The sequence below is a fragment of the Cryobacterium sp. N22 genome, assembly GCF_002929555.1.
In the GTDB taxonomy this organism is placed as follows: Bacteria; Actinomycetota; Actinomycetes; order Actinomycetales; family Microbacteriaceae; genus Cryobacterium.
This window is the reverse complement of sequence record NZ_PJJP01000038.1, coordinates 228,932-286,350: the sequence shown is the minus strand read 5'-3', so window position 1 is coordinate 286,350 and position 57,419 is coordinate 228,932. Positions and strand designations below refer to the sequence as shown.

The following is a 57,419-nucleotide window of genomic DNA, read 5'->3' as shown; positions in this document are numbered from 1 at the left end:
CGGCGGCCGGACTCGCTGACACCGGAGTCGACACCACCCCGTGGCTGGCCGGTGGCCTGCTGATGCTGCTGCTCGGCGCGGTCCTGATGCGTCGTCGCCGGGTTTCGACGGAATCGTAACCGACACGCAGAACATTACCGGCGGCGCCGGTAGACCTCGCTAGCCTTGGACCATGTCGACGATCAAGCACCCCGTCGGTCCCCAGGCCAGCACCGTCTACCGGCGCCGCCGTCTGGTGGTCGGCCTCGGCGTGTTCGCCGTGCTCCTGATCATCATCCTGATCGTGGTACGCCCCGGCGGCGGCGGCGACCCAGCCTCCACGGCGGCGCCGGCACCGACCGGTAACGCGGCCGACCCGGCATCCAGCGCCGATCCGGCCGCCACCGCGGCCCCCGCGTGCGACCCGGCGGCCGTGCAGGTCGAGGCCATCACCGACCAGGGCGCCTACGACGCGGGCGACGAACCCGAGCTCTCCCTGAGCGTCACCAACACCGGCAGCACACCCTGCGTGCTGAATGCCGGCACCTCCACGCAGGTGTTCACGATCACCAGCGGCGCCGATGTGTACTGGACCTCCACCGACTGCCAGACCGACCCGGCAGACGCCGAGGTCACCCTGGAGCCCGGCGTCGCCGTGAGCACCAAGACCCCGCTCACCTGGGACCGCACCAGGTCCAGCCCGGAGACCTGCGAGATCACCGACCGGGAGGCCGTGCCCGGCGAGGGCGCGTCGTACTACCTCTCGGTGAGCGTGGGCGGCGTCGAATCGGCCGGCCCCACCCAGTTCCTGCTCAACTGACGCCCGGCCGGCCCTGCCCGTGGTGTTCGCTCCGGGCTGACGCCTCGAGTGGCCCCGCTCCGGCCCCGAATGATTGAATGGAGCACGTGACAGACGCGACTTCAGACACCCGATCAGATGCCCTGGCCAGCGCCCTGGCCAAGCAGGATGTGGCGGCGGTGGCGTACGCGCTCCGCAACGATGTGGTGATCGCGCCGCTGCTCGTGGTGAAGGGCTCCGCCGAGCAGGTGCGGGTCTTCGGGCGGGAGGGCAGCGACAAGCGCACCCTGCTGCTCTTCTCCTCCGGCGAGAACTACGCCCGCATGATCCCCGACGAGGTCAATCCGCAGGTGATGGTGGCCGACGGTCAGTGGCTGAGGGAGTTCCTCACCGTGCACAGCGAGACCCTGGAAATGGTGTTCTTCGACGTGGCCGGGCCCGCCGTGATGCAGGCGGCTCCGGCCGACCTGCTGCGCGCGCTCGGACCGATCGGCGAGGTCAGCACCGACGCGGTCGAGCCCGACCCCGCCCCGTAGCCAACGGGGCCCGCCGGGCTACCGGAACGCGTCGTCCAGCTCGGCGTCGCGCCGGGAGATGCCCGTGCCCAGCGCCCGGTTCACCGCGGTCTGCACGGTGCTGCTGGACGCGTCGATGCGGGTGCTGAACCCCATCCGGGCGGCCTCGGCGGCGCGCTGCTTGGCGGCGCTCACCGGGCGGATCTCGCCGGCCAGGCTGATCTCGCCGAACGCCACCACGTTGTGGGCGATGGGTTCATCCAGGATCGCCGACGTCAGCGCAATCGCGATGGCGAGATCCGCCGCGGGTTCCACCAACCGCACGCCACCCACCGTCGACACATAGACATCCTTCTTCGAGAACTGGTGGCCCACCCGCTTCTCCAGCACGGCCAGCAGCATGGCCACCCGGGAGCTCTCCACGCCGTTGGTGACCCGGCGCGGGTTGGGCATGGCGCTGTCGATCACGAGTGCCTGCACCTCAACCGGCAGGGCACGCCGGCCCTCCATCGCCACCGTCACGCAGGTGCCGGAGACCGCAGCGGTGCCGCGGCTGAGGAACAACCCGCTGGGGTCGGCGACCTCGCTGATGCCATCACCGGTCATTTCGAAACAGCCGACTTCGTCGGTGGAGCCGAACCGGTTCTTCAGGGCCCGCACGAACCGCAGCGCGGTGTGCCGGTCGCCCTCGAACTGGCAGACCACGTCCACCAGGTGCTCGAGCAGCCGGGGGCCGGCAATGGTGCCGTCCTTGGTGACGTGCCCCACCAGCAGCACCGGCAGGTTGCGGTCCTTCGCGAGCCGGATGAGCGTGGACGCTACCTCGCGTACCTGGCCGGGCTGCCCGGCCTGACCGTCGTTGAGGGAGCTGGACACGGTCTGCACCGAGTCGATGATGACCAGGTCGGGTTTGACCGCGTCGATCTGGCCGAGGATGGTGGCCAGGTCGGTCTCTGCGGCGATGAAGAGCTCGGGCTGCAACGCCCCGGTGCGTTCGGCACGCAACCGCACTTGCGCCACCGACTCCTCTGCGCTCACGTAGAGTACCCGGGACTTGGCCACGGCCGCCTTGGACGCCACCTCGAGCAAGAGAGTGGACTTGCCCACTCCGGGCTCACCGCTGAGCAGGATCACCGAGCCGGGCACGATTCCGCCGCCGAGCACCCTGTCGAACTCGTTGATGCCGGTGGGCCAGTGCGCCACCGCCGTCGTGTCGACGTGGGTGATCGGCCGGGCGACGCCGGTGCCGCTGACGATGGAGGGAGCGACCGACCGGCTGATGCCGGTCTTCTCCGCGGTTTCGACCACGGTGCCCCACTGCTGGCATTCGCCGCAGCGGCCCGCCCATTTCAGTGTGGTCCAGCCGCACTCGGTGCAGCGGAAGTTGGAGACGGGTTTAGCCATGCTGCGAGCCTAGCTGCGGCCGGCGACACGCCTCACTCGGTCAGGGCCTCCTGGGGCACGCGTCGGGCCACGGCCGAGCTGAGCAGGGGCAGGAAGGCCTCCGCCCAGGTGCGGTAGCCGCGGTCGTTCGGGTGGAACATGTCGTTGGCCACCTGCGTCAGCACGCTGCGCCAGCCCTGCCGTTTGGTGGTGGCGTGCAGCGGCACCACGGTGAGGCCGTGCTCAGCGGCCACGTCGCGCACGATCTGGTTGGCCACGGCCACCTTGCGCTCGTTGTGCGGCAGGTGGAAGCACGGCAGGTCGGCCACCAGCGCGTGCGGCGGCAGGGCCGCGAACACGGTGCGGATGCCGGATTCGAAGCGTTCCGCATCCCACGAGGCGATGTCGTTGGCGCCGATGGCGACGGTGACGAAGTCGGGCTGCAGCTTGGCGAAGCGCGGCAGCTGGTCACGCACGGCCAGCTCCACGGTGGCTCCGGAGACGCTGAGGTTGATCACCCGCAGGGTGCGGCCGGTGGCCAGGCGGATGTGGTCGGCCAGGATGCCGACATAGCCGCGGTTGGGCGCGCTGGCGCCGATGCCCTGCGCGGCGCTGTCACCGATGGCCACGTAGAGCAGGTCACCCTTCTCCTTGGCGTGGGTGCGCCACCAGAGCGAATTGATCGGCAGGGTCTCATTGAGCTCGGCGGCGTTGGCGGCCAGACGCACCGTGAAGCGCCGATAGTTGACGACCGCCGCCGCTGTGATGCCGGCGGTGGTGGCCAGGGCGCCGGCGGCGAGGGCCAGAGTACGGGGAGTGGAACTGTCGTTTGTCACGTCGCGAGAGTACCGCCGGCCTCTGACAATTACCCGGATTCGCGCCGGCCCCCTCTCTCAACTAGAATCGCTCTCGGTACCGTGTCCGAGCGGCCGAAGGTGCAACTCTCGAAAAGTTGTGTGGGGGAGACTCCACCGTGGGTTCAAATCCCACCGGTACCGCCATGAAAAACCCCGTCAATCCCAGTGATTGCGGGGTTTTTTGTTCGTGCGGCAGATTCGCAATCATGGGTACGCTCGATGAGGCGCGTTTGCAGACCTAGTTGACGCGCCGCTCGGCGGGCAATGTTCCGTCGCGCTCAGCTCGAACGTGAAGGAAACACCGTGTCTGATCACGCAAGAATCAAGGGCCACACCGTGACCCGCACCGTGCACATCGAGGCCTCGCGCGCGAGTGTCTGGAAGGCGCTGACCGACCCCGAGGTGATGGTCAAGTGGTTCGGAGACGGTGTGAGGTTCGCCGCGCTCGAGCCCGGGGCTACGGGCAGCATCGACTGGGATGACTACGGCAGCTTCCCGATCGAAATCACCGAGGTGGTGCCCGAGGATTCGTTCGGCTTCCGTTGGTCGGGAATCCCCGCCGAACAGCTCGACGAGTACTCGACGCACGTGCGCTTTGCCATCGCCGATGCTGGTACCGGGACGGATGTCACGGTGATCGAATCGGGCTTCGACACGCTCCCCGGCGGCACCCGCTACCGTCGCGAACGTCTTGAGCAGAACCGAGAGGGCTGGGACGTCGAACTCGACGAGCTCGCGATCCTGCTCGAGGGTGTCGCCCCGTAGTTCACGATTGCGGGGGAGTCGCTCGCTCCAGCCGATTAGAAACCGACCGCGGGTGTGGCCCTGAAGGCGTTAGCAGCCCTGTCTCCGACAACCTGAGCCTCGCTTCCGGAATCAAGGATTGTGTTTCTCGCTGATTCGGAATCGACCATGACGGCCGTCACGGTGAGGCCGTCCGAGGCCTCCGTCGTCAGCAAAGCGTCCACCTGAGCTGCGAAGGCGGAGCCACTCGACTTGGCGTGAACGTCCATCGCCACGACGTGGTTGCTGGAGACGAAGTTACCTCCCCCCGCACTCAGTCGGATGATGACAGGCGTCGCACCAGTTGGACGGATGCTCTGTGAGTCGATGACCTCGGAGAAGTGGTTACCGATGATGGAATTGTTGCTGCCGCTGACTCGGAGGAGTCCGTAAAGGTCGTCCAGACCGTTGTCGACTCCCAGGAAGGGCGTCCAGGGCTCAAGGTCGCGCAAGAAATGATTCGAGGCCACCAGGTTCTCCGAACTATTCGCTTCGAGAACCACCATCCCGGGGTAGAACGAATGCAGGCGGTTGTTGGTGATGCTTGAACGCGTGACGCCGTTGAGATGGACGCTGCTTGCCCCACGGGGAAAGACGTTGTTCGCGGTGATCAAGAGCCCGCCATGGTTCTCGGCGTAAATCGAGTGACCCTTGAAGCCCGCACCGATCAGGTTGTCGGTGATCTTTGATGCCTGTCCCCACCCGCGCAGCTCCACGCAGCTTCCGCATTCAGCAATGAAGTTGTCGTGAATGGACAGCGCGTCTGCGTTGTAGATCGTGAGAGCATGCTCGAGGTAGACGAACCCCATGCCGTTAATGCGGAACGAGTCATTGGCGTTCGCGATATAGATACCCGTCTTGCCGTTGACGTAGGTGTTCTCTGGATGCATCTCCGAGCCATCCGGGTTGAAGTGCAACCCGTCGATGCAGAAGTTGAGGAACTCGACCGAGCTGATCCGCGGGCTCCCGCTTCTTTCAATGTAGAAGGCGGCGCCCTGGGACTCCTCCTCGCCTTCGCCGAGGGGGATGTTCACGAGAATGCGACTGCCTCCGGGCCACAGCTCATGTAAGTCGGGCCACTCATCTTCGGGAACGTTGAACCGGATGCTCGACGATGTAAAGCCGTGTCCCGAGCCCTCGATCCTGAGGAAGCTGATGTCGATCACGACCTGCGTACGAAGTTGGTAGTCCCCGGGCGGAATGTAGATCACCGCACCCGGCTTTCCGCCCTTGTCCTCATCGGCGCCCGCCTGCCGGCTCTTGATGTCAGCGATGATGCTGTTGAAAACCGCACCGATATCGTCGGCCGGATTACCGACAGGCCATGTCGTCACGTCGTAGCGGTTTGCGCTCAGCATAGGTACTCACCTTCGAGTCGTGGTTTTGCAGCCTCGACGGCGCTGTGGGCAGCGGGCCAGGACTGTGATTGGAACAAGGCAGGACGGGACGAGATGCACGTTGAAGGATCAGTCGGTAGCCAGATCCTTAACATATGTGATCGGCACCGGCTGGCCGCTGCGCCCGGGCGGGAGGCAACGACACGTGTGTTTACGGGCTGACAAAACGTCTTGGCAGAAAGATACGTCTCCTGAAGCGCTTCCGTCAAGTCACCGTCGCCCGGGCTGCGGTACGGCCCGGGGGGCGAATTGAAAGGTCGTTATTTTGGCATTTTTTGTCACTTGACACGATTGGGGCCCCGCTCTAGCTTGATGCCAAGACGTTTTGTCAAAACGTTTTGTCATCCAGGATGGTGACTAATCACAGTGGTAGCGATGTGGCTACGAAGAGAATGGGATTCGGAGTGATGATGCTTCGCAATAATCTGAGGAATTCGCGGAAACGATCCGCCGTCTATGCCAAGTCGACCGTGGGGCTCGCGGTAGCTACCGCGTCAGTGCTGGCGCTGAGCGCCTGCGGGGCCGGCGGATCCGACACTGCTACCAGCGGGGACAGTGACGAGCTCACCGTTATGGTCGAGGCCGGCGGTCACGCCGAGTTGCAGCCCATCGCCGACTTGTACGAGAAAGAGTCCGGAACGAAGATTACTTTCGTTGAGCTCCCTTATGACGGTCTCTACAATCGCCTGAACAGCGAGTTCAGTGCAGGTTCCGTTTCCTTCGACATCGCAGCCCTTGACTCGATCTGGCTGCCAGCGTTCAAGGACGCCGTGACTCCACTGAACGAGTTGTTCACCGATGAGGTGAAGAGCGACCTGTTCCCAGCGCTGGTGCAGGAGGCTCAACTCGATGGAAACTACGTCGGAATGCCGGCGTGGACGAACTCCGAGATTCTGTTCTATCGGACTGACCTGTTCGGGGATCCTGATGAGCAGCTGGCGTTCAAAGCGCAGTTCGGCTACGACCTCATCCCTCCCACGACCTGGCAGCAGTACGCGGATGTAGCGGAGTTCTTCACCCGCGATATCGACGGCGACGGTCAGACGGACCTCTATGGCACCGATGTGAAGGGCGCGGTTGAGACCGAATGGCTCGCCACGCTGTCCCAGGCGGGCGAGAAGGACATGGTCATCGACGAGGATGGAGTGTCCACTCTGGGTGACAAAGCCAGCCTTGACGCGTTGAACTTCTACTCCGGGTTGCAGGAGTTTGCTCCTCCCGGCGCCGCTCAGGTCGACTGGGCAGGTGCGCAGAACCTGTTCTACCAAGGTCAGACGGCGATGATGCGGTTCTGGGGGCACGCGTTCCCGCAAACGCCGGAGGATTCCGTGGCCTTCGGCAATGTCGGAGCCGCTCCGATGATCGGAGGATCGGCGGGGATCGCAGGGGTTCCCGGACCGTGGTACCTGTCGCTCGCAAAGGCGAGCGAGAAGCAGGAGCAGGGCCTCGACTTCCTGCAGTTCGCCTACGACCACAACGATCTGAGTATTCAGACGTCGCTGGGTCTCGCCGCCCGTATCTCGGCGTTTGAGAAGTACCAGGATGACCCCAAGTACGCCGCGTTCAAGCCACTGGTCGAGACTCTGTCGGCGTCAGCGACCATTCCGCGGCCGGCCACTCCGAAGTGGCAGCAGATCGTGGACTCGGTACTCGTCCCGATGATCCAGAAGTCGCTCGAGCCCGGCGCAGACAATCAGCAGCTTCTGGATGACGCCAAGAAGCAGGTCGACGCCATAACGAAGTAGGAGCATCCGCTCCATGCGTGGTCGTCGTCCTTCGTCGACGACCACGCACTCCTCCGCAACGAAAGAAAGCCGCACCCGTGTCGACCATTAGTGCTGTATCTCCCGAGACCAAAGAAGGCCGGGGTGAGTATCGCCGCTCCGATAGCCGGCGCAACCCGAGGCGTTCCCCAGGCCGGCGCAAGGCGGCTGGACTGACAGACCGCCGGTTCGCGGCACTCATGATGCTGCCGGCAGCGCTGTTCCTGGGCGCATTCGTCGGCTGGCCACTGGCCCAGTTCGTTGGAGATAGCTTCTTCAACATAAGTCCGATGGCTGGTGGGCCCCGCTCCTTCGTCGGCTTCGCGAACTACGCAGAGGCGCTCTCGTCGCCTGAGTTTCTCAACGCTTCCTGGCGGACGGCCGCCTACACGATCATCGTCGTAGGCTTCGAATTCGCTCTCGGATTGACAGTTGCTCTTCTGTTTACGGCGCTCGGTGACCGTTCCCGGGTTTTCCGCACCATATTCATGTACCCGCTGATGATCGCCCCCATCGTTGCTGGGTTGCTCTGGCGGTTCTTGCTCATCGACAACTTCGGAATCGTCAACGAGCTCCTCCGCCAGGTGGGAATCCTCCGCTCGACAGATCAAATCCAATGGCTCAGCGATCCGAACATCGCGCTGTTCTCGGTTGCGATCCCCGATATCTGGTTGACGACATCGTTCATCACCCTCGTGCTTTTCGCGGGACTTCAGAACATTCCGGGAGACATCATCGAAGCGGCCCGGATGGACGGTGCGCGATATCCGACCCTCTTGATCCGAATCGTGATTCCTCTCCTTAGGCCGGTGATCGCTGTGGCGCTTATCGTGCGCGGCATCGACGCAGCACGGGCATTCGACATCATCCTGATTCAGACAAACGGTGGCCCCCAGGGCAGTACGGAGACGCTCTCGTTGCTGATCTATCGCACCATGGTGAGGTTCGGAGAACCGGGCCTGGCAAGCGCAATGGGAACCATGTATCTGATTGTCATGCTGGCTGTGGCGATCGTGGCTGTACTCGCCATCTGGCGACCGGGGAGTGATGCACGATGAACGGTTTGGAAACCCGACGCTTCAGTAGCCGGGCCCTTGTCTGGACAGCCCTCGCGGGAATCGTCGTCATGTACGGCTTCCCTTTTCTCTATATGGTGCTCACCTCTTTCAAGACTCCGCTTGAAACCATCGCCGTTCCCGCGCAGGTCTGGCCCACAACGTGGACCTTTGACAACTACGCCGACGCCGTGACGCGATCGGGAGTTGGAGCGTCGTTCATCAACAGCATCGTCACGGCAGTGTTGAGCACCCTCATCTCGCTCTTGCTGGCCGTCCCCGCTGCGTACGCGATTACCCGCTATCGCACGGGCCTTGGCCGAGCCTTCATCCTTGTCGCGCTCATCACCCGCATGGTCCCGGCGATCGTGGTCGGAGTCCCTCTGATCGCGACCTTCCGGAATATAGGTATAGCTGACACGTCAATTGCCCTCGCGATCGCTCACACGACGATTTCACTCCCGCTTTCGATATGGCTCATGGCCAGTTTCTTTGAATCCGTTCCGGACGAACTGGAAGAAGCCGCCAAGATCGACGGATGCAGCAGGCTGGGCGCGCTCTGGCGGGTCGTTCTTCCCGTTACCTCCGGGGGCGTCGCGGTGACCGCGATCTTCGCCTTCTTAGCTTCCTGGAACGAGTTCCTCTTCGCGCTGCTGTTGACCGCGGTGAGAGCGCAAACTACCCCCATTGTGATCGCCAACCTCCAAACGCAGTTCGGTCTCGACTGGGGAGCGATGACCGCCCTGGCCGTGCTCTACTCAGTGCCCGTCATCCTGCTCACCCTCGTTCTCCAGCGCCACATTGTCGCTGGCCTCACTCTCGGCGCGGTCAAAGGGTGACTCGTGTGGCCTCCACCTCTGCATGGAATTGGAACAGGCACGGAAGACTGAGTGAATCGGTTTGTTGAAGACCGCAACAGAATAAGCACGAAGTGAGACGGGGAGACAGATGGAACAGAAACATGTTGGAATTCGGGATGTTGCCAAAGCAGCGGGGGTTTCCGTTACCACTGTCTCCCACGTCCTCAACGAAACTCCATACGCGCGCACGAGTGCGGACACGCGTCGGAAAGTGAAAGAAGCAGCCAAGGCGCTGGGCTACGGGCCCAACCGGATGGCGCAGAGCCTGCGGACGAAGCGTTCGGGCATGATCGGTCTCTTGAGCGAGGAAATCGCGACGACACCGCATGCGGGGCGCATCATCCTGGGCGCGCAGGAGACAGCGCGCAGACACGACCTCACATTGGTCATCATCAATTCCGAGCGGGACGCCTCCGACAGCACTCACCGAGCTGATGTGGACGCCCTCGTGGATCGCCAGGTTGACGGCATCCTCTACGCGACGATGTACCACCGGGAGATCTCGTTGCCCGCCAACTTGAGCGGGACACCTGCGGTCCTCATTGACGCAGTCGACCGGGCGGGGCTTGTCGCCTCTGTCGTGCCCGACGAGGTAGGAGGTGCCAGGACAGCCGTTCAGGCGCTCCTCGATGCTGGACATCGAAGGATCGGCTTCCTCAATAACAGTGATGACGTTCCCGCTACGCGCGGGCGGCTGCAGGGATACCGGGAAGTGCTCGACGCGACCGGAGTCCAGTTCGATGAGTCGCTGGTCCTTTCGGCGGTATCAGAGCCGGCCGAGGGTTATGCGGCGGCGCTGCGTATCCTTTCCGCAGACAATCCGCCGACTGCACTTTTTTGCTACAACGACCGCATGGCCATGGGCGCCTACCGCGCCGCCGCGGAACTCGGATTGACGATACCCCGGGATCTATCCATAGTCGGATTCGACAATCAGCAGATCATCGCTGAGAACCTTCATCCCGGATTGACCACGGTCGCTCTTCCTCACTACGAAATGGGCGCGTGGGCTGTTGAAACCCTGGTTGAACTCATCCAGGGACATGAGGAGCACGCGCTTCCGACTCATTACCCCACGGTGTTGCCGTGCCCGCTGGTTACCCGCGAATCGATCGCCGCGCCACGCGGATGACCTTGAGCTCCCAAGTGACGCACCCCGATAGGAGACCAGACCGACCATGACCTCAACAACAGCATCCGACAGGGTGAACGGTGTCGCCGCGGACGCAGACCGAGATCGTGCAGCGTATCGACCAGCAATTCATTACACCGCGGAGAGGAACTGGTTGAACGACCCCAACGGTCTGGTGCACTACAAGGGTCTCTATCATCTGTTTTACCAATACAACCCTGATGGCAATGTTTGGGGCAACATGTCTTGGGGTCATGCTTCATCCCCGGACCTGGCCACCTGGACCGAGCACCCGCTGGCCATCGCCGGTGACGTTTACGAGGACATTTTCTCCGGCAGCATCGTCGCCGACCTGGAGAACACAAGCGGTTTCGGATCAACCCTTACACCGCCGCTGGTTGCTATCTACACCAGCGCCTTCACGGAGCTCTCCGCGTTCGCTGGACTCCAGGCGCAGTCGCTGGCCTACAGCCTCGACGACGGCTTCACCTGGACAAAGCACGAAGGAAACCCGGTCCTGAACCGGGAGTCCGCCGAGTTCCGTGACCCCAAAGTGTTCCGCTTCAACGGGCCATCCGAGGCGTACTGGGTAATGGTTGCCGTCGAAGCCCAAGACCACTTGGTTGTTCTCTACAAATCGGCCAACCTTAAGGACTGGACTTACCTCAGTAGTTTCGGTCCGGCGAATGCGAACGACGGCGAATGGGAGTGCCCCGACTTATTCCCCCTCCCGCTGGACGGGCGGACGGACCAACTCAAATGGGTCCTCATCGTCAGTGTGAACCCAGGCGGCGTAGCCGGTGGATCAGGTGGCCAATACTTCGTCGGAACCTTCGACGGAACCACGTTCACGTCCGAAAACACGATCTCCGAGGATGGGCAGGCGCTGAGCCTGAGGGAGTACTCCTGGCTTGACTGGGGCCGTGACTACTATGCCGCGGTGTCTTTCAGCGATGTGCCCGGGGCCAAGCGGATCATGATCGCCTGGATGAACAACTGGGACTATGCCAATGACATCCCCACGAGCCCCTGGAAGAGCGCAATGTCACTTCCCCGCCATGTCACGCTCGCCACTATTGAGGGAGAGCCCCGACTTGTACAGGAAGCCGTCGAACCTACTGATCGGCTAGTGTCCGCAAGCTACGCAATAGGCCGGAAGACCATCGACAGGGGAACCGAACTGCTCCCGGACGAAGCCTGGGGCCAGGTTCTCAAGATCGATGCGGAACTCAGGCCGGGGACCGCCGACGAAATCGGACTGGTTGTACGCGGGGGTCAGGATGAAGGCACGTTCATCGGGTACAACTCCTTCAGCCGCTGTCTCGTCGTGAACCGGGTGAAATCCGGATATGTGGACTTTCACCACAGCTTCGCCTCCGTCGAGACTGCGCCCGTCGAGCTCATCGACGGCGCACTTCGACTCCGAATCTATGTTGACCGCTCGTCTGTCGAGGTCTTCGCACAGGGCGGCATCATCACAATTACCGACCAGATTTTTCCGAAGCCTTCGAGCTGCGAAGTCGCACTGTACGCCCACAACGGCACAGGATCCGTGGAATCGCTCGTGATTCACAATCTCGAAAGTGCCGATCCCAACGCGATCTAAACTCTGACCATGGCCAAGATCTTCGATGCAATCGACCAGAACCTGCGATCGTGGATCGAGGAGCAGCCGATGTGGTTCGTCGCGACCGCACCCCTCGGAGCAGACGGGCACGTGAACATGTCACCTCGCGGCCACGACTCCTTCTCCGTCCTCGGTCCCCACCGAGTCGCCTGGGTCGACTACACCGGCAGCGGCGTGGAAACCATCGCGCACATACGAGAGAACGGTCGCGTGTGCCTCATGTTCAACTCGTTCGGCAACCGGCCCCGCATCGTCCGCCTGCACGGCCGCGGCTCAGTGTCACTCCCTGGAGAGCAGACGTTCAACGAAGTGGTTGCGCTGCACCCCGAGCACCCAAGCACCCGAGCGGTCATCACCGTAGACGTGACCCGCATCAGCGACTCCTGCGGCTGGGGCGTCCCCATTATGGAGATGACTGGCGAGCGTGACCTTATCCGCTTGCAGGCCGAGAAGAAGGGCGCGGACGGCATGGAACAGTATCGGGCCGAGCGCAACGCACGAAGCATAGACGGCCTGCCCGGGTTCCCCCTCGACGAGGCCTGGTCGACGCTCAATCGGACTAGCCCCGAGCAATGACCGAATCCGGCTGGCTCGAGGTAGGTTCTGGCGTCTTCCAACGGCGCTACGACCCGATGGATGTCTCCGTGGTCGTGGTGGTCGGGCCCACCGGTCTCACGGTCGTCGATACGCGCAACAACCCGGCCGAGGCCGACGAGGTCATCCGCGATATCGCCCGTCGGTTCGACCTGCCGATCGTCGCGGTGGTGAACACCCACGCGCACTACGACCACACCTTCGGGAACCAATCGTTTGCGGCTCTCCCGTCGGTCCTGATCTACGGCCACCACCTCATTCCCGTGCACTTCGCCGAATACGAGGCTCCGAGGCTCGCCGCTCAACAGGCCGACCCCAACCGTGAACCGGACAAACGGTGGGCGGACGTTGTGCTCACCCCGCCCGGCGTGCTGGTGCACACCGTCCACACCATGGTGGTCGGTGGGCGCACGATCGTGCTGATTCCGCTCGACCCCGGCCACACCGACACCGACCTGGCGGTCTTCATCCCGGATGGCCGGGTGTGGCTGCTCGGCGACGTCATCGAGGAGTCCGGCCCGCCCATGTTCGGCTCCGGCAGCTTCCCGCTGGGCTGGCCCACCGTGCTCGAGGGCCTGTTGCGGGAGATCCAGCCGGGAGACGTCATCGTGCCGGGTCACGGGGCGGTGGTAGGCCGGGACTTCGTCGCGCGCCAGATGGAATCCCTGCAGAAGGTGGCCGACACCATCCGCTCGTGTGCGGCCGCGCGCACGTCGCTGGACGAACTCCCCGGCGACCACCCTCTCTTCACGCTCTGGCCGAAGTCCATGCTGGTATCGGCCTTTGCCCAGGGCAGCGCCCAGCTGGGCAGCTGAGTCGCATTCCTTACCGCGTTCGCGCGGCAGATGGTGAGCCGGCCTCGGCGCCGGAACCAGACGTGGACCCGTCGTTTTCGCTAACCTTGAGCCTTCCCGACCACTGCCCGCGAGGAGCACGCATACCCATGCCGACAATTGCGCTGGAGCCTCGCTATTTCGACCGGATGGGCTCCGCGCTCGGCGACAAGGCGCGGATGGTGCTGCCGCATCTGCGCGGACCACGGGTGCTGGATGTCGGCGCCGGCGGTGGCGAACTCACCGCCGCGATCGCGGGCGCCGGCTTCCGGACATCCGCCCTGGACGCCGCACCGGACGCCATCACCCGGCTGACCGCGCTCGGGGTGCTGCACGAGGTACGACGCGGCTACGCCGAGCAGGTGCCGCAGCTCTTCGACGAGCCGTTCGACACCATCGTCGTGAGCGCCCTGCTGCACGAGGTGTACTCCTACGGAACGTCGCCGAACGCCACACCTTTCCTGCGCGGGTACGACGCGCTGGCACTCACTGTGGCCCGGTTCCGCGAGAGCCTGCGCGACCGGGGCCGGCTGATCATCCGCGACGGTGTTATGCCGGACCGGCCCATGGAGCCGGCGGTCGTGGATGGCCTGTCGACCGACGACATCGAGGCGTTCCACGACTACCTGCGGCGCAGCCCCCACCAACGGCTGCGGGCGCTGCACCTGCGCGGGCGGAAGCTTACCGGTAGCCGGCATGCCGTCGCCGAGTTCATGTTCACGCTCACCTGGGGCATCGAGACCTTCCCGCGGGAAGCCCTGGAGCGTTATCAGCTCTTCACCCTTGGCGGGTACAGCCGGTTCGCAGCTGACCTGGGCTTCGATCTCGTACACAGCGAGACGGTTACCCAACAGGGATACGTCGACGCCCTCTCCCACCTCAGAGTCACGAGCGACGACCGACCGTGGTTCCCGGCTACGAACGGCCTGTGGGTGTTCGAGAAGCGATCAACCCCGCTCGCCGGGACACCATCTCGGCTGCCGCGGTGACGACGCGCAAGCACGTCACGGGGTCTCGACAAGCTCGACCGGCGAGGGGGGCGCGGGTTAGAAGAGGTGCCCGTAGCCGAGCGCGACGAGGTTGTCGTAGGAGGTCTGCAGGCACTCCAACGGCGTGCGCCCGTACTGCTCGTCCTGCTCCACGAGCAGGTAGCGCGCACCGATCTCCTCGCTGGCATCGATGATCGCGGGGAAGTCCAGGTTGCCCTCGCCGACCTCGGCGAACCGCACGACATCCTTGAACGCGGCCATGAACGCCGGGAAATCACCCTTGGTCAGCGCATCGAAGCCCTCGGGGGCGATCTGGCCGATTCGGTAGTCCTTGAGGTGCACCATGGCGACGCGGTCGCTGTACTTCTTCAGGGTGGTGACCGGGTCGAGTCCGCCGCGCTGCACCCAGTGCACGTCCACCTCGAGGCCCATCAGCGGGGCGCGGTCGGCGATGATGTCGAGCAGGAATTTGCCATCGTACTTCGCGAACTCGATGTGGTGGTTGTGGTAATACAGCGAGATGCCGTGGTCCTGCAGGCGGGCGGCCATCTCGTTGCTCGCGTCACAGAACTCGAGAACGGCATCGAGCGACGCCATCGCGTCGAACGGCAGCATGCCCATGCGGATCATGGAGGAGTCGAGGGTCTTCGCGTCCGCCACGATCTTGTCGAAGTCTCCGGTGAGGGATTCGCCGCCCATCGGGGCCGGCTTCAGCCCCGCGGACAGGGAGGCGATGTCCATGCCCAGTTCGTCGCGGGCCCTGACGAGTTCGGCCACATTCTCCGGCGTCATCGGGATCTGCGAGATTTCGACGGCGTGATAGCCGATCTCGCTCACCTGGCGGAGGGTCTCGAAAGGGCCGTCCTTCGCGAAATTGTCCTTGAGCATCATTGCTTGAACGCCGATTGTGGCCATGACTGTCGAACTCCTTCAGTTGTGCGGAACAACTGTTCCCGCTACGGACAACTGGTCCCGGTGTGCCGGGTGCAGTTGTCCGCACGGGCAACAGTTGCCGGCGGATGGTGCGGGTGAGGCGGATGGGCGGGGGCGAGCGGGCGAGGGGGCGAGCGGGCGAGAAAAGTCGGGGCTAGAGGCGGGTGCCCCAGGTGTCGCACCAGACGTTCTCGTTGAAGGTGCCCTGGAACTCGGAGGCGCCGATGATCTTCTGCACCGCGGCGTGGATCGCCTCCCGGCTGGGATTGTGCGCGTGCACCACGGTCTTGACCATGGGCACGTCGATCAGGTGGTTGGGCTGATTCAGCGACACGAAAACCGTGGGCACCTCGGTGACGTACCAGGGGATCTCGGACGCCATCGGGGTCGACCACTTGATGCGCACGCTGGCCTCCTGGGCGAAACCGGCGACGTTGGCGAAGATGATGGCCGCGTCGTACTTGTCGGCGTACTGCCCGTTGGCCTCTTCGGCCATCACGGTGTGGAAGTACACGTGCTCTTCACCCTCGGCCTTGCGCTGTGCGGCGTCCTTGAACACGTGCACCTCGAAGCCGGCCTGTTCCAGTTCGTCGCGGGCGATCTGCAGGTAGGAGTTGGGGTCGGTGCCGGTGAAGTCAGCCGCCCCCGAGACGCCGTACAGGCGGATGCGCCGGTGCGTTTCGGGCCGCAACGGCAGGTTGCCCTGGGTGTCCTTGACCAGGGTGACGGTCTTGTCCGCGATCGCGGCGGCGACGGCGTGGTGAGCGGGGGAGCCGATCACGTCGAGCGCCGCCGGGCCCGGAACCAGTTCGTCGCGGGGGATGGTGTGCAGTCCGAGCGAAGCCTTCAGTCCCAGGATGCGCTCGAGCGCCTCCTGCAGGCGCTCCGGGGTGATCACCCCGGTGCGGATGCCCTCGCGCATGTACTCGGTGTCCTCGGCGGGGTCGCGGAAGAAGAGGAACATATCGCAGCCGGCGGCCACCGCGGCGGGCACGGCATCGCGGCGAGGCATCGCCTGGGTCATCCCGACCATCATCGAGGCATCCGTGAGGATCAGGCCGTTGAAGCCCAGCTCGCCGCGGAGCAGATCCTGCAGCAGCTCGGGGGCGAGGGTGGCCGGCAGGATCTCGGCATCCGTGATGCCGGGGCGGAACTTGCGGCTCAGCTCGGGGGCGCCGATGTGGCCGATCATGATGGACTGCACGCCGTAGTCGATCAGCTCGCGGTAGACCCGGCCGTAGCTGGCGTCCCACTCGTCGACACCGAGGGTGTTGTAGCTGGTCACCACGTGCTGGTCGCGCTCGTCGATGCCATCGCCGGGGAAGTGCTTCATCGCGGCGACCATGTTGGATTCGGACAGACCGTCGAAGTACGCCTTGGCCCGTTCGATCACGATCTCGGGGGTGTTGCCGAAGGCCCGGGTGCTGATCACGGTGTTGCGCCAGTTGTAGTGGATGTCCACGATCGGCGCGAAGGCCCAGTTGCAGCCGAGCGCCGCGGTCTCGGCACCGCCGACCCGGCCCATGTCGCGGGCGATCGAGGCGTCCGGGTGCGAGCCGGCCTGCAGGTGCGTGGACACCAGGGTGCCGTCGTCGATGCTGCCGAAACCGCCCATCTCGGGGTTGGACGCGACCAGCAGCGGAACCTTCGACCTGGACTGCACGTGCCGGATGTGCTCCTGCACGGAGGCGGAGTCCGACCCCATGTAGCGCATGCCGCCCACGTGGTACCTGTCCAGCACGCCATCGAGGTATTCCGGGGCGAAGTTGGTGTTGAGGTTGATGAAGAGCTGGCCGATCTTCTCATCAGGGTTCAGGGTCGCAATGGTGGAGTGCACCCACGCGATCGCGTCGGAATCGAGATTGAACGGCTTCGCGCTGAGGTCGACCATGCCACATCCTTGTGTGTGAAAACGAGCTGGGGGTAAGGCGCGGGGGAGGTGCCTCAGGGTCTATGTCACACTATCCCGCCCGGTCTTGTCAACCGGTTGCCAAATCGGGGGAGCTCAGCATAGAGTGGGCTGACACCGCGACCGGAGGGTCGTGGAGTTCCCAACGAAGCGAATTACGACGGAGGCCATCTCATCGTGTCAAAACTGCAATCTGTAGCGTGGACCCTGTCCGGCTTCGGCGACGAGATCGACCCAGACCCGGCCGTGCAGATCGCCGTGCTCAAGGCCCTGGGCGCCAGCCACATCGAGGTGCGTAGCGCCTGGGGCACCAACGTCGTCGACCTCGACGACGAGCAGCTGAACACTCTCGCCGCCCTGCTCACCCGCGAAGGCATGGCGGTCTCCGCCGTCGCCTCACCGATCGGCAAGGTCGACGTCGCGCTCGACGCGGATCTCGAGGTCGCCAGGCTGCGTCGCATCATCCGCGTCGCCCACGCTCTGCAGACCCCGAACATCCGGGTCTTCTCCTTCTTCCGCGCTGCCGGCGTGCCCGTCGAGAGCATCCGCGACGACGTGATGACCCGGATGCGCCTGCTCGCCGACCTCGCCGAAAAGGAAGGTGTTGTTCTTCTGCACGAGAACGAGAAGGACATCTACGGCGACACCCCCGAGCGCGTGCTCGATCTGGTGGAGAGTGTCGGCTCGCCCGCCCTCCGCCTGGCCTGGGACAACGCCAACTTCGTGCAGGTCGGGGTCAAACCGTTCACCGACGGCTACGCCATGCTGCGTCCGTACCTGGACTACCTGCAGGTGAAGGATGCGGTGGCCGCCACCGGCGCTGTCGTTCCGGCCGGCCAGGGGGACGGCGAACTGCGCGAAACCCTCACGGCGCTCCGCGACGACGGCTACACCGGCTACGCCTCCCTCGAACCGCACCTGGCCACCCAGCACGAACTCGGTGGCTTCTCCGGCCCCACGGCATTCGGCGAGGCCGGGCGCGCCTTCGCCGGGCTGCTGGCCGACATCGGCGTGACCACCAAGTGATCCCCGCCGCTCCCGCCGCCGGCCCAACCCGGCGCGTGGCTGTGATCGGCTGCGGCGACATCTCCGCGCTGCATTTCGACGCCATCTCCGAGCTGACCGGCGCCGAGCTGGTGGCGGTCTGCGATGTGCATCCGGAGCGCCTGGCGACCGCGGCCGCCGAACACGGGGTGCCCGGTTTTGCCACTCACGCCGAGCTGTTCGACACTGTGCGGCCCGATGCCATCCACATCTGCACGCCCCACCACCTGCACGCGTCCATAGCGATCGACGCCCTCGAACGTGGCATCCACGTGGTGATGGAGAAGCCGTTGGCGCACTCCCGCGCCGAGGGCGACCTGATCGTCGCCGCGGCGGAGCAGGGATACGCAAAGATCGCGGTCTGCTTCCAGAACCGGTACAACGCCCCGGTGCAGGCGGCGGCGGCGCTGCTGGCCTCAGGCGAGCTGGGCGCGGTGTCCGGGGCATCGGCCACCGTGATGTGGTACCGCGCCGCCGAGTACTACCTCGACCGACCCTGGCGGGGCCGGTGGGCCACCGGAGGTGGCGGGCTGCTGATGAACCAGGCGATCCACACACTGGACCTCGTGCAGTGGCTGGTGGGCGAGGTCGGCGAGGTGCGCGGCAACGCCAGCACCCGCACGCTCGGCGACACCATCGAGGTCGAGGACACCGCGGAGATGGTGCTCGAGCACCTCAACGGTGCCCGCAGCGTCTTCTACGCCACCCTGGCCAATGCCGTCAACGCGCCGGTCACCATCGACATCGTTACGGAGAAGGCCACCCTGAGCCTGCGCGGCTCACTCACCGTCAGCCACGCGGATGGCCGCGTCGAGGTCGTCGAGGAGCGGGCGGTCGCCGCCGGCGCACGTTCCTATTGGGGCGTCTCCCACCAGCTCTTGATCGAGGATTTCTACGCGCGGCTGGAGGAGCCTGAGCCGTTCTGGATCAGCCCGGTCGAGGCCCAGCGGTCGTTGAACATCATCCAGGACGTGTACGACCAGACCTATCCGGAGCGGGCGCTGGACAGCACGCCGATAGACAACTCAGACAACACAGAAGAAGACAAGCGAAAGGCAACAACGATATGACGAAGACAGTTCGGTTGGGCATTGTCGGGCTGGGCGCCCAGGGCTCGATGTACGCGAAGTTCATCAAGGACGGCCTGGTGCCCAACATGGTGGTCAGCGCAATCGCCGACATCGACCCGGCCAAGGCCGCTGTTGCCGCCGCCGAGTACCCCCAGGCGCGGTTCTTCGCGGACTACCTCGAGCTGCTCGACAGCGGCGAGGTCGACGCGATCGTCACCTGCGTGCCGCACTTCCTGCACCCGCAGATGGGCATCGACGCCCTCACCCGCGACATCCACGCCCTGGTGGAGAAGCCGGCCGGCGTGTACACCAAGCAGGTCGCCGAGCTCAACGCCTTCGCCGAGACCAAGCCGAACCTCAGCTTCGGAATCATGTTCAACCAGCGAAACAACCTCCTCTACATCCGCCTCAAGGAGATCGTCGACAACGGCGAGATCGGCAACATCCTGCGCTCGAACTGGATCATCACCAACTGGTGGCGACCGCAGGGCTACTACGACCAGAGCGCCTGGCGTGCCACCTGGGGTGGCGAGGGCGGGGGAGTCCTGGTCAACCAGGCGCCGCACCAGCTCGACCTCTGGCAGTGGATCTGCGGTGTCCCCCAGTCGGTCTACTCGAAGGTGGCCTACGGCTTCCGCCGCAACATCGCGGTGGAAGACGAGGTGACGGCTCTCGCCGACTTCGGCAACGGCGTCACCGGCGTGTTCGTCACCGCCACCCACGACCTGATCGGCACCGACCGCTTCGAGATTCTCGGCGACCAGGGCAAGATCGTCGTCGAAAACTCCAAGACGGCCACGGTCTCCCGTCTGAAGCGCCCCGAGCGCGAACTCAGCGAGAGCATGGACATGGGCGACGTCATGAAGCTGTTCATGGGCCAGCTGGACAAGGACGAGCTCTACAGCCAGGAGACCATCGAATTCGATTCTCCCTGGGGCGCGCAGCACGCCGGAGTCCTCGAGAACTTCGCGGCCAACATCCTCGACGGCACCCCGCTGCTGGCACCGGGCTCTGACGGCATCAAGGGCGTGCGCCTCGCGAACGCCATCCACCTCTCCAGCTGGAGCGGCAAGGAAGTCTCCCTGGACTTCGACGAGGACGAATTCCTCACCGCCCTCAACGAGCGCATCCGGTCGGAAGGCACCTTCCCCGAGCGCGGCTAGCCCACCAGACACTATCGACGGCCTTTCCACCTTCTCTTTTCAGCGGGTGTGGGAAGGCCGTCGTTCGTGTCCCCGAGGCGGCAAATCACAAGTTGAAAACATTTCAGGAACAAATCTGACAATCGGTTGCCATGTGTGGCTGCGCTGATATAGCGTTACCAATCAATCGGCCCGGGCCCTGCTTCGGCAGTATTGGCAACCGATTGCTTTTCTCAGTGTCGAGACCTTCAACAAACCAGGAGATAACAATGAAGTTTCGCTCCGTGGCGACAGCTGTCGCCATCCTCACCGCCTCAGCGCTCGCGCTGTCGGGCTGTGCCTCCAGCGGCACCGGCCCCGAGCCCACGTCGTCGGAGGCCTCCGCCTCTGGCGGCACTCTCACCATCGGGGCACTGGCCGACATCAAGTCGTTCGACCCGGCCCAGGCCCACATCGGCCACTACGTGCAGTACTACCAGCCGGTCTACGACTCCCTGCTCCGTCGCGAGGCCGACGGCACGCTGGTTCCCATGCTCGCCACCAAGTGGGCGTACAACGACGACAACACAGTCCTGACGCTCACCCTGCGCGACGACGTGACCTTCACCGACGGCACCCCGCTCGACGCCGCCGCCGTGAAGACGAACCTCGACCGCTTCCCCACCGGTAACGGCCCGCAGGCATCCACCCTGGCGCAGGTCGCCGAGGTTGTTGTCGAGGACCCGACCACCGTGGTGATCACCCTCAACGCACCCGACCCCGCCCTGCTGGACTACCTCGGCACCGCCGCCGGCTTCATCGCCAGCCCCACGGCCATCGAAGGCGGCGCCATCGCCACCGATCCGATCGGCAGCGGGCCGTACACACTGGACAAGACCGCTACGGTTGCGGCCTCGCAGTACACCTTCGTCAAGAACCCCGACTACTGGGACCCGTCCCTGCAGGTGTACGACACGATCGTCCTCAAGCCGATCCTCGACACCACGGCCATGCTGAACGCCATCGTGTCCGGCCAGGTCAACGCGGCCCTGCTGACCCCCAAGACGCAGGCGCAGGCGGCGGCTGCCAACCTCACTGAATACCAGTACCCCACCGACTGGCAGGGACTGCTGATCTTCGACCGGGACGGCGCCATGGTGCCGGAACTCGCCGACGTCAAGGTGCGCCAGGCCATCAACTACGCGATCGACAAGGACACCCTGCTGGCGCAGGTCGGCAAGGGACTCGGCACCGTCACCAGCCAGCCGTTCGGCGAGGGCACCGACGCTTTCGAGAAGGACCTCGAGAGTGCCTACCCGTACGACCCGGCCAAGGCCAAGAAGCTGATGAAGGAGGCCGGTGTGGGCGAATTCTCCGTCACCATGCCGACGGTGTCAGGGTTCTTCGACCCGGCACTGACCGCGGGCATCGGCCAGAACCTCGCCGACATCGGAATCACTGTGAACTGGGAGAACGTGGCCGGGACCGACCTCGTCTCCAGCATGGTGCAGGGCAAGTACGCCATGAGCTGGTTCTCGCTCTTCCAGGGTTCGCCCTGGGTCGCGGCCAACCAGATCATCACGCCCAACGCCACCTACAACCCGTTCCACACCACGGACCCGAAGGTGGACGAGCTCGTGAAGCAGATCCAGTTCGGCTCCGAAGAGGAGCAGACGACCGCGGCCAAGTCGCTGAACGAATACGTCGTCGACCAGGCCTGGTTCGCGCCGTTCTACCGTCCGTCGCAGGTGCTCTTCACCGACGCGAAGACCACGACCGAGCCGCAGCTGCAGCAGGCCGTGCCGTCGATCTACTCCTACGCTCCGGCGAAGTAGCTTTCCCCCGGGGCCCCCGCCGCGCGGCGGGGGCCCCTACGAAACACCTAACCAACTGACAATGGAGCAGATATGGTTTCCTTCATCTTCCGACGCCTGGTATCCGGCGTCGTGGTGCTGTTCGTCGTTTCGACGCTGACGTTCTTCCTCTTGTATTTCTCGGCGACAAGCGTCGCCCGCAACATCCTGGGCGAATCGGCCACGCAGGCGCAGGTGCAGCTCAAAGAGACCGAACTCGGTCTCGACCAGCCCCTCGTGTCCCGCTACCTCTCGTGGCTTGGCGGAGTTGTGCAGGGCGACTTCGGTGTCTCCTGGTTCACCAGCCAGCCGGTGGTCGGCAGCATCCTCGGCCGGCTCCCCACCACCCTCTCGATAGTGCTCGCCACGATCGTCATCGCCGCCGTGCTGGCCACCCTGCTCGGTGTGGCCGCAGCGGTCCGCCGCGGCTGGATCGACCGGCTGTTGCAGATCGTCTCGATCGGCGCCTCCGCGGTGCCGCAGTTCGTCGTGGCGATCGTGCTGGTCACGGTGCTCGCCATCCAGCTGCGCATCTTCCCCGCCACCGGCTACGTTCCGATGAATCAGGACTTCGGCGGCTGGCTGGCCTCCATCGCCCTCCCGATCCTCGCCCTGGCGATCGGGGCCGTCGCCTCGACCGCCCAGCAGGTGCGGAGCGCGGTGATCAACGTGCTCAGCCGGGATTACGTGCGCACCCTGCGCAGCCGGGGGCTCGCCCCCCGGGAGATCCTCTTCCGGCACGTGCTGCGCGGCGCCGCCCCCGCCGGCCTCACCGTGCTCTCGCTGCAGTTCATCGGAATGCTCGGCGGCGTCGTGGTCATCGAGCAGATCTTCGCACTGCCCGGCATGGGCTTCCTCGCCCTGCAGTCCACGACCCAGGGTGACATGCCCGTCCTGATGGGCGTCGTCGTCTACATCGTCATCATCGTTGTCATCGTCAACCTGCTCGTCGACCTCGCCGTCGGCTGGCTCAACCCCAAGGCGCGTGTGTCATGACCGAAACACTTGCTCAAATCGACAAGCCCGAAGACGCCGTACGCTCCGGCGTGTTCAAGCGACTGCTGAAGAACCCGCTCGGCCTGGTCGCGCTCATCGTGCTCGCGCTCGTCGTTGTCGCCGGCGTCATCGGCCCGCTGGTCGCGCCGTTCGACCCCAACAAGGCCGACCTCGTTAACGCCCTGGTCGGGCCGGGAACCAACGGTCACCTGCTCGGCACCGACAGCGCCGGCCGGGATGTGCTCAGCCGGCTTCTGATCGGGGCGCAGAGCACCCTCCTCGCAGCCGCGCTCGCCGCCGGTGTCGCCTTGATCATCGGGCTCCCGTCCGGTCTGATGGCCGGCTACTTCGGCGGTTGGTTCGACTCCGTGGCCAGCTGGTGCACCAACGTGCTGATGTCGCTGCCCGCGATCATCATCCTGTTGGCCGCCAGCGCCGCCCTCGGCCGCTCGGTGTGGATCTCGATGACGGTGTTCGGCGTGCTGATGTCCCCGGGCATCTTCCGGCTGACCCGCACCTCGGTGCAGGCCGTGCGCAATGAACTGTACGTGGATGCGGCCCGCGTCGCCGGCCTCAGCACCGGCAGCATCATCGGCAAGCACATCCTGTTCGTGGTGCGGGCGCCGCTGATCATCCAGACCTCCATCGTCTGCGGCATCGCCATCGCCATCCAGGCGGCCCTCGAGTTCCTCGGCCTGGGCGACCCGCTCACCCCGACCTGGGGCGTCATGCTCAACGAAGGTTTCATCAACATCTACGGCTCGCCGATCCTGGCGGTCTGGCCCGGCGTGGCGATCTCGCTGACCGTGGGCTCCTTCGTGGTCCTGGGCAACGCGCTCCGCGACGCCCTGGAAGACTCCCCGAAGCACAAGCGGGCCAAGCCGATCAAGCTCACCCCACCCAAGACCGAGTTGATCAGCACGGTGGAGCTCGAAGAATCCGAGCACCTGCTGACAGTGGACGGTCTCGGGGTGGGATACCCGCAGCCGAACGGCAAGACGAAGACCGTCGTGTCCGACGTCTCGTTCCACCTGGACAGGGGAGAGGTGCTGGGCATCGTCGGTGAATCCGGCTCCGGCAAGTCGCAGACGGCGTTCTCGATCCTCGGACTGCTGCCCGCTGAGGCCGAGATCACCGGCGGCAGCATCACCTTCGACGGGGTGCCGCTGGTCTCTGCGTCCGGGCACCGCCTGTCACAGGGCCGCCTGGCCCAGCTTCGCGGGTCCCGGATCGCGTACATCCCGCAGGAACCGATGAGCAATCTCGACCCCAACTTCACCATCGGCTACCAGCTGGTGCGCCCGCTGGTGAAGGTGCTCGGCCTGTCCAAGGCCGACGCCCGGAAGCGCGCCCTGGAGCTGCTCACCATCGTGGGCATCACCAACCCGCAGCGCACCTTCGACGCCTACCCGCACGAGGTCTCCGGCGGCATGGCCCAGCGGGTGCTCATCGCCGGCGCGGTCAGTTGCAACCCCGACCTGCTGATCGCCGACGAACCCACCACCGCGCTCGACGTCACCGTGCAGGCCGAGGTGCTCGATCTGCTCCGCGACCTGCAGGCCAGGTTCAACATGGGTGTTGTGCTGGTCACGCACAACTTCGGCGTCGTAGCCGACCTCTGCGACCGAGTGGTCGTCATGCAGAACGGCCGGGTCGTCGAATCCGGCGACGTGCGCACCATCCTGCGGGAACCCGCGGACCGCTACACCCAGACCCTGCTGAGCGCGATGCTCGAGGGCAAGACGCCGATGAGCATGCTCACCGTGGCTGCACCCGCCGCCGCCCCGACCACGAAAGCCGGCCTGTGATGACCACCACGACCCCCGCCAGCGGCGACCTCCTCACCGTCGACAACCTCGTTGTGGAGTACCCGGGCAAGGGCCTTCGGGCCAAGCCGTTCCGGGCCCTCGACAACGTGTCGATCCGGATCGGCCACGGGGAGACCCTGGGCCTGGTCGGCGAGTCCGGCTCGGGCAAGACCACACTTGGCCGCGCCCTGCTCGGACTCGCCCCGGTCACCGAGGGCACCATCCGGTTCAACGGCGACGACATCGGCCATGCCGGCCGTGGCAAGCGCCGTGCCCTCAGCCGCGACCTGCAGGTCGTCTTCCAGGACCCGTACACCTCGCTGAACCCGTCGATGACGGTCGGCGACATCCTCTCAGAGCCGCTGACCGTGCAGGGTCGCAGTCGATCCGACGCCCGCAAGCGGGTGCGGGAAGTGCTTGACCAGGTGGGCCTGCCGCAGGACACCATCGGCCGGCTGCCCCGCGAGTTCAGCGGAGGCCAGCGCCAGCGGGTCGCCATCGCGCGGGCGCTGGCGCTCTCGCCCAAGCTCATAGTCTGCGACGAACCGGTCAGCGCCCTTGACCTCACCACCCAGGCACGGGTGCTCGACCTGTTCCTGCAGATCCAGCGGGACACCGGCGTCTCCTACCTCTTCGTGTCGCACGACCTCGACGTGGTTCGGCACATCAGCCACCGGGTGGCCGTGATGTACCACGGCGAGATCGTGGAGCAGGGCGTCGCGACCCAGGTCACCGAGGTGCCGGAGCATCCGTATACCCAGCGCCTGCTGCTGGCCTCCCCGGTGCCGGACCCCGATCGCCAGGAGGTGCGCCGGAGCAACCGGCGCCGCCTGATCGCAACGCAGCAGGCACGGGATGCCGCCGGCATCGCCGTGTGAGCGTGCGGGCGAGTGTCTCTGCGCAACCTGTGGCAACATGAACTCGGGGCGTCGCGCGGGATGCGCGCAACCGGTTGCTCCAGGGATGAGTAGATCGTGACCGAAGCACAGCACGTCCAGGATGCTCAGAACCCTGAGGCAACGGAGTCCGCTCCGCCGGTGGCCCCTCGCGGTGGCCGCCGGGGCCGGCCAGCGGCCACCATCTACGACATCGCCAAGCTCGCCGGGGTCAACCCGTCGACGGTGTCACGCGCCCTGAGCAAGCCCGGCCGCATCAACGTCAAGACCGAGGAACGCATCCACGCCGCCGCCAAGGAACTGAACTACCGGTTGAACCCCATGGCCAGGGCGCTACCGACCGGGCGCACCAGCTCCCTTGGACTGCTGCTGGCCGACATCACGAACCCGATGTTCTTCAACGTGGTTCGCGGCGCCGAGTCCGCCGCATCGATGCGCGGCTACACCCTGCTTCTGGCTGAGTCGCAGGAGTCGTCGGAGCGCGAGGCCGCCGCGGCCGAGCGGCTGTCGCCGTCCGTCGACGGCCTGGTGCTGGTGACGTCGCGGCTGTCCGACGAACAAATCGTGGACCTCGCCGCCCAGCGCCCGCTCGTGGTGATCAACCGCAAGGTGCACGGCGTGCCGGGCATCGTGCCCGACATCGAGCCCGGCATCGAACAGGCGCTGGCGCACCTCGGCGGGCTGGGACACACCTCGATAGCCTTCGTGTCCGGCCCGGAGAACTCGTGGATGAACCGGGCGCGCTGGGCGGCACTGCTCGACCGTGCTCCCGCCCTCGGCATGACCATCGTCGAGATCGGTCCGGGCAAACCGACGCTGGAGGGCGGCGCCACGACCCTGGCCCGCGTCGTGGCCGCCGGCGTGACCGCGGTGCTCGCCTACAACGACCTCATGGCGATCGGGCTCATGCGCGCGGCTCAGGAGAGCGGGCTCGACGTGCCGGGGGAGCTGAGCATCATCGGCTTCGACGACATCTTCGGGTCCGACTTCACCTCGCCGCAGCTGAGCACGGTGCGCACACCGCTGGGCGCGATCGGTGACCAGGCCGTGCGGCTGATCATGCGGCTGATCGACGAGGAGGCCGGCGGACCGCCGCCTCTCGAATCGGACCAGCCCCTGGTCACCGAGTTCGTGGTGCGCGGATCGACGGGTCCCGCCGCCCGCTGACCGGGCGGCATCCGTCGGGCTCGGGTGGCCCCGAGATATCTTTTCGCCAATTTTGGCAACCGGTTGACAAACCGGGTTTCCCCGTGTTCGATGAAGGAGTGACCATGAAACTTGACCTTGACCCAGACCGGCTGTTCCCCGTCGATCCTGCGACGCGCGAGGTGGCCAGGGCGCTCTACACGGATGTAGCCGCGCTCCCCATCCTGTCGCCGCACGGACACGTCGACCCGGCGATCCTGCTCGGCAACGTGCCGTTCCCGGACCCCGCAGAGCTGCTGATCCGGTACGACCACTACGTCACCCGGCTGATGCACGCCGCCGGCGTGCAACTGACCGAACTGGGCATCCCCGACCGGGTCGGAAACGCTCCGGTGGCCTCGCCGCGCGAGGCCTGGCGCACATTCTGCGCGCACTGGCACCATTACGCCGGCACGGCCTCCGGCTACTGGCTGCAGCACGAGTTCAGCGAGCTCTTCGGCATCACCGAGCACCCGGATGCCCGCAACGCGGATGCGCTTTTCGACCTGATCCAGGCCGCGCTTGCCACCGATGCCTTCCGCCCACGGGCCCTGTTCAACCGGTTCGGGATCGAGGTGCTCGCCACCACCGACGACCCGATGGACGACCTCGCGGTGCACAAGGCCCTGGCCGAAGACCCCACCTTCTCCGGCCGGGTGCTGCCCACCTTCCGCCCCGACGCCTACCTGAACCCGGCCGCGACCGGATTCGCCGACAACGTGGCCCGCCTCGCGGAGTGGAACGGAACCGCGCCGTCCAGCTACGCCGGCTACATCGAGGCGCTGGCCGGGCGCCGACGCTACTTCGTGGAGCACGGTGCCGTGTCCGCCGACCACGGCGTCCTCCAGCCGCTCGCGATCGATCTGCCCGCCTCCGAAGCCGCGAGCCTGTTCGAGGGCGCCAGGGCCGGTTCGCTCTCGGCCGCCGAGCAGCAGACCTTCGCGGGCCACATGCTGCTCGAGATGGCCCGGATGAGCGTGGACGACGGACTCGTCATGACGGTGCACCCCGGCGTCTACCGCAACCACAACACCGACACCTTCCGGCGGTTCGGCGCCGACACCGGCCACGACATCCCGGTCACCACGACCTACGTCGACCCGCTGCGCCCGCTGCTGGAGAAGTACGGCAACCTGCCCGACTTCCACCTGGTTCTCTTCGCCGTCGACGAGACGGTCTACTCGCGGGAGGTCGCCCCGCTGGCCGGGTTCTACCCGAGCGTGTACATCGGGGCGCCCTGGTGGTTCCTCGATGCTCCGGATGCCGTGCTCAGGTTCCGGGCATCCGTCACCGAGACCGCCGGCTTCTACCGCGGCTCCGGGTTCATCGACGACACCCGCGCCTTCCTCTCGATCCCGGCGCGCCACGAGATGTCCCGGCGCCTGGACGCGGCCTTCCTGGCCCGCCTGGTGCGCGAGGGTCGCATCGACCTGCGTACCGCAGAACGCATCATCGTCGACCTCGTCGACACCCTTCCCCGAAAGGTCTTCAAGCTGTGAATGCCACCACTGACACCCTGCTGGCCGACACCGACCAGGCCAGAGTGCTCTCCCGCGCAGCGTACGCGGCGCGCACCCGTCAGCCGCAGAAGAAGGCTCCTGTGCGCATCGTGCACCTCGGGCTGGGCGCGTTCCACCGTGCGCACCAAGCTTGGTTCACCGACCAGGTCGACGACGACGCCGAGTGGGGCATCGCCGCCTTCACCGGCCGCAACCCCCAGGCCGCACTGGAGCTGGCGCCCCAGGATGGGCTATTCACCCTCGTCGAGCGTTCGGAGGCCGGCGACTCGGCGACGATCGTGACGAGCATCGTGGAAGCCGTGGACGGGGCCGACCTGCCCAGGCTTTGCGACCTGCTCGCGGCGCCGACCACGAGCGTCGTGACGTTGACCATCACCGAGGCCGGCTACAGGCTGAGGGCCGACGGGCTGCCCAACCTGACCGACCCCGCCGTAGCGGCCGACGTGGCCTGGCTGCGCGAGGCCTTCGCCGCAGACACGCTGCCGGATGCCCGTACGGACGGGCCCACCACCACGTTGGGCCGGCTCTTGCTCGGACTCGAGGCCAGGTGCCGGGCCGGCGCCGGGCCGCTCGCGATAGTGTCCTGCGACAACATCCCCGACAACGGGGACTTCCTCGCCAAGGGGCTCGGGGCGCTGGCCCGGTTGACCAGCCCGGCCCTGGCCGACTGGATCGACACCGAGGCGTCGTTCGTCTCCACCTCCGTCGACCGGATCACCCCGCGCACGACACCGGCCGACCTGGCCGCCGCCGCCGCCCTGACCGGCTGGCACGACGACGCGGCAGTGGTCACCGAGCCGTTCAGGGACTGGGTGCTCAGCGGGTCCTTCCCGGGCGGACGTCCGGCCTGGGAGCGAGCCGGCGCCCGCTTCGTCGACGACATCGAACCGTTCGAACGGCGCAAGCTCTGGATGCTCAACGGCGCCCACAGCCTGCTGGCCTACGCCGGCCTGGTCCGCGGCCACGATAGCGTAGCCCAGGCCATGGCCGACCCTGTGTGCCGCGGCTGGGTCAACGACTGGTGGGACGACGTCATCCGGCACCTGCCCGCGGACGGGCTGGCGCTCGATGACTACCGCGCTGCCCTGCTCGAACGCTTCGACAACGCCCGCATCGAGCACCGGCTCGGCCAGATCTCGGGCGAAGCCGTCACGAAGCTGCGCGTGCGGATTGTGCCGACGATGCTCGCCGAGCGCACGGCCGGTCGTACCTCGGCCGCCGGCATCCGCGCGATCGGCTCGTGGGTCACCCTGGTTCTTCGGGACTATCCGCTTGTCGACGCCGACTCGCGGGCCGTGGCCGCGGCGCTGGCCGAGGGGCAGGAAAGGGCGCTCGAACGGCTCGTCGAGCTGATCGACCCCGCCCTCGCCGCCGACGACGCCATCCTGGCCGGCATCCGTGCCGTCGTGGCCGACAATAGCTAAGCAATCCTCAGGCCGACCGGCCAAAACTCCGCCCGCCTTACTCCGCCCCCGATGCCCGGTGAATCCTTCTGATTCCGGCCTCGGGGGTGTGGTGTTTCCCGGCAATGTTGGCAACCGCTTGCCAAATGGCGAATGACGTGATTCACTGAATTCAGAACACACGCAGGGAAGGTTCGTAACGGGGTTCGCTCGCAGGATTCGCGAGAACTCGACAGCCACCGCCACCCAGCAGAACATGCGTACAACGGGTAAAGGAGCCCCATGTCAAGCACAACGATCGTGAATGCGGACAATCCCGCAGCAACGAAAGAGCCCGTGACCGGTCTGAGCAAACTCAGCATTCTCGGTTATGGCGCCGGAGACGCCGCGAACAACCTGGCTTTCACCACAGCCACGATGTTCCTCCTGGTCTACTACACGGATGTCGCCGGCATCTCGGCCGCAGCAGCGGGCACGCTCCTGCTGGTGGTGCGCGTCTTCGACGCGTTCGCCGACGTCTTCGCCGGCCGCATCGTCGACCGGGCCTACAGCAAGCGGTTCGGCAAGTTCCGCCCGTTCATCATGTTCGGCTCCGTCCCCCTGCTGCTGCTCTCTGCAGCCACCTTCTCGGTGCCGCAGATCGGCGAGTCCGGCATGCTGATCTACGCATACTGCACCTACGCCGCCCTCGGACTGGCCTACAGCCTGGTGAACATCCCGTTCGGCTCGATGGCCGGCGCGATGACCCAGACCCCCACCGGACGGGCCAAGCTGGCCAGTGCGCGCACCATTGGCGGCATGATCGTGGGTGCCGGGCTCGGCATCTTCGTGGCCCCGCTGATCGTGCCCGGCGCCGACCTTCAGGCCACCTTCACGATCATGACCCTCAGCTTCGTCGTCGTCGGCACCGCGCTGTACATGTTCACTGTCTTCACGGCCAAGGAAAGGGTCGTTCGGACGGTCACCAATGTGTCGCTGAAACAGAGCCTGGCCACCCTCAAGGGCAACAAGCCCCTGTTCATGCTCTGCATCAGCTCGTTCATCTTCCTCACCGGAATGCTCGCGCTGAGCACAGTGCAGCTGTACTACCTGCGCGACGTGCTGCACGCCCTGCCCCTCTACGCCGCACTCTCCATCTTCCAGATTGTGGCCACCTTCGGCCTGGCAGCCTTCATTCCGGCCATCGTGCGCAAGTTCGGCAAGCGCACGGCCTACATGGCCGGCGGCGGCATCATGGCCGTCGGCGGGCTCATCGTATTCTTGGCCCCCGCAAGCATGGTCTGGTTGGGCTTCTCCGGCCTCGCCATCTGCTTGATCGGCATCATCCTCGTGAACATGATCGTGTGGGCGCTGGAGGCCGACACCGTTGAGTACGGCGAGTGGAAGACCGGGGTCCGTGCCGAAGGCATGACCTACGCGCTGTTCTCCTTCACCCGCAAGACCGGCCAGGCCGTGGGTGGCGCCCTCGCGGCCTTCTCCCTGGCCTGGGGTGGCTACGCCGCCGGCGAATCCGTGCAGACCGCCTCCGCCGAACTCGGCATTCGCGCCGGCGCCGGGCTGGTCCCCCTCGTGGCATCCGTGATCGCCATCGCCGTGATGATCTTCTACCCGCTGACCGACAAGCGTCACGCCGTGATCGTCGCCGAGATCGCCGAACGCCGCATCCGCGCCGAGCAGGGCGAGCCGCCCGTCGACCCGGCCCTGTCGACAGCCTCCTTCCGGGCGCAGCGGGTGGGCAACACCCTCCCGCCGCTCGACTAGCCACAATTCATCCCGCAAGAATCCCGCAGAACAGAAGGACACACACGTGAAAATCGACAAGGCTGAAGTCATCGTCACCAGCCCCGACCGTAACTTCGTCACTCTCAAGCTCACGACCGATGACGGCCTCACCGGCCTCGGTGACGCCACCCTGAACGGCCGTGAACTGGCCGTCGTGGCCTACCTCACCGAGCACGTCGTGCCGCTGCTCCTCGGCCGGGATGCTCACAACATCGAGGACACCTGGCAGTTCCTGTACCGCAGCGCCTACTGGCGTCGCGGCCCGGTCACCATGGCCGCGATCTCCGCCGTGGATGTCGCCCTCTGGGACATCAAGGCCAAGGCCGCCGGCATGCCGCTCTACCAGCTGCTCGGCGGCGCGTCCCGCACCGGCCTGCTCGCCTACGGCCACGCGTCGGGCAAGTCGCTCCCCGAGGTGTTCGACAGCGTCAACTCGCACTTGGAGCAGGGCTACAAGGCCATCCGCGTGCAGACCGGTGTTCCCGGCCTCGAATCGATCTACGGGATCGCGTCGAACAAGGGCCTGCCCGGCAACGAGGGCGTGCGCTACGACCATGAACCCGCCCAGCGCGGCGCTCTGCCCGCCGAGGAAGACTGGGACACCCGCGCGTACCTGCGCCACGTGCCCACGGTCTTCGAGGCCGTGCGCAACGAGTTCGGCCCCGAAATCCCGCTGCTGCACGACGGCCACCACCGGATGACGCCCATCCAGGCGGCATCGCTGGGCAAGTCGCTGGAGCCGTACGACCTGTTCTGGCTCGAGGACTGCACGCCAGCCGAAAACCAGGAGGCCCTGCGGCTGGTGCGGCAGCACACGACGACGCCGCTGGCGATCGGCGAGATCTTCAACTCGATCTGGGACTACCAGCAGATCATCCGCGAGCAGCTCATCGACTACGTGCGCAGCGCCGTCACCCACACCGGTGGCATCACTCACCTCAAGAAGATCCTCGAGTACGCATCCCAGTACCAGATCAAGTCGGGCATGCACGGGCCGACCGACATCTCCCCGGTGGGCATGGCCGCGGCAATGCATCTCGGCATGGCCATCCATAACTTCGGTATCCAGGAGTACATGAAGCACGGCGACAAGACCAACGCGGTCTTCGAGCAGTCCTACACCTGGAACAACGGCATGCTGCACCCCGGCGACAACCCCGGCCTGGGCGTCGAAATGAACGTGGACGAAGCGGGCAAGTACCCGTACGCCACGGCCTACCTGCCGTACAACCGGCTGGCCGATGGAACGGTCCACGACTGGTGAGCGCGGCGCTGCAGAGCTCCGTCGGGGAGCTGCGCGGTGCGGCAACAGGGGTAGCCGCCGCGGCCGTGCAGGTAGTCGTCATGGGGGTGTCGGGGTCGGGGAAGAGCACCATCGGGGCGCTTATCGCACACTCTCTCGATGTGCAGTTCACCGACGCCGACGGTTTGCATCCGCAGGCCAACATCGTCAAGATGGCCGGCGGTGTGCCGCTGACGGATGCCGACAGGTGGCCGTGGCTGGCGCTGGTCGGCCAGGCCCTGGCCGACGCGGGAGCCGAGGGACGCGGACTCGTCGTCGCGTGCTCGGCGCTCAAGCGGGTCTACCGCGAGGCGATCAGCCAGGCCGCGCCCAATGTGCGGTTCGTGCACCTGGCCGGCTCGCTCGAGGTGCTCTCGAATCGGCTCGAGGGCCGCAGCGAGCACTTCATGCCGCCCGCGCTGCTCGAGTCGCAGCTGGCGACCCTCGAAGAACTGCACGACGACGAGCCGGGCTTCGCCGTCGACATCGACCAGCCGGTGCTGGACGTCGTGACGGAATCCGTGGCCAGGCTGGACGCACCCGCGCTGCCGGCATCCGTGACGATCGGCATCGGCCAGGGTGGCCTGCCCGTCGTCAGGGTCGCCGGTGCCGCCGGCACCGCGGAGGTCTACCTGCACGGTGCCCACGTCACCGCCTGGACGCCGACCGGTCACGCGCCGGTGTTGTGGATGAGCGGCTCGAGCGAGTTCGCCCCGGGCCACCCGATGCGCGGCGGGGTGCCGGTCTGCTTCCCGTGGTTCGGGCCACTCGCGACCGACCCCACCGCTCCGGCGCACGGGTTCGCCCGGCTGGCCAAGTGGAAGCTGACGCAGGCGCACGAGTCCGCAGGCGATGTTGTTCTCGTCTTCAGCTTGACCGACAGCGAGCAGACGCGGTCCTCCGCCTGGCCGCACCGGTTCGAGGCGCGCTACACCGTCACCATCGGCGCCCGGCTGGGCCTCGCTCTGCAGATTCGCAACCTCGACGATGCCCCGGTGGCGTTCGAGGAGGCCTTCCACACCTATCTGAGCGTGCCGGACGCGCAGGCCGTGCAGATCTCCGGGTTCGAGGGTCTGCGGTTCATCGACCGGTTAGCCGGCCCGGAGGCGCAGGACGGCGAGGAACGCCCGGTGACGCTGACGGGCGAAACCGATCGGATCTATCTCGGCACGAGCGCTGACGCGCTCATCTCAGATGGCACGGGGCGCACGGTGTCAGTCTCCACCGAGGGCTCGCAGAGCCGGGTGATCTGGAATCCGTGGCGCCGGAAGGCCGAAGCGATGGCCGATTTCGGCGCCGACGAATGGACGGGCATGGTCTGTCTGGAGAGCGCCAATCTGCAGAGCGACCGGATCACTCTGGCGCCGGGGGAGACCCACACCATGAGTGCGGTCCTCGCTCCGTCGTCCTGACAGCTCGGCTCGTATGCGGCGAGCGGTTGCCCGGCCGATAAACGAAGCCGCCGACGCCCCACGGGGCGTCGGCGGCTTCGTTTTAGGGGTATCGGGTCAGGCGGCGACGCGCAGCGCCGAACGCAGGTGCGTGAGTCCCTCGCTCAGGCGAGAATCGGCGACGTCGACGCTCACGCCGAGCAGATCGGCGACCTGGTTGTTGCTGAAGCCCGAGTAATAGGCGAGGTGAATGGCCTGGCGGTGCTCGGGTGACAGGGTGTCGATGGCTTCCGTGGCGTGGTCGAGGGTATGGGTGGCAGTAAACATGAATCGTACTTTTCGTTATGACGTGTGAAGGCGGCGCGCAACATTGCGTGCGCCGGAATTCGAACAGCGTGGGTGATCGACCGTAAGTCCCGGTCGAGTGCGTCCGAGCGGGTGTTGACCCGTTCGAGCGGTGCGTGACTCCGGCCATGGATTGGGGCAGCGGAGTGGTCGGATCGTGGTAAAGATCGACGCGCAACTTCCTACACTACCACACGGGCAGGACCGGTCCCGCCCGTCGCTACGGGAGTCCGAGCAGCCGGAGCCCGGCCGCCGCGGCCGCTCCCACGATCACCACGACCAGGAAGGGCGCCTTCAGCCAGAGGGCCACGGCGGCGGCCACCAGCGCCCCCAGCCTGGCGTCGAGCACCAGCAGCTGCCCAGTCGCTACCGTGTTGGCCACGGTGAGGGAGGCCAGCAGGCCGATGGTGAGGGTGCCGGCGACCCGGGCCACCCGCGGATTCGCCAGCCACTTCTTGGGCACGAGGTAGCCGAGAAGCTTGGTGAGAAAGCCCACGACGCAGGCGACGACGATCCAGAACCACAGGGTCACGAGGGGTCCGTCCGGTCGGTCTGCACGGTGTCGGGATAGGGGTCGATGTCGGGCTCCAGGCCTTCACCGTCGGGTCCGGCCCGGTACCCGAACCAGCCGACCGCGGCGGCGACGACCGCCGCCACCAGAATCGGCACGCCCGGCGGCACGAACGGCACGGCGAGGATGGTGGCGAGCGCGCAGGCCGCCGCGATCGCGCCGGCGTCCCTGGACCGCAGCCGCGGCCAGAGCAGCGCCAGGAACGCGGCGACGGCGGCGCCGTCCAGGCCCCACCGCTTGGGGTCGCCCAGCGCGTCACCAGCCAGGGACCCGACCAGGGTGAACACGTTCCACAGCACGAAGATGCCGATCCCGGCCACCCAGAAACCGCGCCTCTGCTCGAGAGGGTCGGTCTGACCGGTGCTCGTGGCCAGCGACTCGTCGATGGTCACCTGGGCGGCCGCGAGGCGCCGCCATCCGCGCGGGTGCAGCAGAACGTTGATCTGCATCCCGTACACGGCGTTGCGGATGCCCAGCAGCGCCGCCGCGCTCGCGGCGGCCACCGGCGTGCCGCCACCGGCGATGACCCCGATGAACGCGAACTGTGAGCCGCCGGAGAACAACAGCAGGCTCAGCGCCTGGGTCTGCCACACGGTCAACCCGGACGCGACGGACAGCGCGCCGAACGAGACGCCGTACAGGCCGGTGGCCACGGCGATGGACAGGCCGACCCGGGCTCCGGGGGACTGGCGCAAAGACGTGGTCACCGGGCGATTTTAGCCGAAGCGGCGCCTGGCGCGGATCACTCTCTGGCGGTGGCGGGTGGGCGCAGGGCGAGCCGGGTTTGGGTCTGGCCGGCCCCGGCCTGCTTCTTCAGGCGGTGCAGCAACTCGTTCAGGTGCGTGGTGTCGTTGACCCAGACGTGCAGCAGGTAGTCGTACGGACCTGTCACATGCGCGGCGTCGCGCACCTCGGGCTCGGCCAGCGCGGCGCGGAGGAAGGAGTCGGAGTCCGTGTCGGCGCGGAGCCGAACGTCGATGAAAGCCTCCAGCCCGAGTGGGCCCAACGGGGCGTCATCGGCCAGCACGGCCCGATATCCCACGATGACCCCGGTTGCTTCGAGCTTCCGCACCCTGGCGGCAGCCGCGTTCGTGCTCAGACCCACCGCGGCCCCGAGAGCACTGAAGGAAATGCGCCCATCGGTGCGCAGAATGCCGATGATTTCGCCGTCGAGATCGTCCATGCCGCGATTGTAGCCGTGCCGCTGCGAAAATCTAGGGGCCGGGTCGCCGGCCAGGGCAGGATCGTGGGCATGGAGATCGAGCTGGGGCCACTGCTCGTCGGCGGGCTGCTGGCCGGGTGGGGCGTGGCGGTGCCGCTTGGCGCCATCGGCGTGCTCCTGATGCGGGAGGCTCTGACGGGCGGCTTCGGCGTCGGGGCCGTGGCCGCGCTGGCGGTGGCCCTGGTGGACGGACTCTACTGCGTGGCAGCGCTGGCGATCGGTGCGGCCGCCGCCCCGGTTCTCGCCTCGTGGGGAGCGGCACCGGCCGTGGGCGCCGGGCTGATCCTGCTGCTGCTGGGCGGTCTTGGGCTGCGCCGCCGGCCCGCGGCGGCGGTGCCGCGCGACAGGCCGCGACCGCCGTCGCCGGGCCGGGTCTTTGCGATGTTCGCCGGGCTCACCGCGATCAACCCGGCGACACTGCTCTACTTCGGTGCACTCACGGCGGCGTTGCCGCCGTCCCTCGGCCTGGACCGGGCGCCGGCCGTGTTCGTGGCCGGCGCCCTGGTGGCCTCCCTGGCCTGGCAACTGGTTCTGGTTACGGTGGGGGCCTTCGCCGGCGGCCGGATCGGCGTGCGCGGCCAGGCCGTGCTCAGTACCTGCGGGTACGGCCTGGTGATGCTGCTCGGTGCGGCCGCCGTCGTCGTGGCGCTGCGGGGTCTGGTGGCCGGTTAGATGACCTGCCAGGCAGGCTTGTTCGCGTAGGTGTACCGGTAGTAGTCGAGGTTGGCCAGGCGCGAGGCCGCGGCCTCGTCGACGAGCACGGTCACGTGCGGGTGCAGCTGGATGACGGAGCCCGGGCTGCTGGAGGTGACCGGACCCTCCACCGCCGCGGCGATGGCCTCGGCCTTCTCCTCGCCGAAGGCCAGCAGGATCAGGTGCCGTGCCCGGCGGATGGTGCCCAGGCCCTGGGTGATGCAGTGCACGGGAACGTCGTCGGGGGAGCTGAAGAACCTGGCGTTGTCGATCCGGGTCTTCTCGGTGAGGGTCTTGACCCTGGTCAGCGAGGCGAACGAGGAGCCGGGCTCGTTGAAGCCGACGTGGCCGGTGCGGCCGATGCCGAGGATCTGCACGTCGACGCCGCCGGCGGCGCGGATGGCGGCCTCGTACTCGCTGCCCGCGGACTCGAGGGTGGCCAGGTCGCCGTTCGGCACCCGGATGTTGTCGGGGGTGAGGCCCAGGGGCAGCACCGCGTCGCGGGTGATAACGGCCCGATAGCTCTCCGGGTGTCCGCTGGGCAGGCCCACGTATTCGTCGAGCGCGAAACCGCGCACCCGGCTGACGTCCAGCGGGTCGCTCCGCAGCGACTCGGCGAGGGCGCTGTACAGCGACATCGGTGTGGAACCGGTGGCGAGGCCGAGGACGGCATCCGGTTTCTGGCTGATCAGTGCTCTGATCGATGCGGCGGCGATGATGCCGGCGTTGGTCTCGGATTCGAGGACGACTACTTCAGCCAAGGGGTGCTCCAGGTGCGATTGAGAAGAGAGGATGGTGCGAGAAACGATGGTGCCGACCGGTGCCGCGAGCGAGGCTCGCGACACCGGCCGGTCAGGCTAGACCGCGGCCTTCGAGGTGGAGTCGGGGGCGCCCTCCTCCACGATGTCGTCGCCGCGGCCCGGTGTCTTCAGGTTCCAGCGGCGGATGACGAACCGGAACAGGAAGTAGTACAGCGCCGCGTAGGCCAGCCCGATGGGGATGAGCAGCAACGGCTTCTCGGCGAGGCCGAAGTTGAGGATGTAGTCGAAGGCGCCGGCGCTGAAGCTGAAGCCGTCCCGGATCTCCAGGAAGTTCACCAGGGCGTGCGAGGTGCCGGTGAGCACAGCATGGATGACGTAGAGCGGGAAGGCGACGAACATGAACGAGAATTCCAGCGGCTCGGTGACGCCGGTGAGCATCGCCGTGAGGGCGCCGGTGAGCATGATGCCACCGACGATCTTCTTCTGCGACTTCTTGGCTTCGTGCCAGATGGCCAGGGCGCCGGCAGGGAGGGCGAACATCATGATGGGGAAGAACCCGGTCATGAACGAACCCGCGGTGGGGTCGCCGGCGAAGAAGCGGTGCAGGTCGCCGGTGGCGCCGTTGTAGTCGCCGATCACGAACCACATCATCGAGTTGAGGATGTGGTGCAGGCCGACGGGGATGAGCAGGCGGTTCGCGGTGCCGTAGAGGAACCCGCCCCAGATGTCGTTGGAGCTGACGAACGCACCGAACGAGGTGAGGCCGCTGCTGAACGCCGGGTAGAGGAAGCTGAGCAGAACACCGAGCACCAGTGCCGCAATGGCGGTGACGATCGGCACGAACCGGCGTCCGCCGAAGAAGGCCAGATAGCTGGGCAGTTTGATGCGGTGGTACTTCTGCCACAGGACGGCGGAGACGACGCCCATGAGCACGCCGGCAAGCACGTTGTAGTTCACCAGAACCTGGTCGGCGCCCTTTTCGGGCAGGCCCATCACGAGCGGAGACATCGCCTTGCCGACGTTGCTGAAGACGAGGTAACCCACCACTGCGGCCAGGGCGGTCGAGCCATCCGCCTTCTTGGCGAAGCCGATCGCCACGCCCACCGCGAAGAGCAGGGGGAGGTTGTCGAACAGCGCGCCGCCGGCAGCGGCGATCACGGCCGCCCCGGTCTCGAAGCCCGGGATGGCGCCCAGCAGGTCGGGTTGACCCAGGCGCAGTAACAGGCCGGCGGCGGGCAGGGCGGCGATCGGCAGCATGAGGCTGCGGCCGATGCGCTGGAGTTGGGCGAGGCCCGGGATTTTTCGTCCCGTTCCGGCATCTACGGTGGTGCTGGACATGGATTCCTCCTGTGTTGGTGCTCGTGGGTGTGTCTTGTGGACGGGTGAACGATGTGCGGCCAGAGGCTGCGGGACGGCATGCTGGCGCTGCCGATGAGCTCGGCAGGCCACCCGGGTGGGGCGCGGCAGGCTGACTTACAGTTCGTGGTTGAGGTCGAGGGTCATGTGGATCTGGTAGCGGTCGCCCCGGTACCACGAGGTGACGTGTTCAACGGGGGTGGACCCCGCCGACGAGGTGCGGAGGAAGACGAGAAGGGGAACGCCCACGTCGATGCCGAGTGGTTCGGCCAGTTCGGCATTCGCGGTCTCGGCCCACGCGGTCTGTTCGGCGTGATCGATGCGCAGGCCGTACTCGGTGGCGAAGGTGGCGTAGAGCGAACGGGTGAGGTCCTGGCCGCCGAGGTCGGGCAGCAGGCCGGCAGGGTAGTAGCCGCGTTCGAAGGCCATCGGGATGCCGCCGGCGAGCCGCAGGCGCTCGACCCGCTGCACCTGCGCCCCGGCCTTCAGTCCCAGCGCCGCCCGCACCTCGAGGGGTGCGTCGATCAACCTGGAGCTCATCACGACGGTGGCGGGCACGAGGCCGCGCCGGCGCATGTCTTCGGTGAACGAGGCGAGGTGCAGGTCGCTCTGCACGCGCTCGCCGGCGACGAAGGTGCCCTTGCCCTGGATGCGGTACAGCACACCCTCGTCGACCAGTTGGCGGATCGCCTCCCGCACCGTTGACCGGCTCACGCCGTACTTGGTCATGAGCTTTCGTTCGGGCGGGATCGCGGCATGCGGTGCCAGGGTGGTCTCGACTCGTTCGAGCAGGATAGACCGCAACTGCACGTGCTTGGGCACGGCGCCGTTGGCGAGGAGCGGGCCGTCGAGGTGTGTCACGACTTCGTCACCTTTCCGGGGTGTTGGCATTCGGGGGAGCGGGCTTTCTGTGATCCAGCTGACAACCAACCAGACCACTTCCGCTTTGTGGTCCGTACTGGTACGGTCCAATTACTCGATAATGGAGGTGCGGCGGTCGGTTTGTCAAGGGCCGGCCCGCATGGGCGTCTCGTAGATGAGAGCCTCCTTGTCGACCGATCCATCCCACAGATCCGTGAACATTTCCGAGGAGTAACGAATGAGTAGCAAGGCAGAGCAGATCCTGGCCGGCCTCGGCGGCGCCGATAACGTCGTCGACATCGAGGCGTGCATCACCCGGCTGCGCACCGAAGTGACCGACCCCACGCTGGTCGACGAGCCCGCACTCAAGGCCGCCGGCGCGCACGGCGTGTTCAGGTCCGGCACCATCGTGCAGGTCATCGTCGGCCCCGAAGCCGAGAACCTCGCCGACGACATCGAGGACCTCAGGTGAGCAACGCCGCCCTGACCGTGCTCGCGCCCGTTGCCGGCCGGGCCGTCGAGCTCGGCCTGGTACCCGACCCCACCTTCGCCCAGGCGATCGTCGGGCCCGGCGGGGCGATCGACCCTCCTCGCGAGGTCGTCGACGCGATCGCGCCGATCAGCGGCAAACTGCTCAAGGTTTTCCCGCACGCCTACGTGATCGTGGCGCCGGAGGGTGTCGGGGTGCTCGTGCACCTCGGTATCGACACCGTGCAGCTGAAGGGTGCGGGGTTCACCCTGCGCGCCCAGCAGGGCGACACCGTCACCGCCGGTGACGTGATCGTCAGCTATGACGTTCCCGCCATCGTCGCGAGCGGCCGCGACCCGATCGTGCCGGTGATCATCCTGGAGCGCCAGGCGGAGAACATCACCCTGGCCGACGCCGTGGCCGCCGGTCTGGAGCTCGCGGCCGGAGACACCTTCCTCACCGTCCGCGGCTGACCCCGCAGCCCGCCACCGACATTCCTGGAGACCCCGTCATGACACCGCCCTTTTCCCGACCCGACACTGCAGAGCCCGGGCACGCGCCCGCGCTGCCGGGCGATGCCGGACCGGGCACCGAGACGCCGCTGCTTCTCGCCGCCGGCACGGTGATCCTGCCCGACCGGGAGTACTCACCCGGCTGGGTCGAGGTGCGCGGCGGCCTGATCGTTGACTGCGGAGCCGGCGAACCACCCCGGCCCGCGGATGTCTCACTGCCGGCCGGGGTGCTCGCGCCGGGCTTCATCGACGCCCACAACCACGGTGGCGGTGGGGTCAGCTTCAACGATGCGGACACTCACGCCGTCGCCAGGCGTATCACCCAGACCCACCGCGACCACGGCACCACCACCCTGATGGCCAGCCTGGTGACCTCGCCCATCGACGAGATGGAGCGCCTGGTGCGGGCGCTCGCCGAGCTGGTGCACGACGGCCTGCTGGCCGGCATCCACCTGGAGGGCCCGTGGCTGAGCCCCGCGCACCGGGGCGCGCATGCCGAGCACCTGTTGCTGCTGCCCGACCCGGCGAGCGTCGAGCGGCTGATGGGAGCCGGCGGCGGCGCGGTGCGCATGGTCACCATCGCCCCGGAGCTGGAGGGCGGGTTGGCCGCCGTGGCACGCATCGTGGAGCACGGCGCCGTGGCCGCCGTCGGCCACACCGACGCGGACTACGACCTCACGCAGGCCGCGATCGCGGCCGGGGCCACCGCGGGCACCCATGTCTTCAACGCCATGCGGCCGCTGCACCACCGCCAGCCGGGCGCCGCCCTCGCGCTGCTCGAGGACCCGACGGTGTTCGCCGAGCTGGTCGCCGATGGGGTGCACCTGCATCCGGCCGTCCTGCGCCTGATCACCGAGAGTCCGGCCCGCACGGTGTTCGTGTCGGATGCGATGGCCGCGGCCGGCGCCGAGGACGGCGACTACAAACTGGGCGCCCTGGACGTACGGGTGGTCAACGGCGAGGCACGGCTGGTCGACGGCACCATCGCCGGCAGCGTGCTTACCATCAGCCACGCGGTGCGCTACGCGGTGCTCACCGCCGGGGTGCCGCTGCCGCTCGCGATCCGGGCCGGCACCCAGAACCCCGCCGACCTGCTCGCCCTCACTGACCGGGGCCGCATCCGGCCGGGCCTCCGCGCCGACCTGGTGCTGCTCGACGCCGGCCTGCACGTGCACGCGACCCTCCTCGAGGGCGTCTGGGTCTCGCGAACTGTGAGCTAAGCCCCAGAAATCTCAAGTTTTAGGTGCTTTGCTCACGGTTCGCGGGCGGATGGGTAGGCTCGCGACCGTGAGTGACACCTTGAGAGCGCGGCTGCGTGCCCTGCCCGACTTTCCCGATGACCTGCCGAAGTTCGACCCGGCTACCGCCCCGGCCGACCCGGTGGAGCTGTTCCTCAGCTGGTTCGAGGCGGCGCTGGCCGCCGGGGTGCGGCAGCCGCACGCTTTCAGCCTCGCCACCGTCGGCGCCGGGCCCGGGGCGGGGGCGCCGTCGTCGCGGATGCTCATCCTCAAAGACCTCGACGACGACGGTTGGCAGTTCGCCACCGCGCGCACCTCCCGCAAGGGCCGTGAGCTGGCGGCCAACCCGCAGGCAGCCATGAACTTCTACTGGTCCCAGCTCGGCCGTCAGGTGCGACTGGTCGGCCCGGTCGTCGAGCTCTCGGCCGAAGCCTCCGCCCAGGACTGGGCCGCACGGCCCGCCGCCGATGCGGCACCGAACCCGGCCTGGCAGCTCTACGCGCTGCGGCCCTCCGAGATCGAGTTCTGGCAGGCCAGCGCCGACCGCCGGCACATCCGCCACCGTTACGACCTTCCCGGGTAGCCCGAAGGCGGCACTCAGGGTTCGCTCAGGGTCGAGTCAGGGTTTGTCCCGATGCCGCGATGCGGCCAGAGGGCAACACTGGGGATCGACCCCAGCGCGCCCGCGCTCCGACAGTGAAGGACCGTACATGACCGCCCACACGCTCACCTCGAACCACCCGGCGCGCTCGCTTTCAGCACCGCCGGCATCCGTGATCGCGTACGCCAGGGGCCTGGTCAAGACCTACGGCACCGGCGAGACCGAGGTGCGCGCCCTGGACGGCATCGACGTGGACTTCGCCCGAGGCGAACTGACGGCGATCATGGGCCCGTCCGGGTCGGGCAAGTCGTCGCTGATGCACTGCATGGCGGGACTGGACACCGTCACCGCCGGCACCGTGATCGTGGACGACATGAACGTGGGGCGGATGTCACAGCGTCAGCTCACGGCGCTTCGCCGCACCCGGCTCGGCTTCATCTTCCAGTCGTTCAACCTGATTCCCACGCTCACTGCCGCCGAGAACATCACCCTGCCGCTGGACATCGCCCGGCGCCCGGTAGACCGGGCGCATTTTGCCGCGATCGTCGCGGCCGTCGGGCTCGAGGACCGCCTGCACCACCGGCCCAGCGAACTCTCCGGTGGTCAGCAGCAGCGCGTGGCCTGCGCCCGAGCCCTGGTGGCCCGGCCGGCGGTGGTGTTCGCCGACGAGCCCACCGGCAACCTCGACTCGAAATCCGCCGGTGACCTGCTGCGTTTCCTGCGCGGGTCGGTCGACGACCTCGGCCAGACGGTCGTCATGGTGACCCACGACGCCCGGGCGGCGGCCTACGCCCACCGGGTGCTGTTCCTCGCCGACGGCCGGCTCGTGCACGAACTCACCGACCCCACCCAGGCGTCGGTGCTCGACGTCATGCGGTCGATGGGCGACGAGACCGAGGCCGAGCACGAGCACGACGGCGCCCGGCGATGACCAGGGTCGCGTTGCGCGGCATCCGCGCCCACCTGGTGCGCTTTCTGTTGTCGCTGCTGGCGGTGACCCTCGGGGTCGCGTTCGTGGCGGGCACCCTGTCGCTTCGCACCATGATGGGATCCACCTTCTCCGGCATCGTGGCCAGCTCGATGCAGGCGGATGTCTACGTGCGCGGCAGCGAGCCCGCCGCCAGTGCCGCCCAGCCCGGAAGCTCGGCCGCTGAGGTGCGGGAGGCCATCCCGGCCGACCTTGCCCAGACCCTCAACACCGTCGATGGTGTGCGGCACGCCCTGCCCGCGGTCTCCGGACCCATCGTTCTTGTCGGCGCCGACGGCACGGCCGTGGTGAGCTCGCAGGCACCCAGCTTCGGGATGGCGCTTTACCCCGACGACGACACCCTCGACATCGTCGCCGGGCAGACACCGGTCGGCCCGACGGAGATCGCGCTGGAATCGGCCACCCTCGAGTCGTCGGGCCTGACCGTCGGCGACGAGACCTCGGTCGTGCTCGCCGGTGAGGTGCAGACCGTCTCGGTTGTGGGGGAGGTGTCGCTCGGTGCGCCGATGGCCGGCGCCACCATCGTCTTCCTGGATGTGCCCACCTCCACCGCCGTCTACGCGGCCGACGGCCTGGTGGCGAGCATCGACGTCTACGGGGACGCCGGGGTGGACGAGCAGACCCTCGTCGACCGGATCGAGGCGGCCCTGGCCGCCGCCGACGCCACCGGGCTCGAGACCGTCAGCGGCACCGCCATGCGCACCGAGGTCACGTCAGAGATCAACGACATGCTCGGATTCGTTCAGACGTTCATGCTGGTCTTCGCCGGGATCTCGCTGTTCGTCGGTGCTTTCATCATCTCCAACACCTTCGCGATGTCGGTGCAGCAGCGGATGCGTGAATTCGCCCTCCTGCGCGCCGTCGGCGCTTCGCCCGGCCAGGTGTTCGCTTCCATCCTCATCCAGGCCGCGGTGGTGGGTCTGGCCGGCTCCGCACTCGGCATCGCCGCCGGCCTCGGCCTGGTGTCGCTTGTGCGCATGGCGGTCGGCCAGATCGGCATGGACCTGTCCGGCAGCATCCCGCTCGACCCCGCCACCGTGGTGATCTCGCTGCTGGTGGGCACCCTGGTGAGCATCGCGGCGGCGGCGCTGCCCGCCCGCCGGGCGGCGCTCACCCCGCCGGTGGAGGCCATGCGCGAGGCCGGTGGTGCCAGGTCCAAGTCGCTTCGGCTGCGGGCCATCGTCGGATCCGCCCTCACCGTCGCCGGCCTGGCCGGCCTGGTCGCCGCGTGGTCCCGGCCCGACCCCGACGGCCCGGCACTGCTGGGCCTCGGCGCCGCCGGGGTCGTCGTCGGGGTGCTGGTCCTGGCCCCGGTGATCGCCCGCTACTCGCTCAGCGCCCTGGCCGCGGTCTTCGTCGTGGCCGTCGCACCGCTGGGCCGGCTGGCTCGCGGCAATGTGATCCGCAACCCCCGCCGCACCGCGAACACCGCGGGGGCGCTCATGATCGGCATGGCCCTGGTGGGAGCGGCCTCGGTGCTCGCCGCCTCGGCGACGGTCTCGACCCGCGCGATTGTGGACGACGGCTGGATCGCGGACTTCTCGGTGCAGTCCGCCGCCGGGGTGGTGCCGGCCGGTGTGGTGGCCGACCTGCGCGCCCTGGGTGCGGTGGACTCCGTCGAGGAGCTGCGCTACGGCCCGGCGATGCTGGCTCCGGCCGCCGGTGACGCCGTCGCCGAGCGGTCTCTCATCGTGGTGGCACTGCCGCCCGCCGCGCTCGGGCAGACCCTCGACATCGACGCCGTCGAGGGCACGCTGGCCGGCTTCGCGTCGGGGCAGGTTGCCGTTCAGCGAAGCGCCGCAGACGACCACGGCTGGTCGGTGGGCGACGAGGTGACCTTCACGACGGAGGCCGGGCGGGCATCCGCCCCGATCAGCGCGATCGTCGACACCGCCATGATCGGCGCGCCGATCATCATGCCGGACGACGTCTTCGACCGCATCGTGCCGGCGTCGCAGGCCGCGATCGACTCGCTGCTGATCACCTCGGCGGCGAACGCCTCGCCGGCCGAGGTCCGTGACGAACTGACCGAGGCGGCCGCGCCATACGTCGTGCTGTCGGTGCTCGACAAGGAGGAGTTCGCGGGCCGTTTGGCGGGGCAGGTCGACCAGATCCTCGGCATCCTCTACGCGATGCTGGCGTTGTCGATCATCATCGCGATCCTCGGCATCGTGAACACCCTGGCGCTGTCGGTGATCGAACGCACCCGGGAGATCGGGCTCATGCGGGCGGTGGGCCTGGGCCGGATGCAACTGGCCGGCATCATCACCATCGAATCGGTCCTCACGGCCCTGTTCGGCACCGTCCTGGGCATGGCCGTCGGGGTGGGCATCGCGTCGCTGATGCCCGCGGTCTTCACCGAGATCGGGCTCACCGAGCTCGCCATACCCTGGGGCCAGCTCGCGTCGATGCTCGGGGTCGCCGCCCTGGTCGGAGTGCTGGCTGCCCTGTGGCCGGCGATCCACGCGGCGCGGTTGCCCGTGCTGCAGGCCGTGTCGGCGGACTGACCCCGCCACACGCACGCGAGCCGTGAGCTAAGCCCCGAAAAACGCTGGTTTTCGGGGCTTTTCTCACGGCTCGCGAGGCGGGCGCGCTGGTTGGTGCTACAGCGTGATGAGGCCGGAGGTGGTGTCGCGCGCCTTCGTGAAGCGAGCGGAGACGTTCTCCCAGTCGGTGACGGTCCAGAACGCCTTGACGTAGTCGGCGCGCACGTTCTGGTAGTCGAGGTAGTAGGCGTGCTCCCAGACGTCGAGCATGAGCAGCGGTACGATGCCGGCGGGCAGGTTGCCCTGCTGGTCGTAGAGCTGCACGATGATCGGCTGCTGGCCCAGGGTGTCCCAGGCGAGGATCGACCAGCCGGAGCCCTGAACGCCCATGGCGACGGCGGTGAAGTGCGCCTGGAACTTCTCGAACGAGCCGAAAGTGTCATCGATTGCGGCAGCGAGCTCACCGGTGGGCTTGTCGCCACCGTTCGGGGACATGTTGGTCCAGAAGATCGAGTGGTTGACGTGGCCGCCGAGGTTGAAGGAGAGGTCCTTCTGCAGCTTGTTGACGAAGGTGAGGTTGCCGGATTCGCGGGCCTCAGCGAGCTGGTCGAGTGCGGTGTTGGCACCGGTCACGTAGGCCTGGTGGTGCTTGCTGTGGTGGAGCTCCATAATGCGCCCGCTGATGGCGGGCTCGAGGGCGGCATAGTCATAGGTCAGCGGGGGAAGCGTATATGCGGTCATTTGTTTACGATATCGTCTCAAGTGCACTTGAGATCAAGGAGAAGGCCCAGTGTCAGAGCACTTGTCCAGCAATGATCTTCTGCCGATCGGGCAGGTTGCCGCCCGCGCCGGAGTTCCGGTCTCCACCGTGCGCTACTACGAGACGCTGGGACTGATCCCGGCGCTGCGCTCGAACGGCAACGCGCGCCTCTTTCCGCGGCACGTGCTGCGGCGCATCGCCCTCATTCAAGTTTCGGTGCGCTACGGGATCTCACTCGCCGAGGTCGCCGAGATGCTCAAGGACCTGCCGGACAGCCGCCCACCGAGCCGGGCCGAATGGAGCACCATTTCCGCCACCTGGGGGGAGCACCTCGCGCGCCAACGAGCCGTGCTCGAACGGATGCAGGCCGAGCTCACCGGCTGCATCGGCTGCGGCTGCCTGTCGCAAACCCGGTGCGCCGTGGTGAACTCCGATGACCGCCTGCGCACCGACGGCGCCGGCCCGCGCCGGGTATTCAACGCACCGGAGGCCACCGAATCGGAATAATTTCGGCTGTTTTGTGTTGGTCTGGTTAACCGACGGAAAGGAGCCAGGATGAAGGTACGTAATTCACTGGGTTCGATGAAGAAGATGCAGGGTTCACAGACGGTGCGGCGCCATGGGCGCACATTCGTCATCAATAAGTTGAACCCCCGATTCAAGGCTCGCCAGGGTTAGTCCCGTCGGTGCGGCGTGCGGGTCCGGCCGATCCGTGCCGCCGCTCGATTGGCGAGTCGGCATTTCCAGCCCTAAGAGAATGGCCCCGGCGTGACGCCGGGGCCATTCTGCGTCTCCGGGCCAGCGCCCTGCGGTGGGGACCAAAGGTCGCCGGGCGGTAGGCTGAACCGAGATCTGAGGGAGAGTCACGTGTGGCGGAACTGGCGTGACACGAACTCCCGACGCAGCGGAGACCGCTGGCTGATCTGGGCCGTCTTCATCCTCGTGGCGGCCTACACGATCGGGCTGCTGCTGCACGGCGAGGGCCCGAACCCCGTCGTTGACATCTGGTTGGGGGAGCTCACCCAGTGGCTCCCCGCCGCGGTCTTCTGGCTGGCCGCTGTGCGCACGGGCTTCGCCCGCGGCGACGTGCTGTTCGCCACGCTCGCGCTGACGTTCAACGCCGCCGCCGACACCTACTACGTGCTCGCGATGGATGCGTCGGGCGAACTGCCGTTCCCGTCTCCGGCCGATGTCGGGTACCTGCTGTTCTACCCACTGATGCTCCTCGCCCTGATCGCCCTGGTTCGCAGCCAGATGCGCGGCCTGGCCTGGTCCGTCCTGCTGGATAGCGCGGTCGGTGCCCTCGGTGCCGCTGCAGTCCTCGCTGCGCTCCTCGGCCCGGTGCTCACCGAGGCGGTCGACGAGTCCGCGATCCTGGCCACGGCCGTCGCGGTGGCCTACCCGGTCTTCGACCTGCTCCTCGTCGCCGCGATCGCCGGCATCGCCGCCGCTCCGGGCTTGCGCATTGGCCCGCGCTGGGCCTTCCTCGTCGGCGGCCTCGTCGTCTTCGCCGCCGCGGACGTCGTATACGCGCTTCTCGAGGTGAGCGGCACCTACCTCGTCGGCCTTCCCCTCGACGCCGCGTGGGCGCTCGGCACCGCCCTCATGGCCGTGTGGGTCGACGCCGCCGGACGCCCGCACCCCGGCACCTATTTCACTGACAGGAAGACCCCGGCCCTCTTCGTCCCCGCGGTCGCTGTCGCCGCAGGACTGGGCGTGCTCATCCTGGGGACGCAAATCGTCCAGCCCGTTGCGGCGGTCATCCTGGCCAGCCTCACTGTGTCCTTGGCCGCGATCCCGCTGGTGTTCCGGCAGCGACTGCTGCGCCGGCAGGCACGAACCGACGACCTGACCGGCCTGCCTAACCGGCGCGCGCTCTACGCGGATGCGCCGGCTCTGCTCACCATCAGCCGTGCGAGCGGGCGTCAACGGCACAGCGCGCTCCTGTTGCTTGACCTCGACAGGTTCAAGGAGGTCAACGACAGCCTCGGCCACGATGTCGGCGACAGGCTGCTGGTGCAGGTGAGCGCCCGTCTGGCGGCGGCGCTGCCGGAGGACGCCAGGCTGGCCCGCCTCGGCGGGGACGAATTCGCCATCCTGCTCGGCAACGCCGGCGAGGCCGAAGCCACTGCCGTGGCACTGGACCTGCGCGACGCGCTCGCCCAGACCTTCACCCTTGAGGGGCTGGCCGTGCAGACCAGCGTCAGCATCGGCATTGCGCTGTTCCCCGAACAGGGCCATGACCTCAGCGACCTCTTGCGTCGTGCCGACATGGCAATGTACAAGGCCAAGTCCGGCCGGCACGGCCACCACGTGTACCAGTCCGAAGACGACAGCCACGGCGACACCAGGCTGCGTACCCTGCAGGAACTGCGTCTGGCCGTCACCGACGACCAACTCCTGGTGCACTACCAACCCAAGATCGGCCTGCAGACCGGCGAGGTCACCGGCGTCGAGGCGCTCGTGCGCTGGCAGCATCCGACCCGCGGGCTGCTGTTGCCCGAGGACTTCCTCGACCTCGTCGAGGAATCGGGGCTGATGCACGCGCTCACCCGGATCGTGCTGACCAAGGCGCTCGATCAGGCCGTGCTCTGGCAGGCTGACGGCCACGCGATGACCATCGCGGTCAATATGTCGGCAAGCTCGCTCGTCAACGTCGAGCTCCCCGAGGAGATCGTGAGCATGGTCGCGGCACGCAAGCTGCCGGCGTCGGCGCTGATGCTGGAGATCACCGAAGACTTCCTGATGAGCGACAGGGACCGGGCCAGGGACGTGCTCACCCGGCTGCGGGAAGCCGGAATCCAGATCGCGGTCGACGACTTCGGCACCGGCTACAGCTCGCTCTCCTACCTGCGTGACCTTCCCATCGACGAACTCAAGCTGGACCGGTCATTCGTGTTGCCGATGGCCTACGACGCCCGCGCGGCCTCGCTGGTGGCGTCCACCATCGAGCTGGCCCACAGCCTGGGCCTGCGCATGGTGGCCGAGGGTGTCGAGAGCAGCGTGGCGTACGACGAGCTGGCCCGGTACGGCTGCGATCACGCGCAGGGTTTCTACATGTCGCAGCCGATTCCGGCCCGGGAATTCGACAGCTGGTTGGCGGCTCGCCACGAACTCGAACCGGGCGCACAGGACGCAATCCCGCTCCTGCCGTGACGATTGGACCGCTGGGCTCGTCTTAGTCATGAACCTGGCAAGCCGTTCTCCGGCTTGACCCCTCGTGCCGCAAGGAGCTTTCATGACCGACGTCCGGAACCCCGTCACCAGCTACCACACCGGCGGCTTCCCACCACAGCAGCAGCACCAGCCCGGCCTCACCGGGGCGACCCTGCCGCGCCCCGACCACGGCGAAGACACCTATGCGGGCACCGGCAAGCTCCTGGGCAAGCGGGCGCTGATCACCGGTGGCGACTCGGGGATCGGCCGTGCCGTCGCGATTGCCTTCGCCCGCGAGGGCGCAGACGTGGCCATCTCGTACCTGCCCGACGAGCAGGCCGACGCCGAAGACACCGCGGCCCTCGTGCGCGCTGCCGGCCGCACCGCGGTGCTGCTGGCCGGCGACATCCGCAACGAACAACACTGCATCGACATCGTGGAGCACACCACGGTTCAGCTCGGCGGCCTCGACATCCTCGTGCTGAACGCCGCCTACCAGGAAAACCGCAACGGGCTGGAGACCCTCTCGACGAAGGAGTTCGACAGGGTTTTCAAGACCAATCTCTACGCCACGCTGTGGATCGCGCGCGCCGCGATTCCGCACCTCGAGCCGGGGTCGTCGATCATCACCACCACCTCGATCCAGGCGGCCAGCCCGTCACCGGAGCTGATCGACTACGCGATGACCAAGGCGGCGCTGGTCGCGTTCACCCAGGCCCTCGCCCAGCAGCTGGGGTCCACCGGGGTGCGGGTCAACGCCGTAGCACCCGGGCCGATCTGGACCCCGCTGATCCCCGCGACGTCGTGGCCCGACAAACTGCCCACCTTCGGCCAGGACACCCCGCTGGGTCGGGCCGGTCAACCCGCCGAGCTGGCGTCGGCATACGTCTACCTGGCCTCGACGGACGCGTCGTACACGTCCGGTGCCGTGCTGCCGGTCACCGGCGGGCGCGGGTTCTGACCGAGCACGGACACAGCGACAGCGGGCGGCGGCATCTCGGATGCACCGCCCGCTGGCTGTAGTTGTCAGACGACGTCGGATCGGGCCTGGGTGTTGCCCAGTGCCCGGTCCTTCAAAACCGCGTACTCACCCTGGCTGATCGCTCCCGAGTCCAGGAGCTGCTTGGCCTGGGCGATGTCTTGTGCGGGGTTGCTGCCGGCGACCGACCGGATGTACTCGTCGGTACTCGCCCTCTCTTGCATTCCAGCGTTGACCTGGCGCTCCGCCATACTGCGGCCGCGTGCGATGACGTACACCAGCACGGTCAGGATGGGTACGAAGACCATGAAGAGCAGCCACGCCGCCTTGGCCCAACCGTTCAGGGTGCGATCCCGGAACACGTCGATGATCACAGCGAAGAGTGCGAAGAGGTAGGACACGAACACGAATGTCCAAAAGAAGAATCCGATGAAATCCCAGAAATTAGACCAGAAACTCATGGTCGGCACCTTTCTCTGTAGCGTATGGCCGAGGCCCTGCCGCCGCATGGGGCAGCATGTCACAGTCCTTGGCTGGTATTCACGGTAATCACACAGGGCGGTTCTGGATCACCCGGAACGGGTGAGAACAGCACGGCGGCAAACCTGGGTCGGGGGAGGCCGTGGACGGCTATGCTGAGCCACAACAGTGCGTCCTCTCCCTCGAGAAGACTTCCGGCGGGAACGGAGGCGACTGTTGGGGAGTGGGGGCGCGGTGACGGCAGTCGAGCAACTGACGGTCGATGAGCGTCTTGCCTGGGTTGAGCGCCAGTACTGGATCGACAAGGACGTTGCGCTCGCCGCCGCCCAGGACTGGCTGGCGGAGCTGGGACCAGGCGAGCACGGTGCGCTGAGCCGGCGCCTGGAAGTGCAGGTGGCCTCGATCATGACCCGCAAGGGCGATCCGAGCCAGGGCGCAACCGATGTGCAGCGCATTCTGCGTTGGGCAGAGCGGCACGGCGAGCCCACCCTGCAGTCTCGCTGCCACGACGTTCTCGGCTCGGTCTTCGAGATGGTGGGCGACCGGGCCCTGGCCCTGGAACACGCCGTCGCAACGAACGACCTCCTCGGCGAGTCCGAGAGCCCCTTGATGCGGGCCGCAGCCCGCCTGACCCTGGCCGATGCCCTCGGCTCTGCGGGTTCGTTCGACGAGGCACGCCGCCGGTACAACGAGGCGCTTCGTCTGGTCATCGACGACCCGGAAACCAGCATCCGTTACATGATCCTGAACAACCTCGCCTTCTCGGAGTACCTGGCCGGCAACCAGGACGACGCATTGGTCGCGGTGGAGAGTCTGCTCGCGCTGTCCGAACTCAACAACCGCCCGATCGGCATGTACGCCCGCGACACCATCGCCAGGGTCTACCTCGCTGCCGGACGGCTTGAGGAAGCCGAAGCGACCCTGGTGGCGGCCATCGAGGCCAAGCCGGTCGACTTTCACCCCGACAGCATCGCCGCCGCCCAGGTCACCCTCGCCGAGACCTGTCGCAGACTGGGACGCCTGGATCAGGCCCAGGCCGTCGTCGACCAGTGCCGGGAGCTCACAAGGGAGAACGGACTCGTGCGCTGGGCCACCGAGCTCATCCGCGAGCAGGCCGAGATCCACGCCGAGCGGGAGGACTTCCGGGCGGCGTTCGAGGCCTATCGCAGCTACCACGAACAGTCCATCGCGCTCGGCGCGAGCGAGAACGAGGCGCGCGGGCGCATCCTCGAGGCGATGTTCCAGACGGCTGAATCCCGTCGGGAAAGCGAGCGCTACCGCGAGATGGCCGAACGCGATCCGCTGACCGAGTTGCACAACCGCCGGTTCGTCGACGAGCACCTCAGTCTCCTGCTGTCGCTCCTCCGCGAGGGCGGCGCGCCCGTCGCCATCGCCATGCTCGATGTCGACCATTTCAAGCGCATCAATGACACGCTCTCGCACGAGGTCGGCGACGACGTGCTCCGAACGCTCGGCCGCATATTGACGGAGGCCGTCGAGACGGTTCCCGGGGGCATCGCGGCACGACTGGGCGGCGAGGAGTTCCTTCTTATTCTGCCCGCGCACGACGCGGCCGCCGCGGGCGCGCTGTGTGAGAAGGTACGGCTGGATGTGGCCGGTCACGATTGGTCGCCCATCGACGCGGGCCTGCGGGTCACCGTGAGCCTGGGCGTCGCGCTCGCCCCGGACGACGCGGCTACGAGCTCGTCGCTGTTGCGGGCGGCTGACGTGCGCATGTACGTGGCCAAACGAGACGGCCGCAACCGCGTGGTGCACGTCGGCGACTGACCCATCACACCGAAGTGCCCCCGTCCGGACGAGCCGCCCCGCTGTGCGGGGCAACTCGTCCGGAAGAGGGCAAGTGGTAGGCGGCTGAGCGCTACAGGCCTTGCGCCAGGCGGTAGTACGCCTGGTTCCAACGCACCTCGCGGGAGAAGTCCCGCAGGGTGGTGGTCTCATCGATCACGAGAAGCTCGGTGTGAGCGATCTCGGCGAAATCCTGGAACACCTCGATGCCGACGGCTGTCGACATGACGGTGTGGTGGGCGGCGCCGGCGGTGAGCCAGGCGGCGGCTGAGGTGGCGAAGTCCGGTGCGGGCTTCCAGACGGCACGGCCGACGGGGAGCTTGGGCAGGGCTTCGGTGGGTTCGACGACCTCGACCACGTTCGCCGTGAGGCGGAACCTGTCGCGCATGTCGCTCATCGCGACCACCACGGCGGGGCCGGGGGCGGCATTGAAGACCAGGCGCACCGGGTCCTCCTTGCCGCCGATGCCCAGCGGGTGGATCTCCAGGGTGGGCTTGGCGGTCGCCAGGGACGGACTGACCTCGAGCATGTGCGCGCCGAGGATGAGCTCGGCGCCGGGGGTGAGGTCGTAGGTGTAGTCCTCCATCAGGCTCGCGCCGCCGGGCAGGCCGGAGCCCATCACGTTGGCCACGCGGACCAGGATCGCGGTCTTCCAGTCGCCTTCGGCGCCGAAGCCGTAGCCCTGGGCCATCAGGCGTTGCACGGCCAGGCCGGGCAGCTGCTTGAGGGCGCCGAGGTCTTCGAAGTTGGTGGTGAAGGCGCTGAAGCCGCCGGCTTCGAGGAATGACTTCAGGCCGATTTCGATCGCGGCGCCGTAGCGCAGCGACTCGTGCCGGTCGCCACCGCGGCGAAGCTCCGGGGCCACGTCGTAGAGCTCTTCGTATTCGGCGACGAGGGCGTCGATGTCGGCATCCGTGGCGGCGTGCACGACGTCGGCGAGTTCGTTGACCGACCAGGTGTTCACCTGCACGCCGAAACGCAGTTCGGCTTCGGTCTTGTCACCCTCGGTGACGGCGACGTAACGCATGTTGTCGCCGAACCGGGCCAGTTTCATGCTGTTGGACGCAGCCCAACCGGCGGCGGCGCGGGTCCAGGTGCCGATGGAGGCGCTGACGACGGGGTTGGAGACGTGGCCGACGACGGTCTTGCGGGACACACCGAGGCGGGTCTGGATGTAGCCGAACTCGCGGTCGCCGTGGGCGGCCTGGTTCAGGTTCATGAAGTCGAAGTCGATCTCGGCCCAGGGCAGTTCGACGTTGGCCTGGGTGTGCAGGTGCAGCAGCGGCTTGGTCAAAGCGTTCAGGCCGCCGATCCACATCTTCGCCGGCGAGAACGTGTGCATCCAGGCGATCAGGCCGATGACCGTGTCGTCACTGTTCGCGTCGAGGGCGGCGCGACGGATGGACTCGGCGTCCTTGAGCACGGGCTTCCAGACGACCTTCACCGGAACGTCGCTGGAGGCGTTGAGGGCGTCGGCGATCGTCTGGGACTGTTCGGCGACCTGGCGGAGGGTTTCTTCGCCGTAGAGGTTCTGGCTGCCGGTGAGGAACCAGACTTCGTACTGGTCGAGGCTCGTGTTGAGTGTGGTGGTTGACATTATTTAAGGGCTCCTTGCGGTGCTTGTCCGTAGACGTTTTGGTAGCGGTTGAAGAGGGAATCGATCGCTTCTTGCGGGATCGGGATGAGCGGGCCGCCCTGGCGGGCCAGGTGCACGGTGCGGGCGACGTCTTCGACCATCACGGCGGCCTTGACCGCGTCGCGGGCATCCTTGCCGATCGTGAACGGGCCGTGGTTCTGCATCAGCACCGCCCGGGAGCGGTGCCCGGTCAGAGCCTCGACGATGCCCTGGCCGATGGTGTCATCGCCGATGATCGCGAACCGGCCCACCGGAATCGGCCCACCGAACTCATCCGCCATCGCCGTGATCACGCAGGGGATCTCTTCGCCGCGGGCGGCCCAGGCGGTGGCGTAGGTCGAGTGCGTGTGCACCACCCCGCCGACCTCGGGCATGTTCCGGTACACATAGGCGTGCGCGGCCGTGTCACTGGACGGCGACCGGTCCGAGCCGGGCGTCTCCGGGATGACAGCGCCGTCCAGGTCGCAGAGAATCATGTTCTCCGGCGCCAGATCGACGTAATCCACGCCGCTCGGCTTGATCACGAACAGGTCAGCGCCGGGCACCCGGCCCGACACGTTGCCGCCGGTCCACACCACCAGGCCGTTGCTGGTCAGTTCACCGTGCAGGCGGGCGATGTCTTCGCGTACTCTCGCGATCGCCACCTCGATCTCGGGTCCAAAGGAACTCAATTACGATTCCACCTTCGTTGTGTTGCGCTTCATGGCTTTCAGGCGGTGCATGACGTCGTTGGCGCCGCGGCCGAAGTAGTCGTGCAGCAGCGAGTACTCCGCGAACAGGGCGTCGTACGCCGTCGCCGCGGTTTCGTTGGGCGTGTACACGTTTTTGTTGAGCTTGCCCATTGCCTGCCCGGCGGCGCGTACGTCTGGGTAGGCGCCCGCGGCGACGGCCGCGTGGATCGCCGAGCCCAGCGCCCGGCCCTGGTCGCTGGCGATGGTCGAGATCGGCAGGCGCAGGATGTCGCAGTAGGTCTGCATCAGGAACGCGTTCTTGAGCAGCCCACCGGCCACGATGAACTCCGTCACCGGCACCCCGGAGGCGTTGAAGGTCTCCACGATGGTGCGGGTGCCGAACGCGGTCGCTTCGAACAGCGCCCGGTACACCTCCTCGGTGCGGGTGGTCAGGGTGGTGCCGACGACGAGACCGGAGAGTTCGTGGTCGACCAGCACCGACCGGTTGCCCGAGTGCCAGTCCAACGCCACGAGGCCGTGGCCGCCGACGGGCTGGTCCTTGACCAGCTCGGTCAGGTGCTGGTGGATGCTCAACCCCGACGCGGCCGCGGCGTCGTAGTAGTGGGCCGGGACCTGGTTTTTGACGTACCAGGCGAAAATGTCACCGACACCGGACTGGCCGGCCTCGTAGCCGAACAGGCCGGACACGATGCCACCGTCGACGACACCGCACATGCCGGGAACCTCGGCCAGGTGGTCCGAGTTCATCACGTGACAGGTCGAGGTGCCCATGATCGCGACCATCTGGCCCGGCAACACGGCCTGCGCCGCCGGGGCGGTGACATGCGCGTCGACGTTGCCCACGGCAACCGCGATGCCCTCTGGCAGCCCGGTCCACGCGGCGGCCTCGGCGGAGAGGGTGCCGGCGGCGGCACCGAGCTGGCCGATCTGATGCGCGACCTTCTCGTTGGCGAACTGCGCGAAGCCCGGGTTCAACGCGGCCAGGAACTCCTCGCTCGGGTAGGCGCCATCCTGCAGGATTCCCTTGTACCCGGCGGTGCAGGCGTTC

The 57,419-nt window shown here is 67.0% G+C and carries 54 protein-coding genes and 1 tRNA gene (2 of these 55 running past the window's edge); 38 read left to right on the top strand and 17 right to left on the bottom strand.

What is annotated here, in order from left to right; translation table 11 throughout:
- From CXY76_RS15310 to CXY76_RS15300, 3 genes are all read left to right on the top strand, one after another.
- Positions 1–119, top strand: the 3' end of a protein-coding gene (locus CXY76_RS15310; protein ID WP_104166026.1) for a 5'-nucleotidase C-terminal domain-containing protein. Its footprint begins 2,080 nt before the window's first position; only the last 119 of its 2,199 coding nucleotides appear in the window; the start codon falls outside the window, past its left edge; it ends in the stop codon at positions 117–119.
- A gap of 53 nt (positions 120–172) precedes the next feature.
- Positions 173–799: a hypothetical protein gene (locus CXY76_RS15305; protein ID WP_104166025.1), complete on the top strand. Its 627-nt coding sequence runs from the start codon at positions 173–175 to the stop codon at positions 797–799.
- 86 nt (positions 800–885) lie between these two features.
- A complete protein-coding gene (locus CXY76_RS15300) occupies positions 886–1,314 on the top strand; it encodes a dehydrogenase (protein WP_369826159.1) in 429 nt (142 codons plus the stop codon).
- A gap of 18 nt (positions 1,315–1,332) precedes the next feature.
- Here CXY76_RS15300 and radA read toward each other — a convergent pair whose 3' ends face one another.
- Together radA and CXY76_RS15290 are read right to left on the bottom strand one after the other, a co-directional pair.
- Positions 1,333–2,697: a DNA repair protein RadA gene (gene radA / locus CXY76_RS15295; RefSeq protein ID WP_104166021.1), complete on the bottom strand. Its 1,365-nt coding sequence runs from the start codon at positions 2,695–2,697 to the stop codon at positions 1,333–1,335.
- Between the two features lie 32 nt (positions 2,698–2,729).
- Positions 2,730–3,512 (bottom strand): SGNH/GDSL hydrolase family protein, encoded by a 783-nt coding sequence (locus CXY76_RS15290; protein WP_233199907.1) that lies wholly within the window; start codon positions 3,510–3,512, stop codon positions 2,730–2,732.
- A gap of 75 nt (positions 3,513–3,587) precedes the next feature.
- On the opposite strand from CXY76_RS15290, the gene CXY76_RS15285 reads away from it, so the two are divergent.
- A tRNA-Ser gene (locus CXY76_RS15285) sits at positions 3,588–3,677 on the top strand.
- 159 nt (positions 3,678–3,836) lie between these two features.
- Positions 3,837–4,298 carry an SRPBCC domain-containing protein gene (locus tag CXY76_RS15280; protein WP_158253922.1) on the top strand — a complete coding sequence of 154 codons (462 nt, stop codon included), beginning with the start codon at positions 3,837–3,839 and terminating at the stop codon, positions 4,296–4,298.
- 35 nt (positions 4,299–4,333) lie between these two features.
- Here CXY76_RS15280 and CXY76_RS15275 read toward each other — a convergent pair whose 3' ends face one another.
- Positions 4,334–5,674, bottom strand: a complete 1,341-nt coding sequence (locus CXY76_RS15275) for a NosD domain-containing protein (protein ID WP_104166017.1) — start codon at positions 5,672–5,674, stop codon at positions 4,334–4,336.
- Between the two features lie 446 nt (positions 5,675–6,120).
- Between CXY76_RS15275 and CXY76_RS15270 the strand changes: the two genes are divergently transcribed.
- The 8 genes from CXY76_RS15270 to CXY76_RS15235 all read left to right on the top strand — a co-directional run bounded on the left by CXY76_RS15270 (position 6,121) and on the right by CXY76_RS15235 (position 14,566).
- Positions 6,121–7,458: an ABC transporter substrate-binding protein gene (locus CXY76_RS15270; protein ID WP_233199905.1), complete on the top strand. Its 1,338-nt coding sequence runs from the start codon at positions 6,121–6,123 to the stop codon at positions 7,456–7,458.
- A 218-nt stretch (positions 7,459–7,676) separates the two neighbouring features.
- Entirely contained in the window at positions 7,677–8,534 is an 858-nt protein-coding gene (locus tag CXY76_RS15265) for a carbohydrate ABC transporter permease (RefSeq protein WP_104166015.1), read from the top strand.
- Positions 8,531–9,370 (top strand): carbohydrate ABC transporter permease, encoded by an 840-nt coding sequence (locus tag CXY76_RS15260; protein ID WP_104166013.1) that lies wholly within the window; start codon positions 8,531–8,533, stop codon positions 9,368–9,370. Before CXY76_RS15265 ends, CXY76_RS15260 begins: the two co-directional genes overlap by 4 nt.
- A 109-nt stretch (positions 9,371–9,479) precedes the next feature.
- Positions 9,480–10,523, top strand: coding sequence for a LacI family DNA-binding transcriptional regulator (locus tag CXY76_RS15255; protein ID WP_104166011.1), 1,044 nt, complete (start codon positions 9,480–9,482; stop codon positions 10,521–10,523).
- Positions 10,524–10,569: 46 nt separating this feature from the next.
- The gene (locus CXY76_RS15250; protein ID WP_104166009.1) at positions 10,570–12,129 is read left to right on the top strand and encodes a glycoside hydrolase family 32 protein; all 1,560 of its coding nucleotides are present in this window, start codon (positions 10,570–10,572) and stop codon (positions 12,127–12,129) included.
- A gap of 9 nt (positions 12,130–12,138) precedes the next feature.
- On the top strand, positions 12,139–12,726 hold the full coding sequence (locus CXY76_RS15245) for a pyridoxamine 5'-phosphate oxidase family protein (protein WP_104166006.1): 588 nt from the start codon (positions 12,139–12,141) through the stop codon (positions 12,724–12,726).
- On the top strand, positions 12,723–13,559 hold the full coding sequence (locus CXY76_RS15240; RefSeq protein WP_104166005.1) for an MBL fold metallo-hydrolase: 837 nt from the start codon (positions 12,723–12,725) through the stop codon (positions 13,557–13,559). Before CXY76_RS15245 ends, CXY76_RS15240 begins: the two co-directional genes overlap by 4 nt.
- A 128-nt stretch (positions 13,560–13,687) precedes the next feature.
- Positions 13,688–14,566, top strand: coding sequence for a methyltransferase domain-containing protein (locus CXY76_RS15235; protein WP_104166003.1), 879 nt, complete (start codon positions 13,688–13,690; stop codon positions 14,564–14,566).
- Between the two features lie 57 nt (positions 14,567–14,623).
- On the opposite strand, the gene CXY76_RS15230 is transcribed toward CXY76_RS15235, so the two are convergent.
- Positions 14,624–15,481, bottom strand: a complete 858-nt coding sequence (locus CXY76_RS15230) for a sugar phosphate isomerase/epimerase (protein WP_233199903.1) — start codon at positions 15,479–15,481, stop codon at positions 14,624–14,626.
- 172 nt (positions 15,482–15,653) lie between these two features.
- Entirely contained in the window at positions 15,654–17,390 is a 1,737-nt protein-coding gene (locus CXY76_RS15225) for a glycoside hydrolase family 3 protein (RefSeq protein WP_104165999.1), read from the bottom strand.
- Between the two features lie 192 nt (positions 17,391–17,582).
- On the opposite strand from CXY76_RS15225, the gene CXY76_RS15220 reads away from it, so the two are divergent.
- The 13 genes from CXY76_RS15220 (at position 17,583) to CXY76_RS15160 (ending at position 34,780) form a co-directional block, all read left to right on the top strand.
- A complete protein-coding gene (locus tag CXY76_RS15220; protein ID WP_104165997.1) occupies positions 17,583–18,434 on the top strand; it encodes a sugar phosphate isomerase/epimerase family protein in 852 nt (283 codons plus the stop codon).
- Positions 18,435–18,469: 35 nt separating this feature from the next.
- On the top strand, positions 18,470–19,522 hold the full coding sequence (locus CXY76_RS15215; protein WP_233199901.1) for a Gfo/Idh/MocA family protein: 1,053 nt from the start codon (positions 18,470–18,472) through the stop codon (positions 19,520–19,522).
- A complete protein-coding gene (locus tag CXY76_RS15210; protein ID WP_104165995.1) occupies positions 19,519–20,685 on the top strand; it encodes a Gfo/Idh/MocA family protein in 1,167 nt (388 codons plus the stop codon). The genes CXY76_RS15215 and CXY76_RS15210 overlap by 4 nt, the downstream gene beginning before the upstream one ends.
- 248 nt (positions 20,686–20,933) lie before the next feature.
- On the top strand, positions 20,934–22,478 hold the full coding sequence (locus CXY76_RS15205; protein ID WP_158253921.1) for an ABC transporter substrate-binding protein: 1,545 nt from the start codon (positions 20,934–20,936) through the stop codon (positions 22,476–22,478).
- A 72-nt stretch (positions 22,479–22,550) separates the two neighbouring features.
- On the top strand, positions 22,551–23,492 hold the full coding sequence (locus CXY76_RS15200; protein ID WP_104165991.1) for an ABC transporter permease: 942 nt from the start codon (positions 22,551–22,553) through the stop codon (positions 23,490–23,492).
- A complete protein-coding gene (locus tag CXY76_RS15195) occupies positions 23,489–25,300 on the top strand; it encodes a dipeptide/oligopeptide/nickel ABC transporter permease/ATP-binding protein (protein ID WP_104165989.1) in 1,812 nt (603 codons plus the stop codon). The genes CXY76_RS15200 and CXY76_RS15195 overlap by 4 nt, the downstream gene beginning before the upstream one ends.
- Positions 25,300–26,178, top strand: coding sequence for an ATP-binding cassette domain-containing protein (locus tag CXY76_RS15190; RefSeq protein WP_104165987.1), 879 nt, complete (start codon positions 25,300–25,302; stop codon positions 26,176–26,178). The genes CXY76_RS15195 and CXY76_RS15190 overlap by 1 nt, the downstream gene beginning before the upstream one ends.
- 96 nt (positions 26,179–26,274) lie before the next feature.
- Entirely contained in the window at positions 26,275–27,363 is a 1,089-nt protein-coding gene (locus CXY76_RS15185; RefSeq protein WP_233199899.1) for a LacI family DNA-binding transcriptional regulator, read from the top strand.
- Positions 27,364–27,467: 104 nt separating this feature from the next.
- Complete coding sequence (gene uxaC / locus CXY76_RS15180; protein ID WP_104165983.1) at positions 27,468–28,880, top strand: glucuronate isomerase; 1,413 nt, start codon at positions 27,468–27,470, stop codon at positions 28,878–28,880.
- Positions 28,877–30,325 (top strand): mannitol dehydrogenase family protein, encoded by a 1,449-nt coding sequence (locus CXY76_RS15175; RefSeq protein WP_233199897.1) that lies wholly within the window; start codon positions 28,877–28,879, stop codon positions 30,323–30,325. Before uxaC ends, CXY76_RS15175 begins: the two co-directional genes overlap by 4 nt.
- 261 nt (positions 30,326–30,586) lie before the next feature.
- Entirely contained in the window at positions 30,587–32,065 is a 1,479-nt protein-coding gene (uidB, locus tag CXY76_RS15170) for a glucuronide transporter (RefSeq protein ID WP_233199895.1), read from the top strand.
- 46 nt (positions 32,066–32,111) lie between these two features.
- A complete protein-coding gene (gene manD, locus CXY76_RS15165) occupies positions 32,112–33,350 on the top strand; it encodes a D-mannonate dehydratase ManD (protein ID WP_104165979.1) in 1,239 nt (412 codons plus the stop codon).
- On the top strand, positions 33,347–34,780 hold the full coding sequence (locus CXY76_RS15160; RefSeq protein WP_104165977.1) for a gluconokinase, GntK/IdnK-type: 1,434 nt from the start codon (positions 33,347–33,349) through the stop codon (positions 34,778–34,780). The genes manD and CXY76_RS15160 overlap by 4 nt, the downstream gene beginning before the upstream one ends.
- A gap of 96 nt (positions 34,781–34,876) precedes the next feature.
- On the opposite strand, the gene CXY76_RS15155 is transcribed toward CXY76_RS15160, so the two are convergent.
- The 4 genes from CXY76_RS15155 to CXY76_RS15140 form a co-directional block, all read right to left on the bottom strand.
- On the bottom strand, positions 34,877–35,086 hold the full coding sequence (locus CXY76_RS15155; protein ID WP_104165975.1) for an RNA polymerase sigma factor: 210 nt from the start codon (positions 35,084–35,086) through the stop codon (positions 34,877–34,879).
- Between the two features lie 238 nt (positions 35,087–35,324).
- Positions 35,325–35,636, bottom strand: coding sequence for an AzlD domain-containing protein (locus CXY76_RS15150; RefSeq protein ID WP_104165973.1), 312 nt, complete (start codon positions 35,634–35,636; stop codon positions 35,325–35,327).
- Positions 35,633–36,382, bottom strand: a complete 750-nt coding sequence (locus tag CXY76_RS15145; protein ID WP_104165971.1) for an AzlC family ABC transporter permease — start codon at positions 36,380–36,382, stop codon at positions 35,633–35,635. Before CXY76_RS15145 ends, CXY76_RS15150 begins: the two co-directional genes overlap by 4 nt.
- Positions 36,383–36,417: 35 nt before the next feature.
- Positions 36,418–36,858, bottom strand: coding sequence for an Lrp/AsnC family transcriptional regulator (locus tag CXY76_RS15140; RefSeq protein ID WP_104165968.1), 441 nt, complete (start codon positions 36,856–36,858; stop codon positions 36,418–36,420).
- A 69-nt stretch (positions 36,859–36,927) separates the two neighbouring features.
- On the opposite strand from CXY76_RS15140, the gene CXY76_RS15135 reads away from it, so the two are divergent.
- A complete protein-coding gene (locus tag CXY76_RS15135; RefSeq protein ID WP_104165966.1) occupies positions 36,928–37,569 on the top strand; it encodes a LysE family transporter in 642 nt (213 codons plus the stop codon).
- Here CXY76_RS15135 and nagB read toward each other — a convergent pair.
- The 3 genes from nagB to CXY76_RS15120 all read right to left on the bottom strand — a co-directional run bounded on the left by nagB (position 37,566) and on the right by CXY76_RS15120 (position 40,568).
- Positions 37,566–38,351, bottom strand: coding sequence for a glucosamine-6-phosphate deaminase (nagB, locus tag CXY76_RS15130; RefSeq protein WP_104165964.1), 786 nt, complete (start codon positions 38,349–38,351; stop codon positions 37,566–37,568). The two genes, CXY76_RS15135 and nagB, sit on opposite strands and share 4 nt — an antisense overlap.
- Before the next feature lie 96 nt (positions 38,352–38,447).
- Positions 38,448–39,689: a PTS transporter subunit EIIC gene (locus CXY76_RS15125; protein WP_104165962.1), complete on the bottom strand. Its 1,242-nt coding sequence runs from the start codon at positions 39,687–39,689 to the stop codon at positions 38,448–38,450.
- 135 nt (positions 39,690–39,824) lie between these two features.
- Positions 39,825–40,568 carry a GntR family transcriptional regulator gene (locus tag CXY76_RS15120; RefSeq protein ID WP_233199893.1) on the bottom strand — a complete coding sequence of 248 codons (744 nt, stop codon included), beginning with the start codon at positions 40,566–40,568 and terminating at the stop codon, positions 39,825–39,827.
- Between the two features lie 238 nt (positions 40,569–40,806).
- Here CXY76_RS15120 and CXY76_RS15115 point away from each other — a divergent pair, with 238 nt between their 5' ends.
- The 6 genes from CXY76_RS15115 (at position 40,807) to CXY76_RS15090 (ending at position 46,883) form a co-directional block, all read left to right on the top strand.
- A complete protein-coding gene (locus tag CXY76_RS15115) occupies positions 40,807–41,040 on the top strand; it encodes a glucose PTS transporter subunit EIIB (protein WP_088457286.1) in 234 nt (77 codons plus the stop codon).
- Entirely contained in the window at positions 41,037–41,510 is a 474-nt protein-coding gene (locus CXY76_RS15110) for a PTS glucose transporter subunit IIA (protein WP_199190324.1), read from the top strand. The genes CXY76_RS15115 and CXY76_RS15110 overlap by 4 nt, the downstream gene beginning before the upstream one ends.
- A gap of 38 nt (positions 41,511–41,548) precedes the next feature.
- Entirely contained in the window at positions 41,549–42,769 is a 1,221-nt protein-coding gene (gene nagA, locus CXY76_RS15105; RefSeq protein WP_104165958.1) for an N-acetylglucosamine-6-phosphate deacetylase, read from the top strand.
- Between the two features lie 67 nt (positions 42,770–42,836).
- Positions 42,837–43,370, top strand: coding sequence for a pyridoxal 5'-phosphate synthase (locus CXY76_RS15100; protein WP_104166103.1), 534 nt, complete (start codon positions 42,837–42,839; stop codon positions 43,368–43,370).
- 127 nt (positions 43,371–43,497) lie between these two features.
- Positions 43,498–44,319, top strand: a complete 822-nt coding sequence (locus CXY76_RS15095) for an ABC transporter ATP-binding protein (protein ID WP_104165955.1) — start codon at positions 43,498–43,500, stop codon at positions 44,317–44,319.
- Positions 44,316–46,883: an ABC transporter permease gene (locus CXY76_RS15090; RefSeq protein WP_104165953.1), complete on the top strand. Its 2,568-nt coding sequence runs from the start codon at positions 44,316–44,318 to the stop codon at positions 46,881–46,883. The genes CXY76_RS15095 and CXY76_RS15090 overlap by 4 nt, the downstream gene beginning before the upstream one ends.
- Positions 46,884–46,979: 96 nt before the next feature.
- Here the strand turns inward: CXY76_RS15090 and CXY76_RS15085 are convergent, their stop codons facing one another.
- The gene (locus CXY76_RS15085; protein WP_104165951.1) at positions 46,980–47,603 is read right to left on the bottom strand and encodes a superoxide dismutase; all 624 of its coding nucleotides are present in this window, start codon (positions 47,601–47,603) and stop codon (positions 46,980–46,982) included.
- Positions 47,604–47,652: 49 nt separating this feature from the next.
- Here CXY76_RS15085 and soxR point away from each other — a divergent pair, with 49 nt between their 5' ends.
- From soxR to CXY76_RS15065, 4 genes are all read left to right on the top strand, one after another.
- The gene (gene soxR, locus CXY76_RS15080) at positions 47,653–48,129 is read left to right on the top strand and encodes a redox-sensitive transcriptional activator SoxR (protein WP_233199891.1); all 477 of its coding nucleotides are present in this window, start codon (positions 47,653–47,655) and stop codon (positions 48,127–48,129) included.
- A gap of 48 nt (positions 48,130–48,177) precedes the next feature.
- Positions 48,178–48,300, top strand: a complete 123-nt coding sequence (locus CXY76_RS15075; protein WP_088457279.1) for a ribosomal protein bL36 — start codon at positions 48,178–48,180, stop codon at positions 48,298–48,300.
- Positions 48,301–48,489: 189 nt separating this feature from the next.
- The gene (locus tag CXY76_RS15070; protein ID WP_104165949.1) at positions 48,490–50,778 is read left to right on the top strand and encodes a bifunctional diguanylate cyclase/phosphodiesterase; all 2,289 of its coding nucleotides are present in this window, start codon (positions 48,490–48,492) and stop codon (positions 50,776–50,778) included.
- An 82-nt stretch (positions 50,779–50,860) separates the two neighbouring features.
- Positions 50,861–51,739 carry an SDR family oxidoreductase gene (locus CXY76_RS15065; RefSeq protein ID WP_104165947.1) on the top strand — a complete coding sequence of 293 codons (879 nt, stop codon included), beginning with the start codon at positions 50,861–50,863 and terminating at the stop codon, positions 51,737–51,739.
- A gap of 65 nt (positions 51,740–51,804) precedes the next feature.
- On the opposite strand, the gene CXY76_RS15060 is transcribed toward CXY76_RS15065, so the two are convergent.
- Positions 51,805–52,218, bottom strand: a complete 414-nt coding sequence (locus tag CXY76_RS15060) for a PLD nuclease N-terminal domain-containing protein (protein ID WP_104165945.1) — start codon at positions 52,216–52,218, stop codon at positions 51,805–51,807.
- Positions 52,219–52,471: 253 nt separating this feature from the next.
- Here CXY76_RS15060 and CXY76_RS15055 point away from each other — a divergent pair, with 253 nt between their 5' ends.
- Positions 52,472–54,025 carry a diguanylate cyclase gene (locus CXY76_RS15055; protein WP_104165943.1) on the top strand — a complete coding sequence of 518 codons (1,554 nt, stop codon included), beginning with the start codon at positions 52,472–52,474 and terminating at the stop codon, positions 54,023–54,025.
- 91 nt (positions 54,026–54,116) lie between these two features.
- On the opposite strand, the gene araA is transcribed toward CXY76_RS15055, so the two are convergent.
- The 3 genes in view from araA to araB are tightly spaced (each overlapping or abutting the next) and all read right to left on the bottom strand, a layout consistent with a single transcriptional unit that may run on beyond the window.
- Positions 54,117–55,640, bottom strand: a complete 1,524-nt coding sequence (gene araA / locus CXY76_RS15050; RefSeq protein ID WP_104165941.1) for an L-arabinose isomerase — start codon at positions 55,638–55,640, stop codon at positions 54,117–54,119.
- Positions 55,640–56,350, bottom strand: a complete 711-nt coding sequence (locus CXY76_RS15045; protein WP_104165938.1) for an L-ribulose-5-phosphate 4-epimerase — start codon at positions 56,348–56,350, stop codon at positions 55,640–55,642. Before CXY76_RS15045 ends, araA begins: the two co-directional genes overlap by 1 nt.
- Positions 56,351–57,419, bottom strand: partial view of a ribulokinase gene (gene araB, locus CXY76_RS15040; protein WP_199190323.1) — the 3' portion only. The gene runs 632 nt beyond the window's last position; only the last 1,069 of its 1,701 coding nucleotides appear in the window; the start codon falls outside the window, past its right edge — the gene reads right to left on this strand; its stop codon occupies positions 56,351–56,353.

What these genes read in the sequence shown, in the direction of transcription:
- CXY76_RS15305 (WP_104166025.1), top strand. Translation starts at nt 173, where the DNA reads ATGTCGACGATCAAGCACCCCGTCGGTCCCCAGGCCAGCACCGTCTAC.
- radA (WP_104166021.1), bottom strand. Translation starts at nt 2,697, where the DNA reads ATGGCTAAACCCGTCTCCAACTTCCGCTGCACCGAGTGCGGCTGGACC.
- CXY76_RS15275 (WP_104166017.1), bottom strand. Translation starts at nt 5,674, where the DNA reads ATGCTGAGCGCAAACCGCTACGACGTGACGACATGGCCTGTCGGTAAT.
- CXY76_RS15270 (WP_233199905.1), top strand. Translation starts at nt 6,121, where the DNA reads ATGATGCTTCGCAATAATCTGAGGAATTCGCGGAAACGATCCGCCGTC.
- CXY76_RS15265 (WP_104166015.1), top strand. Translation starts at nt 7,677, where the DNA reads ATGATGCTGCCGGCAGCGCTGTTCCTGGGCGCATTCGTCGGCTGGCCA.
- CXY76_RS15260 (WP_104166013.1), top strand. Translation starts at nt 8,531, where the DNA reads ATGAACGGTTTGGAAACCCGACGCTTCAGTAGCCGGGCCCTTGTCTGG.
- CXY76_RS15255 (WP_104166011.1), top strand. Translation starts at nt 9,480, where the DNA reads ATGGAACAGAAACATGTTGGAATTCGGGATGTTGCCAAAGCAGCGGGG.
- CXY76_RS15250 (WP_104166009.1), top strand. Translation starts at nt 10,570, where the DNA reads ATGACCTCAACAACAGCATCCGACAGGGTGAACGGTGTCGCCGCGGAC.
- CXY76_RS15245 (WP_104166006.1), top strand. Translation starts at nt 12,139, where the DNA reads ATGGCCAAGATCTTCGATGCAATCGACCAGAACCTGCGATCGTGGATC.
- CXY76_RS15240 (WP_104166005.1), top strand. Translation starts at nt 12,723, where the DNA reads ATGACCGAATCCGGCTGGCTCGAGGTAGGTTCTGGCGTCTTCCAACGG.
- CXY76_RS15235 (WP_104166003.1), top strand. Translation starts at nt 13,688, where the DNA reads ATGCCGACAATTGCGCTGGAGCCTCGCTATTTCGACCGGATGGGCTCC.
- CXY76_RS15230 (WP_233199903.1), bottom strand. Translation starts at nt 15,481, where the DNA reads ATGGCCACAATCGGCGTTCAAGCAATGATGCTCAAGGACAATTTCGCG.
- CXY76_RS15225 (WP_104165999.1), bottom strand. Translation starts at nt 17,390, where the DNA reads ATGGTCGACCTCAGCGCGAAGCCGTTCAATCTCGATTCCGACGCGATC.
- CXY76_RS15210 (WP_104165995.1), top strand. Translation starts at nt 19,519, where the DNA reads ATGACGAAGACAGTTCGGTTGGGCATTGTCGGGCTGGGCGCCCAGGGC.
- CXY76_RS15205 (WP_158253921.1), top strand. Translation starts at nt 20,934, where the DNA reads ATGAAGTTTCGCTCCGTGGCGACAGCTGTCGCCATCCTCACCGCCTCA.
- CXY76_RS15200 (WP_104165991.1), top strand. Translation starts at nt 22,551, where the DNA reads ATGGTTTCCTTCATCTTCCGACGCCTGGTATCCGGCGTCGTGGTGCTG.
- CXY76_RS15195 (WP_104165989.1), top strand. Translation starts at nt 23,489, where the DNA reads ATGACCGAAACACTTGCTCAAATCGACAAGCCCGAAGACGCCGTACGC.
- CXY76_RS15190 (WP_104165987.1), top strand. Translation starts at nt 25,300, where the DNA reads ATGACCACCACGACCCCCGCCAGCGGCGACCTCCTCACCGTCGACAAC.
- uxaC (WP_104165983.1), top strand. Translation starts at nt 27,468, where the DNA reads ATGAAACTTGACCTTGACCCAGACCGGCTGTTCCCCGTCGATCCTGCG.
- uidB (WP_233199895.1), top strand. Translation starts at nt 30,587, where the DNA reads ATGTCAAGCACAACGATCGTGAATGCGGACAATCCCGCAGCAACGAAA.
- CXY76_RS15155 (WP_104165975.1), bottom strand. Translation starts at nt 35,086, where the DNA reads ATGTTTACTGCCACCCATACCCTCGACCACGCCACGGAAGCCATCGAC.
- CXY76_RS15140 (WP_104165968.1), bottom strand. Translation starts at nt 36,858, where the DNA reads ATGGACGATCTCGACGGCGAAATCATCGGCATTCTGCGCACCGATGGG.
- CXY76_RS15135 (WP_104165966.1), top strand. Translation starts at nt 36,928, where the DNA reads ATGGAGATCGAGCTGGGGCCACTGCTCGTCGGCGGGCTGCTGGCCGGG.
- CXY76_RS15125 (WP_104165962.1), bottom strand. Translation starts at nt 39,689, where the DNA reads ATGTCCAGCACCACCGTAGATGCCGGAACGGGACGAAAAATCCCGGGC.
- CXY76_RS15115 (WP_088457286.1), top strand. Translation starts at nt 40,807, where the DNA reads ATGAGTAGCAAGGCAGAGCAGATCCTGGCCGGCCTCGGCGGCGCCGAT.
- nagA (WP_104165958.1), top strand. Translation starts at nt 41,549, where the DNA reads ATGACACCGCCCTTTTCCCGACCCGACACTGCAGAGCCCGGGCACGCG.
- CXY76_RS15095 (WP_104165955.1), top strand. Translation starts at nt 43,498, where the DNA reads ATGACCGCCCACACGCTCACCTCGAACCACCCGGCGCGCTCGCTTTCA.
- CXY76_RS15090 (WP_104165953.1), top strand. Translation starts at nt 44,316, where the DNA reads ATGACCAGGGTCGCGTTGCGCGGCATCCGCGCCCACCTGGTGCGCTTT.
- CXY76_RS15085 (WP_104165951.1), bottom strand. Translation starts at nt 47,603, where the DNA reads ATGACCGCATATACGCTTCCCCCGCTGACCTATGACTATGCCGCCCTC.
- CXY76_RS15075 (WP_088457279.1), top strand. Translation starts at nt 48,178, where the DNA reads ATGAAGGTACGTAATTCACTGGGTTCGATGAAGAAGATGCAGGGTTCA.
- CXY76_RS15065 (WP_104165947.1), top strand. Translation starts at nt 50,861, where the DNA reads ATGACCGACGTCCGGAACCCCGTCACCAGCTACCACACCGGCGGCTTC.
- CXY76_RS15060 (WP_104165945.1), bottom strand. Translation starts at nt 52,218, where the DNA reads ATGAGTTTCTGGTCTAATTTCTGGGATTTCATCGGATTCTTCTTTTGG.
- araA (WP_104165941.1), bottom strand. Translation starts at nt 55,640, where the DNA reads ATGTCAACCACCACACTCAACACGAGCCTCGACCAGTACGAAGTCTGG.